The organism is Imperialibacter sp. (assembly GCF_040222385.1).
GTDB lineage: Bacteria > Bacteroidota > Bacteroidia > Cytophagales > Cyclobacteriaceae > Imperialibacter.
In genome coordinates this window covers 1-44,498 of record NZ_JAVKDF010000034.1, presented here as the reverse complement: position 1 = coordinate 44,498, position 44,498 = coordinate 1, and the positions used below count along the sequence as shown (strand labels likewise).

30 protein-coding genes are annotated in these 44,498 nt (G+C 48.0%); 10 read left to right on the top strand and 20 right to left on the bottom strand.

The window, feature by feature from the left end; translation table 11 throughout:
- Both RIG68_RS15910 and RIG68_RS15905 read left to right on the top strand, forming a co-directional pair.
- The coding region (locus tag RIG68_RS15910; protein ID WP_350124246.1) for a T9SS type B sorting domain-containing protein at positions 1 to 5,115 on the top strand (5,115 nt) is incomplete at its 5' end.
- A gap of 8 nt (positions 5,116 to 5,123) precedes the next feature.
- Positions 5,124 to 6,053: a PorP/SprF family type IX secretion system membrane protein gene (locus RIG68_RS15905; RefSeq protein ID WP_350124243.1), complete on the top strand. Its 930-nt coding sequence runs from the start codon at positions 5,124 to 5,126 to the stop codon at positions 6,051 to 6,053.
- Between the two features lie 99 nt (positions 6,054 to 6,152).
- Here the strand turns inward: RIG68_RS15905 and RIG68_RS15900 are convergent, their stop codons facing one another.
- Together RIG68_RS15900 and RIG68_RS15895 are read right to left on the bottom strand one after the other, a co-directional pair.
- Positions 6,153 to 7,253 (bottom strand): 6-phosphofructokinase, encoded by a 1,101-nt coding sequence (locus RIG68_RS15900; RefSeq protein ID WP_350124240.1) that lies wholly within the window; start codon positions 7,251 to 7,253, stop codon positions 6,153 to 6,155.
- 153 nt (positions 7,254 to 7,406) lie between these two features.
- Positions 7,407 to 9,281, bottom strand: coding sequence for a serine hydrolase domain-containing protein (locus tag RIG68_RS15895; protein WP_350124236.1), 1,875 nt, complete (start codon positions 9,279 to 9,281; stop codon positions 7,407 to 7,409).
- 203 nt (positions 9,282 to 9,484) lie between these two features.
- Between RIG68_RS15895 and RIG68_RS15890 the strand changes: the two genes are divergently transcribed.
- Both RIG68_RS15890 and RIG68_RS15885 read left to right on the top strand, forming a co-directional pair.
- The gene (locus RIG68_RS15890) at positions 9,485 to 11,734 is read left to right on the top strand and encodes a GH92 family glycosyl hydrolase (protein ID WP_350124233.1); all 2,250 of its coding nucleotides are present in this window, start codon (positions 9,485 to 9,487) and stop codon (positions 11,732 to 11,734) included.
- A gap of 291 nt (positions 11,735 to 12,025) precedes the next feature.
- On the top strand, positions 12,026 to 12,679 hold the full coding sequence (locus RIG68_RS15885) for a tetratricopeptide repeat protein (protein WP_350124230.1): 654 nt from the start codon (positions 12,026 to 12,028) through the stop codon (positions 12,677 to 12,679).
- Between the two features lie 55 nt (positions 12,680 to 12,734).
- Here the strand turns inward: RIG68_RS15885 and hrpB are convergent, their stop codons facing one another.
- Positions 12,735 to 15,221: an ATP-dependent helicase HrpB gene (gene hrpB, locus RIG68_RS15880; RefSeq protein ID WP_350124228.1), complete on the bottom strand. Its 2,487-nt coding sequence runs from the start codon at positions 15,219 to 15,221 to the stop codon at positions 12,735 to 12,737.
- A 109-nt stretch (positions 15,222 to 15,330) separates the two neighbouring features.
- On the opposite strand from hrpB, the gene RIG68_RS15875 reads away from it, so the two are divergent.
- Positions 15,331 to 15,549, top strand: coding sequence for a CDGSH iron-sulfur domain-containing protein (locus tag RIG68_RS15875; protein ID WP_151998692.1), 219 nt, complete (start codon positions 15,331 to 15,333; stop codon positions 15,547 to 15,549).
- Between the two features lie 4 nt (positions 15,550 to 15,553).
- Here RIG68_RS15875 and RIG68_RS15870 read toward each other — a convergent pair whose 3' ends face one another.
- Positions 15,554 to 18,931 (bottom strand): methylmalonyl-CoA mutase family protein, encoded by a 3,378-nt coding sequence (locus RIG68_RS15870; RefSeq protein WP_350124225.1) that lies wholly within the window; start codon positions 18,929 to 18,931, stop codon positions 15,554 to 15,556.
- Between the two features lie 275 nt (positions 18,932 to 19,206).
- Between RIG68_RS15870 and RIG68_RS15865 the strand changes: the two genes are divergently transcribed.
- Positions 19,207 to 19,584: an SRPBCC domain-containing protein gene (locus RIG68_RS15865; RefSeq protein WP_350124222.1), complete on the top strand. Its 378-nt coding sequence runs from the start codon at positions 19,207 to 19,209 to the stop codon at positions 19,582 to 19,584.
- 328 nt (positions 19,585 to 19,912) lie between these two features.
- Here the strand turns inward: RIG68_RS15865 and RIG68_RS15860 are convergent, their stop codons facing one another.
- Positions 19,913 to 21,496, bottom strand: coding sequence for an NAD(P)/FAD-dependent oxidoreductase (locus tag RIG68_RS15860; protein WP_350124219.1), 1,584 nt, complete (start codon positions 21,494 to 21,496; stop codon positions 19,913 to 19,915).
- 276 nt (positions 21,497 to 21,772) lie between these two features.
- Between RIG68_RS15860 and RIG68_RS15855 the strand changes: the two genes are divergently transcribed.
- The gene (locus tag RIG68_RS15855; protein WP_350124216.1) at positions 21,773 to 23,119 is read left to right on the top strand and encodes an Nramp family divalent metal transporter; all 1,347 of its coding nucleotides are present in this window, start codon (positions 21,773 to 21,775) and stop codon (positions 23,117 to 23,119) included.
- Positions 23,120 to 23,226: 107 nt separating this feature from the next.
- Entirely contained in the window at positions 23,227 to 24,486 is a 1,260-nt protein-coding gene (locus tag RIG68_RS15850; protein WP_350124213.1) for an asparagine synthetase B, read from the top strand.
- A 61-nt stretch (positions 24,487 to 24,547) separates the two neighbouring features.
- On the opposite strand, the gene RIG68_RS15845 is transcribed toward RIG68_RS15850, so the two are convergent.
- Positions 24,548 to 26,842: a patatin-like phospholipase family protein gene (locus tag RIG68_RS15845; RefSeq protein ID WP_350124210.1), complete on the bottom strand. Its 2,295-nt coding sequence runs from the start codon at positions 26,840 to 26,842 to the stop codon at positions 24,548 to 24,550.
- Positions 26,832 to 28,325, bottom strand: a complete 1,494-nt coding sequence (gene glpK, locus RIG68_RS15840; protein WP_350124249.1) for a glycerol kinase GlpK — start codon at positions 28,323 to 28,325, stop codon at positions 26,832 to 26,834. Before glpK ends, RIG68_RS15845 begins: the two co-directional genes overlap by 11 nt.
- A gap of 80 nt (positions 28,326 to 28,405) precedes the next feature.
- Here glpK and RIG68_RS15835 point away from each other — a divergent pair, with 80 nt between their 5' ends.
- Positions 28,406 to 29,266 carry an alpha/beta hydrolase gene (locus RIG68_RS15835; RefSeq protein WP_350124207.1) on the top strand — a complete coding sequence of 287 codons (861 nt, stop codon included), beginning with the start codon at positions 28,406 to 28,408 and terminating at the stop codon, positions 29,264 to 29,266.
- Here RIG68_RS15835 and RIG68_RS15830 read toward each other — a convergent pair.
- The 3 genes from RIG68_RS15830 to RIG68_RS15820 all read right to left on the bottom strand — a co-directional run bounded on the left by RIG68_RS15830 (position 29,263) and on the right by RIG68_RS15820 (position 35,373).
- Entirely contained in the window at positions 29,263 to 29,658 is a 396-nt protein-coding gene (locus tag RIG68_RS15830; protein ID WP_350124204.1) for a tellurite resistance TerB family protein, read from the bottom strand. The two genes, RIG68_RS15835 and RIG68_RS15830, sit on opposite strands and share 4 nt — an antisense overlap.
- Positions 29,659 to 29,980: 322 nt before the next feature.
- Entirely contained in the window at positions 29,981 to 32,374 is a 2,394-nt protein-coding gene (locus RIG68_RS15825; RefSeq protein WP_350124201.1) for an ABC transporter permease, read from the bottom strand.
- A gap of 386 nt (positions 32,375 to 32,760) precedes the next feature.
- Positions 32,761 to 35,373: a M14 family metallopeptidase gene (locus RIG68_RS15820; protein WP_350124198.1), complete on the bottom strand. Its 2,613-nt coding sequence runs from the start codon at positions 35,371 to 35,373 to the stop codon at positions 32,761 to 32,763.
- 644 nt (positions 35,374 to 36,017) lie between these two features.
- Here RIG68_RS15820 and RIG68_RS15815 point away from each other — a divergent pair.
- Complete coding sequence (locus tag RIG68_RS15815; RefSeq protein ID WP_350124195.1) at positions 36,018 to 36,446, top strand: OmpA family protein; 429 nt, start codon at positions 36,018 to 36,020, stop codon at positions 36,444 to 36,446.
- 5 nt (positions 36,447 to 36,451) lie between these two features.
- On the opposite strand, the gene RIG68_RS15810 is transcribed toward RIG68_RS15815, so the two are convergent.
- The 10 genes from RIG68_RS15810 to RIG68_RS15765 all read right to left on the bottom strand — a co-directional run bounded on the left by RIG68_RS15810 (position 36,452) and on the right by RIG68_RS15765 (position 44,267).
- Positions 36,452 to 36,949, bottom strand: a complete 498-nt coding sequence (locus RIG68_RS15810; RefSeq protein ID WP_350124192.1) for a VOC family protein — start codon at positions 36,947 to 36,949, stop codon at positions 36,452 to 36,454.
- An 80-nt stretch (positions 36,950 to 37,029) separates the two neighbouring features.
- Positions 37,030 to 37,845, bottom strand: a complete 816-nt coding sequence (locus tag RIG68_RS15805) for an AraC family transcriptional regulator (protein ID WP_350124190.1) — start codon at positions 37,843 to 37,845, stop codon at positions 37,030 to 37,032.
- Between the two features lie 152 nt (positions 37,846 to 37,997).
- On the bottom strand, positions 37,998 to 39,032 hold the full coding sequence (locus RIG68_RS15800; protein ID WP_350124188.1) for a S41 family peptidase: 1,035 nt from the start codon (positions 39,030 to 39,032) through the stop codon (positions 37,998 to 38,000).
- A 2-nt stretch (positions 39,033 to 39,034) separates the two neighbouring features.
- On the bottom strand, positions 39,035 to 39,811 hold the full coding sequence (locus RIG68_RS15795) for a hypothetical protein (protein WP_350124185.1): 777 nt from the start codon (positions 39,809 to 39,811) through the stop codon (positions 39,035 to 39,037).
- Between the two features lie 452 nt (positions 39,812 to 40,263).
- Complete coding sequence (locus RIG68_RS15790) at positions 40,264 to 40,614, bottom strand: putative quinol monooxygenase (RefSeq protein WP_350124182.1); 351 nt, start codon at positions 40,612 to 40,614, stop codon at positions 40,264 to 40,266.
- Between the two features lie 359 nt (positions 40,615 to 40,973).
- Positions 40,974 to 41,339, bottom strand: a complete 366-nt coding sequence (locus RIG68_RS15785; RefSeq protein WP_350124179.1) for a DUF2200 domain-containing protein — start codon at positions 41,337 to 41,339, stop codon at positions 40,974 to 40,976.
- A 57-nt stretch (positions 41,340 to 41,396) separates the two neighbouring features.
- On the bottom strand, positions 41,397 to 42,089 hold the full coding sequence (locus RIG68_RS15780; protein ID WP_350124176.1) for a DUF2071 domain-containing protein: 693 nt from the start codon (positions 42,087 to 42,089) through the stop codon (positions 41,397 to 41,399).
- Between the two features lie 237 nt (positions 42,090 to 42,326).
- Complete coding sequence (locus RIG68_RS15775; protein WP_350124174.1) at positions 42,327 to 42,812, bottom strand: hypothetical protein; 486 nt, start codon at positions 42,810 to 42,812, stop codon at positions 42,327 to 42,329.
- Positions 42,782 to 43,426, bottom strand: coding sequence for a tetratricopeptide repeat protein (locus tag RIG68_RS15770; RefSeq protein WP_350124171.1), 645 nt, complete (start codon positions 43,424 to 43,426; stop codon positions 42,782 to 42,784). Before RIG68_RS15770 ends, RIG68_RS15775 begins: the two co-directional genes overlap by 31 nt.
- A gap of 190 nt (positions 43,427 to 43,616) precedes the next feature.
- Positions 43,617 to 44,267, bottom strand: coding sequence for a hypothetical protein (locus tag RIG68_RS15765; RefSeq protein WP_350124168.1), 651 nt, complete (start codon positions 44,265 to 44,267; stop codon positions 43,617 to 43,619).
- Positions 44,268 to 44,498 lie beyond the last annotated feature (231 nt).

The window sequence follows — 44,498 nt, the reverse complement described above, 5'->3', positions numbered from 1 at the left end:
TCTAATGGAGTAGCGCACAATGGTTCTACAGTAGGTATCGACGAATCAGGTGTCAACACATCTGTCATCTCTAACCTACAGGAAGGTAACTACTGGGTGTTCGTTACTGATAACATTACTGGAAATCTTGGCTGTACTGTGACAGGTGGATTTACGCTTACAGCTAACCTTACTCCTGTAACACTGGACGTGGCCAATGTGGTCGCTAACCCTGCTACTGATTGTACATCGCCTGCCAATGGATCAATCATCATTGATCTGGCCGACATCTCAGGAAGTGGCGCTGCCATTACTGACTACACAATTGCTATCAATGGTGTTAATACAAATTCAGCAGATAACGCTGCTTTGGCGCTGTCTACTGATCCTGAAACAATCAGCAACCTAGAGCCTGATACCTACGACATCACTATCACTGACGAAACAACTGGTTGTGTGTCGGCTACCTATCAGGTAACTGTGGGTTTCGATGGTACCGAGCCTACAATGAGTGCTGTCGTAACACCAGATACATATTGTGCCGGTGGTGATGGTACGATTACGCTATCGATCACTAACGGTGATGGAGATGAAGCAAGGTACGACTTTCAATGGTTCAGCGGTGTGGGTACTGCTGCACCTAGTGTTGCTCTCCCTGCCCTAAGCGGTGTTAACATGTTCTCTGCTTCTAACCTCGGCGCAGGCTTCTATACCATCGTCGTTACAGCACAAGCCACAGCTACAGCAGGTGTTGGCTGCTCCGATCAAATCGTGGTTCAAATACAAGACACCCCCGCTAACCTATCCATTCCTGCCACAGGTGTTAACATTACCAATGTGAACGACTGTAGCCCGGCGAATGGAAGACTGGAAGTGGATGAAATAAAAGTGGCGGGTGTCACTTTAACTACCACCACCGATTTAGCCAACTACCAGATTGAGCTTTGGAACAGTGGCAATACCGCTTTGATCAGGCTGTTCGACAACCAGGGTGTTGCTGGCGTTAGCTTCCCTAACACAACGGCCAACCTCACTGCTGGTACCTACTTTGTCAGAGCAAGAAACCTTACTACCGGTTGTCTATCACCAGGAAGACAGGTAAACATCATTAACCAGACCGTGAAGCCGGTGGTGACCATCACCCAAAACCAGGCAAACACATACTGTGACCCTGCCAACTTCGACGGTCAACTGACCGCCTTTGTAGGTGGCGTGGATGGAACGACACTTGGCGCCGATTACACCTTCCAGTGGCATAAAGGCACGGTGGCTTCAAGCACACCAGTTCCTAACGGCGATGGTGGCAACACTGCCCAAATCACGGGAGCTGAAGATGGCAATTATTGGGTAGAAGTAACCGACAGCAACCCAGCCAATCTGGGTTGTACAGCACGAGCCACTTTCAACCTCCAGTACGTACCAGTAGTAATCACCCTGCAAGCGAGCAGCACTGACGATACGTCTTGTGATGTTGACAATGGCTCTGTTTTCTTCGACGGCACCACCGACTTTGTAACAATCACCAGTTCGGGCAACCCTGGAGACAATGCGACTGTCAATGGACTTGCTGCAATTGACGCAGACTATACGATCCGCTTATACAATGCTAGCTTTGCTTTGCATGGTGCAGGTGTGTTCACAACCGCTGCCCTTGCTGCGGAGCCGCTGCCTGTTGGTCGTTATTACCTTGTGGCAACCCACAACACCTTCGGTTGCTCTTCTGAGTTCTACCCTATTGATATTGAAGATGCAACTGAAATCCCTGAGCTTGAAACATCTTCAGTCACTGCAGATGTCAATTGCGTGGGCGACAATGGAACCATCACATTTGGCATGAGAACAGGAGCCAGCAATACTGGGCAGACGTACGGCTTGACCTGGACATACCAGACAACTTTATCTGCCGCAGCTGGTGCCTTTGTTCCCGGCTCGATCAGTGGAGATGGTAACTCGGGAACTGAGTTTGTGGTATCCGACCTGGCTGCAGGCTTCTATACTGTAATAGTAGAAAATACTGCTTCTGGTTGCGAAACCACCGAGCGGTTCCAGGTTACTCAGAACCTTGTGACCCCTGCCTTTACCGTAGCGGCTTTGACACATTCTACTCTGTGTACAACTCCGGCAGGTAACGGATCATTCGAACTGAGAAGCAATAAGATCACCAACGGCGTTCAGGATCTGCAGGCATATACGTGGAGATTGTACCAAAGCAACAAAACAACACAGATAGGTGCCAATCTGGACGTAAGTGGGTCAACCACTGTTTACAATCATACGAGAACGCTTGGCCAGGGTGAATACTACATTCAAGCAACCAGAAATTCGACAGGTTGTCCTTCGGCATTCATTAAGCTGACTATCGAAGACCACCACGTGAATCCTTCACTGACAGCCGTAGTCACTGAAGACCAGGGCTGTGTAGACGGAACATTGGGTGTTGGAGCAATTACAATCACTCTGGCTGCACAGGATACGGACGGCGATGCTACAACAGATGGCACGACCATTACTTGGGCCAATACTGCCGGAGCACTGCCTGCCTTCAATGGCCTGACAACCATCACCGGTCTCTCAGCTGACACTTATACGGTCACGATAGTTAACAATGTCTCGACCTGTCAAGTGTCCCAGCAAATAGTTGTAGGCACCCAGTCGCTTCCAGTCGTAGTAACCGCAAGAACAACTACTGACCAAACCAACTGTACACCTAACGGTGCTGCTTCGGTAGACGTAGTTACTCTGGGTGGCGCTGCAAGTGCTTTGGCAGACTACAACTTCACTTGGAAGGATGTAGACAATGCCACTACCCTTGTCAACAATGTGGCTGGGCAGAACAGCATCAGCAACCTGAGCGCTGGAGCTTATACTGTAACCCTGACACACATAGCTACAGGTTGTGCTCAGACGCTTGACTTCGTAGTGGAAGAAGAAATCACTTACCCTGTGGCCGACATCACCCTGGTACAAGTGGATCAAAGCTGTGATGCTTCCTCTGCCAATGGCGAGTTGAGTGTAATAGTAGATGATCCAAGTGCTGTTGGATACGATATCAACAACTATGTAGTCACCTGGTACGAAGGCAGTGGTGTAACAGGCACTAACCTGGGCAACACGCAGTCCATTAGTGGTTTGGCTGCCGGGCCTTACACCGTTGAGGTATTGAATAACCTCACAGGTTGTACAAGCACCGCTGAAATCACGCTGGAGAATGTTCCGGTTATTCCGCAACTGTTGCTTGATGACATTGAGGTGTTGCCAATGACAGTATGTGACCCTGCTGATGGCTCTATAGAGATCAACGGCATCACAACAGGCGTATTGGCTGATTATACCTTCGAGCTGTGGAATGTAAACCCGGCTACGGCGGGTGCATCACCAATCGCTTCAGCTGCCGATACTATCTTCACAGATTTGGAAGCAGGCATCTACTACATAAGAGCTGTAGACAACACCTTCGGATGTAGCTCTATTGAAGTGGAAGTAGAAGTGGAAGACGTTTCAACACCACCAATAATTAGCCTGGTAAATGTTGAAGTGCAAACCAACTGTAACCCTGCCATTCCTAACGGCTTACTCGAAGTAACAGCTAATGGGTCAAATGACACAAATGCCTATACTTTCGCCTGGTACAGGGGCACCACAGCCACCGGCACGCCGCTTCTGACAAACAACCCTGTCCTCAGTGGTATTGCTGCCGGTATGTACACCGTGCTGGTCACAGACCTTGCCACAGGTTGCAGCTCTGTTGAAACTTATCCAATGACGGACGAGTCAATCAACCCACTGGAAGTAACAACTACGGCAACTGTGAACGACAGATGTATAGCACCATTCGATGGAGTGGTAGCCGCTAACCTGATCAGCCTGCCGTTTGGTAAGGAGATTCAGGACTATAGATTCCTATGGAGAGCTGGTTTGGTGGCTCCTGGTTTCAACGCCGGAGAGTTCGACTTTGAAGGACAGTCGTGGGAGAATTTGAACAGCGGAACCTACACGTTGATGGTCTATAATATCGACGATCCGCTGTGTCAGTCACAACCCATTCAGGTGGTGGTGCCCGATGCAACTACCATTCCTGACGTGATCGTTACTGAGACACAAGCACTGACGATATGCTTCGAAGACCAGCCTAACGGCGAATTGAGTGCCATCCTTGCCGACAGCACTGTAACAGGTCACACTTTCGAGTGGTACACCGGAACGTTAGTTGATCCAGCTGCTAAAATCTTCGACGGGCCTGTGGTTGGCAATCTGGCAGCCGGCCCTTATACGCTGAGAGTGACCAACACCATCACTGGCTGTCAGTCGACTCAAACAGTTGAAGTGACGGATCAAACCGTAACACCTTCTAACCCTACCCTTACGCTTGTGAGCAACATGACAAGTTGTGCCGAACCAAACGGCGAAGCAAGGGCGACAGTGGACGGCAATATTGGCAACTATCAGTTCGACTGGTACGAAGCAACGGATACTACCACAATCATTTACACCGGCTTCGATCCTAAGGGGCTGGGAAGAGAAGGTGAAACCGTAGAGTACATTGTGATCGCTACTGATCTTCTGACAGGTTGTGTATCTGAAGAGTCAAGAATATCAATCAGCGATGCTCGTACAGAGCCTCAGTTTGTGGTGGATGTGCAAGACTCACAGTGTCTGGTGCCAACAGGAGTTGCGCTGCTGGTGTTCCCTGAGCCTGTAGAGCTTGACAGCGTTGTGTGGACTCACCTTGCTACTGGCAACACTACTTTTGAAGGTGGATTGTTTGAAGCTACTTTTGGTGACTATTCGGTGACCATTTGGGATGGCAACGGATGTACAGCGACACAGGAATTCACTATTGGGGCGGATATCGTTATCTACAATGGTGTGTCTGCCAATGGCGATGGACTGAACGATTTCTTCATCATGGATTGTATCGATCAGTTCCCTAACAACAATGTGAAAATATTCAACAGAGCCGGAGCTATTGTATGGGAAAACGATGGTTACGACAACACCGATGTATACTTTGACGGTGTAAGTAACAAGGGAATAGTAGCGGGAAGCAGGCTGTTACCTGCGGGTACCTATTTCTATCTCGTAGACAAAGGTGATGGAACTGATCCACTTTCTGGCTATCTTGAGCTCGTAAGATAATTTGAAGTATGAAGATTGTAACTAGATTATCGTTCTGCGTCGTGTTGTTGTTGGGTAGCTGGGGTGTATTCGCCCAGCAACGCCCGGTTATTTCGCAGTACATGTACAACGGAATGGTACTTAACCCTGCCTACGCCGGCAGCACCAACGAGTTCAGTGCTGCGGTTATCCACCGGGATCAATGGGTTAATATTGATGGTGCACCATCATTCCAGACATTCACTGGCCACACACCTTTGTTTAGTAACCAGATCGGCGTCGGTCTAACGGCAACAAGAGATCAGGTGGGTATTCATACTGATTATGGATTTTATGCCAGCTATGCCTACAAAATCAAGCTAGCGACAGGCTATTTGGCAATGGGGCTGCAAGGCGGGTTCAATGACAGAAGATCAAACTACGACCTGCTTACTATCAGGGATGAAAATGACAACATTCTTTCAGGAGTTGATCGAAAGTTCAGCCCGAATTTTGGAACAGGTGCTTACTATTACAATAAACGAGTGTACCTGGGCGCATCGATCCCCCACATTGTTAAAAACAGGGTTGTCGATGTAAGTTTAGGGAAGGAGACAGAAGCCAGAACACCCCGTTACGTATATTTAACCGGCGGAATAGTTTTCCCTCTGACCGACAACATCAATCTTCTCCCGGCTGTGCTGATCCGATATCAAGATAACCTGCCATTGGGTATCGACCTTAACTGCAATGTGATATTTGAAGACATTGTTTACGCAGGTCTCTCCTACCGTAGCGGTGATTCAATGACGTTGATCACCCAACTTGTATTGAACGAGAACATCCGGCTTGGCTATGCCTACGACATGGTTACATCGAACCAAAGGCAATACACCAACGGAACGCATGAGATCATGATCAACTATAGAGTATTAATAAAGGCTCTTTCTAAAGATCCTTTATGCCCGGTTTATTATTAATCAACCTAACTTCCTCGAAAAGCCAAACAGCATTGTTTGGCTTTTTTTTTGCCCGGGTTCACTGCCTTAAAAGTGATAGAGGTATTATTGAAGACCAACTTAATCTCCGAAAGAAATCCCTAAGCCTCTTGCTGTTTTCACTAGGTAGGAATCAGTATTAACATAGTTGTAGGTACTAATGGCCTCCAGCAAGGGAACGTCCACGATGTCGTTGTGTTTATAGGCCACCATCCTGCCAAACTTCTGTTCCAGCACCATTTCAAATGCCTTTACGCCAAATTGCAAGGCAAGCACCCTGTCAAAAGCTATAGGGCCCCCTCCTCTTTGGATATGACCCAATACGGTCTCACGAATGTCGGCCTCACAGCCCGCATCTTTCAATTCTTGAGAAAGCCGGTAAGCACATCCTCCCAACCGGACATTTTTATACCCCACCTCGCTGCTTTTAGTGGCAACCACATCACCCCCAATCGGCTTAGCTCCCTCAGCCATCACAATATGAGCAAAGCCCTTCCCATTATGGTAACGCTGATCAATTCGTTGCTTTATTTTCTCTACATCATAGGGAATCTCCGGAATAAGACAAACCTCTGCCCCACCAGAAATGGCTGTATGAAGGGCAATCCAGCCAGCTGCCCTGCCCATCACCTCCATGATCATTACCCGGTGGTGGCTTTCGGCAGTGGTCACCAGCTTGTCGAGGCTATCGGAAGCAATTTGCACCGCTGTTTGAAAACCAAAAGTAAAATCGGTGCCCGAAAGATCATTATCAATTGTTTTCGGCACACCAACAATATCCAGACCCCGCTCATAAAGCTTCTGTGAAATGCGCTGTGAACCATCGCCGCCGATACTAATCACTGCGGTTATGCCTAGATCATCGAGGCGGTTGAGTAAGTCATCGGAGCGGTCGATGCTGGACCAGCTTCCATCTTCATGCTTCACGGGCCAGGTAAATGGCCCTCCTTTATTGGTTGTTTTTATGATGGTGCCGCCCTTTACGTGGATGCCAGCGATGGCCTTGTTGTCCAACCTGACAATCTCCTGGGGGTCGCTCAGCACGCCATTATAGGCTTCTATACTTCCGTACACCTCCCATTCAGGGTTCTGCTGCGACCTCTTTACAATCCCCCGCAACACGGCATTGAGACCGGGGCAGTCGCCTCCGCCTGTAAGTACCAGTAGTTTCTTCTTGCTCATATTTCCAGATTTCAAATGAATCTAAGCAATCCACAGGAAATACAAAGCGGTTCTTTATTGAGCAGGTCATTGGGAGGCCGAGTGGTCAGGCTTGTGAAAATCAATTCCACTTAAAAAAGTCACCTAAATAACTCAATAAAAAGACAGGCGGTGTTAGTACTCCCACACTTTCAATCCCATCCATCCGGCATCATAAAGAAATAACGTGACAATGACGCAGGAGAAGGCCAGCAAGATATAATACACGGAGAAAGCCTTCCTCTCACCCAACTTAAAGTTCATAATGCCGAAGCGGGTGCTTAAAAAAGCACTGAACAATATGATCCAGCCTCCCAGGTAAATAAGCCAGCCATTAAAGTTCGGTTCGCCTGCTTCACTTAGTTTATTGATCGTTCCGAGGAGCCCGGTAGAAACCATAACCAGCCCAACCACCACCAACGACGGCACCATTCTCCGAAAGAACTCCTGCCAGGGCAGCGACTTCCTGATTGCGAAAATCAACCACACCAGCGTCGCAAAGCACGAGCTAACCAGCAACACCAACGACACCACCAGGAGTACCCGCTTGGTGACAACACTTGAGTATTTCACCCTCTCAAGATAATTGCCAACAACTGCCGTAGCCAGCACAGGCTCACCTGTGTCGGTTGGTACAAATACATGACTGGGAACATAGTCTTTGAGCCCGGCAAAAAGATAGCCCTCCCCATTTGAATTAGTAACTGGCACCACAGGAAAGCGATCCTTCATAAACTGCTTCAGGTACAGGGTGTCGTTATCGATGGTCACCTCACAGGTGCTGAATACCCTATCGATAAAGGCAAAAATCTGGTTACGGGAGGCTTTGAAGAGGTAGTAGCCTTCGTATTGTTTCATTGTTTCAACGTCCAGTGCCTGAGCAACTGGCCTTGCAACAGATATGTCCTGCACCAGAAACTGCTTGACAAGGTTGACCAAATCTCCCATGCCCTTGCCTGCATTGTTGGAGATGGCAAAGCCTATTCCATACTGACTGTTGTAACCGTAAGACGATGAAAAACCATCAATCCCGCCATCGTGCCCATGAAACGAAACAGGAAGCTGCGTATCAAAAGTATAGTTTCCCAGGCCATAGCCAACTGGTAAGCCGGCCTGATTGGCAATGGTGTAGACTGGTCTCTCCATCAGGTCAAGTACCTTTGAGGCAAAAACTTGCACAGAATCTACCCTTCCCCTTCTGATCCAAAAAGAAAGAAACCGTGCCATATCGTTGGCATTACTATTGAAGGCTCCTGCAGGGCGATGATAGATGGGAAGAAAGGGCACTTCCTTTCCGGTTCCGTCATATCCTTTAGAATAAGCTTGTCCCTCAGGAACAGACTTAAAATTAGAGGTCTTCATCCCGATTGGACTGAGCACGGTTTCCGCAATAAATTGATCATATGGCTGCTCAGCATACTTTTCAATAAGATAACCAGCCACCGTCCAGCCAGGGTTGCTATACGCATAGCGGGTTCCCGGCTGCCACCGCACTTTAAGCGTTTTTTTGTGCTGCGTCAGCACTCTCCCGAGAGGGTAAACAAGAGTGTCTGAGGTGTTGTAAACCTCATTCAGGTGCATGTCGTCGAACCCTGCTGTGTGTGAAAGCAGGTGTTTTACCCGCACAGGGTGCTCCGGCTCGAAGCTGTTCTCAAAGTCGATTTCCGGCGCCAAAGCCTTCACTTCGTCTTCCAGTGTAAACTTGCCTTCTTCCACTAACCTGAGCACGCCCAACGCCACAAAGCTTTTGGTGATAGACCCCAACCTGAACAGGGTCGATCCATCTACCTGCGAGTTAATTCCTTTGTCTTTCACTCCCAGTCCTCCGGAAAAGATGGTGCTGTCATCTTTAACAATGGTCAGCATGATGCCGGGTATGTCGTTCCTTTCCATCAGCACTTCAAGCGAGTCTGTCAGCTGCCGGGGCGTTAGCGGCGTGGCGGAAGGCTGAGCTGTGGCAACAAAAAAGCTAAAAATAAGAGCGACCGAGAGTTCAAACGCATGCTTCATTCCTTTTTTCTTTTTAGACGACTAGTCAAATGAGTTTCGAAATAGCAATTTAAGTCTGAAAAATGACTTCTCTGTCTGGCTAAACAATATCTAAGTATTTACTTTTGTTGATGGCACTTCGGTGAAAGGCGTTGACTTTACCCGGTGGGGGTGCCAATTGATTTACTATTCGCCAGCTCACATAGCTTTTCAACCAGTATTCAATGAGATTGTCCTTATTTATCCCTATTTGCCTCTTGACTTTTGGTCTAAGGGCACAAACCACTGAAAATCCCGTTGGGCTGGTCAATACGCTCATGGGAACAGACTCAAAAATGGAGCTGTCCAATGGCAACGCCTACCCGGCAATTGCCGTGCCCTGGGGCATGAACTTCTGGATTCCTCAAACAGGAAAAATGGGCGACGGTTGGGCCTATACCTACGATGCTGACAAAATCAGGGGATTCAAACAAACCCATCAACCATCACCCTGGATGAATGACCATGGTCAGTTCAGTCTTATGCCAGGCACAGGAGCAGTTCAGTTCGATCAGGACAAAAGAGCGAGCTGGTTCTCCCACAAGGCTGAGATAGCCCAGCCGAATTACTATAGCGTTTATCTGGCTGATGCCAACATTACCACTGAAATAACCCCCACTGAAAGAGCAGCTATTTTCAGGCTCACCTACCCGGAGGCAGACAGCACCTGGCTTGTTATCGACGGCTTCGACAAAGGTTCGGAAGTAGTCATAGACGAAGAAAACGGCAGAATAACCGGCTACACAGTAAGAAACAGTGGTGGCGTGCCAGACAATTTCCGCAACTATTTTATCATTGAGCTGGATAAAAAAGTGAATTGGAGCGTTTCCGACACGCTCAAGAAAGGGCATGCTGTGGGAGCCGTTGGCTTCTCAACAAAAAAGGGTGAAGTAGTTCACGCCAAGGTGGCCTCCTCCTTTATCAGCCCTGAACAGGCCGTCATCAACCTCAAAAGGGAAGTGGGCGACAAAACCTTTGAGCAAGTAAAAACCGAAGCAGAAAAAGTGTGGAACGAAAAGCTTGGCGTGGTGGCTGTCGGCGGCGGTTCAATCGATCAGATGCGCACATTCTATTCATGCCTCTACCGCACACTCCTGTTTCCTCAAAAAATGTACGAGTTGAACGAGCAGGAAAAAATCGTGCACTATAGCCCTTACAACGGACAAGTGCTTCCAGGCTACATGTTTTCCGGCACCGGCTTTTGGGACACCTTCAGGGCGCTTTATCCATTGCTCAATCTACTGTATCCGTCTGTCAATAAGGAGATGCAGGAGGGACTTATCAACGACTACAAAGAGGGAGGTTTCCTGCCGGAATGGGCAAGTCCGGGATACCGAAACGTAATGGTAGGCAACAACTCAGCTTCTGTCGTGGCCGATGCTTATATAAAGGGCCTCAGAGGATATGACATTAACACGTTGTACGAAGCGTTGAAAAAGGATGCCAATACCGAAGGGCCCATGGACGCTGTAGCCAGAAGGGGTGCTCCCTACTACAATAAGCTAGGCTACGTGCCCTACAACGTAGGCATTAACGAAAATGCTGCACGGACGCTGGAATATGCTTACGATGACTTCACAATCTACCAGCTAGCAAAAGCGCTGAACAGGCCTCAAAAAGAGATCGACCTCTACAAAAAGCGCTCTCAAAACTATCGGAACCTTTTTGACAGTGAGACAAAACTCATGCGGGGCAAAAACGAAGACGGCAGCTTTCAATCACCTTTTAATCCACTCAAATGGGGAGATGCATTTACCGAGGGCAATAGCTGGCACTATACCTGGTCCGTTTTTCATGACATTGAGGGGCTAAAGCAACTTATGGGCGGCAACAAAATGTTTATTAGCATGTTGGACTCCGTCTTTACCATGCCACCGCTCTTTGACGATAGCTACTATGGCTTCACCATCCACGAAATCAGGGAGATGCAAATCATGAACATGGGACAATATGCGCACGGAAACCAACCCATCCAGCACATGACCTATCTGTACAATTATACTTCCGAACCCTGGAAGGCACAGTATTGGATCCGGGAAGTAATGAACAAACTGTACACCCCTGCTCCGGACGGTTACTGTGGCGACGAAGACAACGGGCAAACCTCCGCCTGGTATGTATTCTCAGCTATGGGTTTTTATCCGGTATGCCCTGGCACAGATCAGTATGTATTGGGAACTCCGTTTTTCAAGGAGGTAATGATTTCTTTGGAAAACGGTAAAAACATTGAAATTCTTGCACCCGAAAACAATCAGGCGAATTTTTATGTTAATAAGGTGGTCTACAACGAAAGTGTATATGATAAAAATTGGCTCGCTCATGCCGAGTTGGTGAAAGGGGCTAAAATCTCATTTGATATGACGTCAAAACCGAATACAAAAAGGGGTTCTTCCGCCGTTAGCTGGCCATTTTCAATGACTTTAGACAAAAAATAGAGTTGTTTTGCGCCCTATTTTTAAAAGTAGTGCGAGCCGCAGTTTGATAATAGGATTTAAGTAATAAAAAAAATAATTATAAGGGGTTACCTTTGTAGGTGATGTGATATCAACACTAGTAAACATTATAAACTTACACGAGTAATTTTAGTTATCCACTTTTGTTTTTTCTGTTGTACTAGTTTGTAACTGCGCCGCCTGTAAGATTACGATTAACGATTGACAGACATAGTGATCGAGCGACGTTGTATTTTTTTTAGAATTTGAGATTAACTGATTTAGCCGACCAGCATGATTAAGAAGCTATTAACTGTAGGAGTTCTCTTTATCGTATTTTTTAATGGGGAATCGAAATCCCAGGAGAAAGCGTCTGACGCAGATTCCGCCCAGTATTGGTGGGGCAAAGGGTACGTTAGTGCCGTTAAAGGTGACTATGAAGCAGCCATTGTTGACTACGACAAATCCATCAAACTATATGGGCTGAAGGGAGAAGTGTATTACGACAGAGGTAACGCACGTGCGGAGTTAAAAAACTATGCAGGTGCCATCGAAGATTACACCAACGCCCTGAAGTACCTGATTGACGACCCTGACAAGTTAAAGACTTACTATGTGAGAGGAATGGCAAAGATTGAGACGCTAGACCTCAACGGGGCCATAGAAGACCTCACCGAAGTAGTAAAACTCTCTCCGAACCACGAGGAGGCATTTTACTACCGTGCAACCGCCAAAGACAAACTGAAAGACTACAGAGGTGCCATAGAGGATTTCACAAAAGTCATTGAAATCAACCCTCAGTCGAGCAGGGCTTATAAACTTAGAGGCATCGAGAAGATTAGACTCCGTGACAAGCAGGGCGGCTGTAGCGATTTATCGATGGCCAGTGAGCTTGGCGACACCAAAGTGGCCAGCGTGATGGAAAAGCTCTGTGGTTCATCAAATTGACCTAACACCCGGGAAGGAAAGGTAAACCCTGAATTGCTAAAAGCCTCGGGCAGCGTCATCTACCCTTCCTTTGAACGCCTCGTACGGCTAGGGCTGTCCAGGGGTCATCGGGCCAGGAATGCTTCGGATACCTTCTCTTAAGATCCTTTTTCACTTCAAAATAGGCATTGCTCCAGAAGCTTTTGAGGTCTGACGTTACCTGCACTGGCTTGTATCCCGGCGATAGCAGATGCAGCACCACCGCTGTTTTTCCGCCGTTTATTCTTGGGGTTTCAGCAAGCCCAAATACTTCCTGAAGCCTGACCGATAACACCGGAGACTCCCCGACGGAAAAGTACTGAAGCTTAATTCTTGATCCGCTCGGCACCTCAATATGTGTTGGGGCTAATATCTCAAGCTCTTTTTGAGTGTCCCAGTCCAGCGAGCTATTGAGCACTGCAGCCAGGTCAATCTTCTTCAAATCCTCCGGCCTCTTTATGCCCGATAAATAGGGTCCAAGCCACTCACTGTTTGTAGCCAATAGTGACTGAGCACTTACATCGGGCCAGCCCTGCTCCGGATTCCATTTCTTTAAACTCATTACCCGGCTCTGCCATTGAACGAACTTATCGTCAAAGCTTAGAAGCGCCTCTCCTTCCTTTGCAATAGCTTCACTTATCGCTTTTATCAACTGGCCTTCATCGGGTGTTGGCAATGGTTTCGAACGAAGGACGATGCTTCCAATCCTCAAATCGAGTGAGGCTATGAGGCCTCCCTTTCTGGTGTCCCAGGTCACTATTTCCTTTTCTTTCACCAGGGGTGTGAGATCTTTAGGGTTAAGCGGAGCCGCCAAAAATATCTTTCCCATACCTTCACGGGCGTCGAGGTGAGCCACTGCCAGCCATGGTTCGTGAGCCAGATCGTCTCTATGTGAAGCCATGGCATACTTGCCGTTGGCAAGCTGAAACTGGGCATTATTGCCCGGCCTGGCGCATGCGATTCTTTCAGGGTATGCATAGGCCAATAGTAAACCGACCTCATAGGGGTCAAAAACGCCATTATCCCCTTCAAGGCTAAATATTCTCCGGTACGATTCCGCTACTTTTTCTATTCTCCCAAACTGCTTTCCCTGCCCGCCATTATCCCGGAACCTTCGCAAGGCCTCAATCCGCAAGGTGATATCAATACCGGACTCACGTGGCAAAGGGTCTCTTTCCTCCAGCACAGCAGCCAGGTCGGTAGCCAACTCCACCTTGCCCGATTCGCCTGCCATTAGCAACATGTGCGCTATTCGTGGGTGGCAGGGCAGCTCGTGAATCTTCTTACCGTGTGGAGTAATCCGTGCGTTCTCCAGTGCTTCCAGTTGATGCAAGGTATCTGAAGCCTGGGCAAGGGCACCCTTAGGAGGGGGAGTCAGCCAGGTGAGCTGTTTCGCATCAACAATGCCCCACTGGGCCAGATCCAGCACAAGATTGGCCAGGTCAGCTTCCATAATCTCAGGCGTCCGGTGGGGCTCCAGCCGCTCCTGTGTCGCCTTGCTCCACATCCGGTAGCAAGTGCCTGGGCTAAGTCTACCGGCCCGGCCCGCTCGTTGGTCAGCGGAGTCTTTGGATATCTGTACGGTTTCCAGCCTCGATAAGCCAGACCGGGGATCGAATTTCGAGGTGCGACCGTAACCTGTGTCCACCACCACTTTGATGCCTTCAATGGTTAAACTGGTCTCTGCGATGGAGGTAGCCAGCACCACCTTTCTGCGGCCATCTTTACCGGGCATGATGGCTGCCAACTGCTGATTTTGTGGCAGCTGGCTGTAAAGCGGATGGATGGCGAAATCCGTCATTTCTTTTCTCAGCAGCTCCTCACATTTCCTGATTTCCCCCTCCCCTGGGAAAAAAGCCAGGATATCTCCATCCTTTTCTCTGGATGCCTTGAGTATCGTTCTGGCAGCCATTTCCGGCAACATCATCAGATCCTGCTCGCCGGTGTAAATGACCTCAACAGGATACTGTCGGCCTTCGCTTACAGCCACGGGTGCTTTCATCAGCTCAGGCAACCGTTCCATATCCAGCGTAGCCGACATGATCATAATACGCAGATCGGGTCGCAACACCTGCTGCACCTCTCTGCAAAGCGCCAGGGCCACATCGGCATGCAGGCTACGCTCATGAAACTCATCAAAAATGACCATCCCCACTCCTTCCAGCGCATTGTCAGAGTGGATCAATCGGGTGAGAATGCCTTCGGTGAGCACTTCGATTTGCGTTTGGTCAGATGTTCTGTTTTCGAACCTGATCCGGTAGCCTACCTTCTTTCCCAGGTCATCATTCAGCATGGAGGCCATTCTGGTAGCGATCGATCTGGCTGCCAAACGTCTGGGCTCCAGCATCAGTATCTTTTTACCCTCCAGCCAGGGTTCATTCATCAGCACCAGTGGTAGCAATGTACTTTTTCCTGCTCCGGGAGGTGCATTCACGATCAGGGTATTTTCCTTAGCCAGACTCTCCTTTATCTGTGGAATAATGTCAACAACAGGAAGATCGAATGCTAGTGGATCGAAAGGCAAGCTGATGGGTTTTGAGAGATTCAGACTATTTAAGCACAAAACTACACACCAATGGCCAAATTCCTTTTATACGGTTTCTAAGTTTCTACATTTGCGTCAAAAAACATCCATGACCAAAATCACAGTAAATAATAATGGCTCCCTGAAAATTGACGGGGATTTCGAAATAGTTGACAAAGAAGGCAATGCATACGGCCTTCAGGGAAGGACAATCGTTTCCTTGTGCCGTTGCGGAAAATCCGCCAACAAGCCATTCTGCGATGGGTCGCACAAAGAGCATTTTGAGCACGAGGCCATTGCCTTTGACTTACCTCCGAAGAAGGTATAAGGCTTTACATATTCCTCCTGTACTGCCCACCCACTTCGTACAAAGCATGGGTGATTTGCCCTAAAGAACAGTACTTCACGGCTTCCATCAGTTCCTCAAACATGTTTTGATTGCTGATGGCAGCCTGCTGAAGGCTCGAAAGTACCTCATGAGACTTGCCTTCATTGAACCTCTGCAGGTTGTTGAGTGACTCAATCTGAAATTCTTTTTCCTCTTTCGTGGCCCTTATCACTTCCATGGGCGTGATCGTTGGCGACCCTTTGGAAGAAAGGAAGGTGTTGACGCCAATGATCGGGAAGTCGCCATTGTGCTTCATTGTCTCATAATAAAGGCTTTCTTCCTGGATTTTGCTCCGTTGGTACATGGTTTCCATAGCACCCAGCACTCCCCCTCTTTCGGTGATCCTGTCAAACTCGGCCATTACTGCTTCTTCTACCAAATCGGTCAGCTCTTCGATAATGAACGAGCCCTGCAATGGGTTTTCATTTTTGGCCAGCCCAAGCTCTTTGTTGATAATCAACTGAATGGCCATGGCACGTCGCACAGACTCCTCCGTCGGCGTGGTGATGGCCTCGTCGTAGGCATTGGTGTGTAGCGAATTGCAGTTGTCGTAAATGGCATACAAGGCCTGAAGCGTTGTCCTGATGTCGTTGAAGTCGATTTCCTGAGCGTGCAGCGACCGACCACTGGTTTGGATGTGGTACTTCAGCATTTGAGAACGCTCGTTGGCACCGTATTTCAACTTCATCGCCTTGGCCCAAATCTTTCTGGCCACTCTGCCGATCACGGAATATTCAGGATCAACCCCATTACTAAAGAAGAAAGAAAGGTTAGGAGCAAAATCGTCGACATGCATGCCACGGCTGACATAGTATTCAACAAAGGTAAACCCGTTCGACAACGTGAAAGCCAGCTGAGAAATAGGATTGGCGCCCGCTTCGGCAATGTGATAGCCCGAGATAGATACAGAGTAGAAATTCCGAACATTCTGATCGATAAAATACTGCTGCACGTCACCCATTACTTTCAGGGAGAATTCCGTGCTGAAAATGCAGGTATTTTGCGCCTGGTCTTCTTTGAGGATATCGGCCTGCACCGTACCTCTAACTTTTGAAAGGGTATCAGCTTTGATCTTTTGATACACATCAGCAGGCAGCACCTGATCCCCCGTTACGCCCAACAGCATTAACCCGAGCCCATTGTTGCCTTCTGGAATCGCACCACTGTAGACAGGCTGCGTCATTCCCTTGACCTTAAAGAGTTGGGTGATTTTCCCCCTCACCTCCGCTTCGATGCCTTGCGCTTTGATATATTTCTCGCAGTTCTGGTCTATGGCGGCATTCATGAAAAAGGCACAGATCGTAGCTGCAGGCCCATTGATGGTCATTGATACAGAAGTGGTCGGGTCAATCAGGTCGAAGCCTGAGTAAAGCTTCTTGGCATCGTCCAGCGAGCAGACACTCACGCCGGAATTGCCAATTTTGCCGTATATGTCGGGCCGGTGATCGGGGTCTTCTCCGTACAAAGTCACCGAATCGAAAGCAGTCGACAACCTGGCAAACGCATTGTCTTTCGACACATAATGGAAGCGCTTATTGGTGCGCTCGGGGCCGCCCTCTCCGGCAAACATGCGGGTAGGGTCTTCAGTGGTGCGCTTGAAAGGAAACACGCCAGCGGCGTAAGGAAACTCTCCAGGCACATTCTCCTGCAAATTCCACTTCAGCACGTCGCCCCAGCCGTCATATCTGGGCAAGCTTATTTTTGGCACTTTGGTGTGTGAAAGCGACTCAGTATGAGTAGGCACTTTAATCTCCTTCCCTCTTACCGAATAAACATATTCCTCGTTTTTATACCGCTGTACTTTTTCAGGCCATTCCTCAATCACTTTTAAGTTTTTGGGGTCAAGGTCAAGCGACGTCTTCTCAAAAAGTGCATCGAGCTTCTCTCCCAACACCTTGTCCTCTCCGGCTTTCTTTGCTGCGGCTATGGTTTTTTTGATGCTGTAAAGCGTTTGGGCCACTTCCTTTTGCTCCTCCACCCACTCATTGTAGTGCCTGATGGTCTCAGTAATCTCCGACAAATAGCGGGTACGCTTGGGAGTAATGATGAAAATCTTTTCTGAGAGTTCGTCCGACGATGTAGAAGCAGACGCCAGCCCAGCACCTGTTTTCTCTACAATCTTATCCATTAGCTTCCTGTACAGCGTGTTCATGCCGGGGTCATTAAACTGGCTGGCAATGGTGCCAAACACAGGCAGTTGGTCGTCTGGCGTTTCCCAAAGGCCATGGTTGCGCTTGTATTGTTTCTTCACATCCCGCACGGCATCGAGGGCGCCTCTCTTGTCAAACTTGTTGATAGCGATCATGTCGGCAAAGTCGAGCATATCGATCTTCTCCAGCTGAGTAGCTGCACCGTACTCCGGCGTCATCACGTACAACGACACGTCGGAATGATCGGTGATTTCGGTATCCGACTGACCAATGCCAGAGGTCTCAAGAATAATCAGGTCAAACTCGGCGGCTTTGAGAATGTTCACAGCTTCCTGCACATGCTTCGACAGTGCCAGGTTCGACTGCCGTGTGGCCAGCGACCGCATGTATACCCTGGGGTGATGGATGGCGTTCATGCGAATCCTGTCGCCCAGCAAGGCACCGCCTGTTTTCCTTTTGGAAGGGTCGACCGACACTACTCCGATATGCTTGTCCTCGAAATCAACTAAAAACCGCCGCACCAGCTCATCAACTAAGCTGGACTTGCCAGCACCCCCAGTACCTGTAATCCCCAGTACCGGCACCTTGCTTTTTGCAGCCTCAGCATCTATCTTTTGTAGCAGAGGCTGAGCAACTTCTGGAAAATTCTCAGCGGCCGATATCAGCCTCGCCACCGACTTTACATCTTTCTTCTTCAAGCTACCAAGCTCTCCGTTGAGGTGATCGCCAATGGGGAAGTCGCTTCCGGCGATGAGATCATTGATCATTCCCTGGAGGCCCATGGTGCGCCCATCGTCCGGCGAGTAAATGCGGTTGATACCGTAGGCATGCAGCTCCTCTACTTCCGTGGGCAGGATGGTTCCGCCTCCCCCCCCAAATATCTTGATGTGACCGGCCCCTTTCTCTCTCAGCAGGTCGTACATGTACTTGAAAAACTCTACATGCCCACCCTGGTAACTTGTGATGGCAATCGACTGCACATCTTCCTGAATAGCGCAGTCGACAATTTCCTGCACTGACCTGTTGTGGCCCAGGTGAATCACCTCTACGCCTGTGGCCTGAATAATCCGGCGCATGATATTGATGGCAGCATCATGGCCGTCGAACAACGAAGCAGCAGTGACTATCCTTATGTGATTTTTCGGCTTGTAGGGTGATTCGGTATGTGACATAAAAGTTAACGAAATGGATATTGGGTCAATGATTTCTTAAAGTTAACCAAAGTGATCGACATGCTCGCCCGTTTCTACCCAACTGATATTGGCCAAAGCAAGCTGAATAAAGAATTTTATTTTTCAGGTTGATTCATATAATTTCCAGATGGCAATCGCAAATGCGAATAAAGAAATCATTCTTTGGTTTTTCTTACGCATTTTTGACGTGAAATGCAGTTCTGATCGCAGCATCAAATCTGAAATCAGCAATATCAAATCACCCATTCGTTTGAATGAAAGACTATAAAAAATACTATATCGTACCTGCCCTACCAGAAGAAGTATTCGCCGCTCTTACACATCCCGCCTCCCTTCATGCCTGGACAGGTGAAGAAGCAGAAATGTCGACCGAGCCAGGCTCAGAATTCTCTCTTTGGGAAGGAAGCATTGTTGGGAAGAACCTGGAGTTTGAGCCTGGAAGAAAAATTGTGCAGCAGTGGTATTTTGGCGAGCAGAAAGAAGCTTCTATTGTGACCATCATACTGCATCCACATAAGAATGGCACTTCGGCTGAGCTGCGCCACAGCAACATTCCCGACGACGACTACGACGACATTGTGGACGGTTGGAATACGACTTATTTTGGAGCGTTGATTGACTTTTATGAATAAAAAAAAGGGAACTTAATCCCTTTTTGATGCTTTCTTAGCTTTCTTCTCAGCCCTTTTCTCTTTCAGGTTCTTGGTGGGCTCCTTTTTGTCGTTACCTTTTTGGGGTGATGTTCCTTTTGCCATAGCTATTTGCTTTAGTTGTTGTGTTCTGCAAGAAATGTAGTGTTAATGACAATAATATCCTTCAAAAGCGGGAGATTTTAATTGCGGGATGGGGCAAGGTGTATCAAAAATAGCCACCTCGATTCCCCTCAGTCTTCTAACGTAAGCATCGTTCTGGTGAGTGTCTCACTCACCAGCCTCAAAACAGCCGCCTTGGCGAGTGTCCTCACTCGCCAACTGCCACCTCCACGTACCCTACCGCCTTCTCCGCACATTTCTCCCCATCAATAGCTGCCGAAACAATGCCGCCAGCATACCCAGCGCCTTCTCCGCAGGGATACAGCCCTTTGACGGAGATATGCTCCAGTGTTTCCGGATCACGGGGAATGCGCACAGGCGATGAAGTCCTGCTCTCCGGCGCATGCACTACTGCCTCATTGGTCAGGTAGCCCTTCATGGCTTTACCAAACTCCCTAAAGCCTTCCTGAAGTGTCTTGTAAATGAAGTCTGGCAACACGCTTCCCAGTTCCACAGAAGTGACGCCAGGCTTGTAAGATGTTTCCGGTACATCAGCTGATAGTTTACCATTGGTAAAATCGATCAGTCTTTGTCCGGGGACACGTTGCGTCTGTCCACCTTCTTTCCAGGCCAGCTGCTCTACCGACTGTTGAAAAGCCATGGCTGCCAACGGCCCTTTGCTGGCAAATGCCTTAAAATCTTCCGGCCTAAGCTCCACCACAATGCCCGAGTTGGCACTTGGCTGGTCTCTTTTCGAAGGCGACCAGCCGTTTGTCACCACCTCGCCCGGGCTGGTAGCACATGGGGCTATCACGCCTCCCGGACACATACAGAAAGAGTAGACCCCACGGGTGTTGGTACCGCTACCTACCTGCTTCACGATGCTATAGGGAGCAGGGGGCAAATAAGTGGCCCGGTCGTCGCATTTGTATTGTATCGTGTCGATGAGAGATTGCGGATGCTCCACCCTCACGCCCAGGGCGAATGGCTTAAGCTCGATGGTAATTTTCTTTCTATCCAGCAACTCAAATATATCCCTGGCAGAGTGACCGGTGGCCAGGATGACCTTTTTTGTTTTAATAATATCTCCGGAAGCAGTTGTCACGCCATCAATAGCATCCCCTTTCAGCAGAATGTCGGTTACTCTGGTATTGAATTTCACCACACCACCGTGAGCAAGGATGCATTCCCGGATGTCGGTAATGATCTCAGGCAGTTTGTTGGTACCAATGTGTGGATGGGCCTCCACCAGTATTTCTTTTGTTGCACCAAAGCCAACGAGCAGCTTCAAAATCCGTTGCACATCACCCCTCTTCTTGCTTCGGGTATACAGCTTGCCGTCGGAATAGGTACCGGCTCCTCCCTCCCCAAAACAGTAGTTGGAGTCTTCATTGACAATATGATCGATGTTAATCGCTTTCAGGTCACGGCGGCGGTCACGTACGTCCTTTCCTCTTTCAAGAATGACGGGCTTTTTACCTAACTCAATGCACCTCAGCGCTGCAAATAGCCCGGCGGGCCCGGCTCCGATAATGATTACTTCTTCGGCTGTGGATACATCAGAATAGTTGGGCAGCCACGCTGGTGTTTCCACGAAATCTTCGTTGACATATATGCGAACGAACAGATTGACTTTGATGATTCTTTGCCTTGCATCGATGGATCGCTTGAGCACCTCCACATGCCTGATGTCCGTGAATGGGATATAGGACTTTTGACTCGCCAGCTTATAGAGTGCTTCCTTGTCGGCTGCTTCTTCGGGCAGTACCTGAAATTGAAATTCTTTTTGCAATGAGTATCTTCTTTAGCCCCAAAGATAGGGAATTAGACCCAGCGAATTGAGTTGGCGATGTTGCCTTCAGCTTTGCTTTCAGGTCAAAAGCCCAATAAGCAGGAAGGAAAGATCATCTATTTCGAAATCGTCCTGTCAGGATTCAGCCTATTTCCACCCAAAGGGCAAGATCAACTTAAAAGAGGTCTTATCAACCATTAGCCGGGAAAAGGTTTTAAATCAGGTAGTGGGTGCTTATTATTCACTATATTGTTTGCACCCTACTTACCTGCTTAAATGACCGACAACTCCTACCTCATCAGTGCGGCGACGATCAAAGAGCCGCCGACTACCTTCTTTCAACGTCTTAAATTCCTTGGGCCGGGCTTTATCCTGTCAGCTTCCATCGTTGGATCAGGCGAGCTGATCGCTACTACAACCCTTGGTGCGTCGGCGGGCTTCACTGCCTTCTGGATCATCATCGCCAGCTGTCTCATCAAAGTGGCTGTGCAATTAGAGTTCGGCAAGCATACAATCCTAACCGGGGAAACCGCCATGCAGGCGTTGAAGCTGCTGCCGGGGACAAAGGCTGGTAAGGGCAAATGGTCTGTTGTGACCATACTCGGTCTGATGTCGCTAAAGGTGTTCCAGATTGGCGGTATGATGGGCGGCTCTGCGTTGGTGCTGAGCATGCTTTTTCCATCTGTAGCCACCATGGTCTGGGTGATTTTTGTTGCTTTGCTGGTGGCAAGCATTATTTTCAAGGGCTACTACCTGCCCGTGGAAAAGGCCTCACTGGTGATGACGGTGCTTTTCACCTGCCTTACCATTGCCTGCCTTATTTTCCTTTCCAAAACCCAGTACAGCATCTCCATGGCCGATATATGGAGTGGCCTGCAGTTCGATTTGTCTCCTGCTCTTGTGGGCGTAGCCATTGGCGCATTTGGCATTACGGGCGTTGCCAGCGATGAAATACTTGCCTACACCTACTGGTGTAGAGAAAAAGGCTACGCTGCGTACACAGGCCCTCGTGAAGATTCAGCAGCATGGCTGCGCAGAGCAGAAGGCTGGACCAAAGTCATGTACCTCGATGCCACGGTAGCCATGATTATCTACACATCCGTCACTGCCGCCTTTTATCTGCTGGGTGCTGCCGTCCTCAATCACAGTGGGAATGTACCTGAAGGCTTAAAAATGGTGGAAACCATTGCCACCATTTACACCGAATCACTTGGGCCTGGCTTCAAAACGATCTTCCTTGTTGGCGCCTTCTTCGTACTGTTCTCCAGCGTTTTCGCCACCCTCGCCTTCTGGACGAGAATGTACGCCGATATTTTCGGGCAGCTTGGTTGGATTGACTTCTTTGACATGGCAGCCAGAAAAAGAACCATCGCTATGCTGGCGTGGGTTTTTCCCACAGCCTGGGCCCTCGCCTATTTCTTTGTGGAGTCTCCGGTGCTAATGATTCTTTCAGGTGGCATTGTCGGTTCTGTTCTGCTCCTATTGGTGGCCTTCGCAGCCATTCACTTCAAATACAAAAGAGAGCAACCCATCGCCTCAGGAACATTGTACAACATCACTCTTTGGGTCAGCATCATCTCCATTGTTGCCGTTGCGATATATGGTTTGGTCAAGCTACTCTGACTTGAGATCGCATCAAACCGCTACCAATGCAACCTGAAATGTGACCGGTGGCGGCAATGCATGTGCATTTATTCATTATATTGAGTAATCACTAACCCTCGTTTCTCATGGGTACAGTTGTGCTACGTTTTCTTTGTTGCATCTTTCTCCTGGTTCCTCTCATAGGTAAATCAGCGTCTATTCTCATACCTATGGATGCCCGCCAAAAGAACCACCTCAAGGCCTACGGCATCGCCTACCTGTCTCTCCAGAATGAAATTCCCATCGACTGGCTGCTCAACTACCGGGGCGGCAGCTTTCTCTTTCCATACGACCCATTAGTGGAAAATGAATGTAGCATCAGGGGCGTGTCGTTCGACGTGATCAGCGACGGCGAAACCGCCCTGCTGATGAAAGAAATTGAGAGCCCTAGAGTGAATATGAACTCGGTGAAAATGGAAAAAGAACCCAGAATCGCCGTTTACTCTCCCAAAAATGACATGGTAGAAGACAATACCGACGCTGTGATCACCGCCCTCGATTACGCAGAAATTCCCTACACCATCATTTACGACACGGAAGTCCTGTCCGACAGCCTGGTACATTTCGACTGGCTGCACCTGCATCATGAAGACTTTACCGGGCAATTTGGGCGGCATTTGAGAAGACAGTCTTCGCAGATTGAGGCGAAGATACAGGAAGCTACAGCGGCCTCTTTTGGGTACAGAAAAGTATCCGACATGAAGCTGGCAGTAGCCAAGAAGATTCAGGGGTTCACACTGACCGGCGGCTACCTTTTTGCCATGTGCTCCGGTGCTGAAACCTTCGACATCGCTCTTGCAGCTGAAGGGGTAGATATTGTGGAAAGCATGTACGATGGCGACGGAATGGATCCACAGGCACAGCAAAAGCTTGACTTTAGCAAAACCTTCGCTTTTACTGATTTCATTCTTGACCCGCCCAACTCGAGAAGGTTTTCAAATATCAACACCTCGGAAGGCCGTCGCTATTACTACGACGAAAGCTCGGGCTACTTTTCACTGTTCGATTTTTCTGCCAAGTGGGACATTGTGCCCTCCCTCCTCACCCAAAACCACACAGCCATTGTAAAGTCATTTTTCGGGCAAACCACTGCATTTATGGCTTCCACTGTTAAATCTGACGTGCTGATTCTTGGCGAAAACAGTGGCGATGGCGAGGTGCGTTACATCTACGGCGAAATGGGCTACGGTCACTGGACCTTCTATAGCGGCCACGACCCTGAACGTTCCCCCGGTGGCTGGCGGGAGCAAACCAACCTCGACCTTTACCCCAACTCACCAGGTTACAGGCTTATTCTGAACAACGTACTATTTCCTTCGGCACAAAAGAAGAAGCAGAAGACGTGAGTGTTCCTTTCTAGCTTTGCGCCTCTGCGTCTTTGCGTGCTTATTCTTCTTTTTTGCGGGCCTATTCCTCCTCTTCCTCTTCCGCCTCCAGCAATTCTTTCAACCTCATCAGCGCCTGCTGGTTGCTCACCAGATTAATATTGTCGATGATATTTTTCTTCTCCCTGGTCGTCAGGTGCCAGTTAAGAGAGGCTCGTTCATTTTGCTTTCTTTCCAGCAGCACTTCAGTGGGCAAACCGCTCTCCCCTTCAAACATGGTGTTGGTGTTGTACTCCACCTCTATCTGATACAGGTTGCCTTTGAACCATTCGGTAGCAAACTCAATCCGGCTGTCGTTGTTAAGATCCTGGATATTGCCAAGGTTGTTGTACACACTGCTGATGGGCGATGAAAACTTTTGCACGATAGATTCAGACGCCTTTTTCTCTATCTCTGCATTCTTCTGATGGTCTCTCACAGAAAATATCACCACGCCAGAAGTGTTCTCCTCAATCCATTCACGGAACACATAAACGAATCGCACGGCATCCGATATCCCGTAGTTGTCGGAAATACCAGCATCCATGATTTCGAGCGGAGGATCGCTCGGCAACTCTATATTTGGTGTAATGTAGGGAAAAGTGGCACTCATTCGCAGCGCACTCAAAAACCGAAGCTCGTCAGCATTTTGCTCTCTAAAGAAGCTCCTGAAATCTACCCCTCTCACCTTGGTAATCAACTCCGCATTGGAGCTTGCGGCATTAGTTGTCATAAAGCCAACATCTTGCGTGGAGATATAAAGCTTTCGTCCGTCATTCACTATGGTAGGAGCCATCAACAGCAGTGGCACTTCGGCATTACTCTCAGCTTCCTGATAGTCTTTGAGCTTCTTTTCCATGACCATATCCGTATTTCGATTGAGCTGATTCTCAAAAGCGTACCCTCTGTCCTTAAGGTAAACCTCCCCTTCATACCTGAAATACTGGAACCTGATAAACATATCATTGACAAGCAGGCTGAAAATCATGGGATTCAGGTTGTCCATGGCGATTTTGGAGAGGTATTGATTCTCCATGCGGTTTTCTATCTCGCCGTTCTTTTCACGCAGAAAAAGCTCCCGATAATAAGCCGCTCCCACAATGCCTCCTGAAGCGCCGGTGATCATCATCGTGTTGTCGAGCAAAGTCCCATTCAAAAGGCTGTCCATCTGCTGCATCACCCGCATTGTCCATAGTGCCGCCCGCTGCCCTCCGCCACTTACACATAGAAACACCATCTTGGGCTTTCCAGCACCCTTTTGCTTAGCCTTCCACTTCTCCAGCACCGGCAGCATCGATTGGACATCACGGTTGTACACGTCCGGAGTGTTACGGTCACTTAGTGTCTTGATAGAATACTCAGCCCTGCTGCCTTTATAGTTGAGCCCGAAGGCAGGATTGAGGCTACTGAAGACGTCCATTTTTACAAGAAAATTGATCAGCAGAAAGGCCGTGATACTGAAAATAAGCCCCCAGCTGCGAAACCAGTAGCTAATGGCACCACTAAGCATAATGAAGATGGTGCCAAAAAGGATAGCGCTGGCGGCGGCCGGTATCTGGAAATAGGGATTGTCCATGAAGAAGCCCAAAAGGAGCACCACCACAATGATGACCAGTTCTATCAATACCAGATTAAAATGATTCTGGTCAAATACCTTCAGAATGGCTTCCTTGTCATAAAAGTCATGAATATACGCCGTAGGTCGTAACCTGAACTTTTCGTCCCAATAGAAATCAACTCTGTTTTTACTCTCCCTCACCTCCTTCAGTTTATCCAGCGCCCGCTTACGGTTGATCTTCACCTTTTTCAGTCGCTTGTCCACGCTACCTGTCAGGAACTTAAAAATATCCTTATTGGTCAGCCTGAAGTAGGTATATAAAAAGACCAGCATACCGAGAAACCCGGCCAGATAGCCAAGGATTTTCCAGAAAAGATCGCCAGGCCCTCTGAATTCATTTTCCATTTGAAAGCGAAAAATAAAAACGAGGTAAGCCACATTCACGATAATAGGCAACAGGCTGTTGTTGATGGAGAACTTGGTAAAAGGTCTTTCCAGCACACCTAGAAAAGAATACTCGTGACCGTAGAGGATATAGCAGGAAATATTGAAAGCTGCGGTAAACCCGCCCATGCAAAAACCTACTATAAAGAAACTCCAAAAATCTACCCTGTTCAGGTATTCCGGGTCAAGAAAAAGGTATGGGATGCCCAGAATCCTCCCAAAGTTGCCTGTGAACACTGCCACCAGGCTCACCCAAAAGAATAGCATGAACAGGTTACGCCTGACGTGCATAACCAATAATTGTACAGGAAAGGAATAAATGAGTTTATTCCACATCTTTTAGCCAGCCCATGCTGCGTTTCACGGCACTTTTCCACCCGTTGTACAGGCGTTTTCTATCACCCTCCCCCATCTCTGGAGTAAACACTCTATTGATCTCTCTGTTTTTCACAATTTCCTTTTGACTCCACAATCCTACTTCAATACCTGCCAGAAAAGCAGCACCCATAGCCGTAGACTCAATAATAGTCGGGCGTTCTACGTTGGCTCCTAAAATATCCGCCTGAAACTGCATCAGGAAGTTGTTGGCCGTAGCTCCACCGTCCACCTTAAGGGTTTTCAGGGATAGGCCGGCATCTTTTTGCATGGCTTCCAGCACGTCTTTGGTTTGGTAAGCCATAGACTCCAATGTTGCTTTTACCAGATGGCTTTTGCCGGTGTCACGAGTCAACCCGAAAATGGCACCCCTGGCATACATGTCCCAGTAAGGTGCACCCAGGCCGGCAAATGCTGGCACTACATACACCCCCTCCGAGTCGCCAGCCTTTACTGCAAAGTACTCCGAATCGGGTGCCTCATCAATCAATTTCAACCCATCCCGCAGCCACTGTACGGCTGCACCAGCAATGAAAATACTGCCTTCGAGCGCATAGGTCACCTTACCGTCAAGTCCCCAGGCTATTGTGCTCACCAATCCTGAGTGAGACAGCTGCATCTTCGTGCCTGTGTTCATCAGCATGAAGCAACCGGTGCCATAAGTATTTTTGGCCATGCCCGGTTCAAAGCATGCTTGCCCAAACAAGGCGGCTTGCTGATCGCCGGCGATACCTGCTATCGGAATTTTGACGCCGTCCATTTCCAGGTCACCAAAGTGATGTGATGAGGGCTTCACCTCAGGCAGCAACGACTCAGGCACCTTAAGTGCTTTCAGCAGCGTGCTGTCCCATTCCAGTTTCTTGATATTATAAAGCAGGGTTCGGGAGGCGTTGGTATAGTCAGTAACGTGTTTCTTTCCATTAGTGAGCTTCCACACCAGCCACGAGTCGATGGTGCCAAAGGCAAGCCCTCCCTTCTCCGCCCGTTTCCGGGCGCCTTCCACGTTGTCGAGAATCCATTGCACTTTGGTACCGGAGAAATAGGCATCAACTACCAGTCCCGTATTCTCCCTGATATATTGTTCGTGACCATCGGCTTTCAGCTTTTCGCAAATCTCTGCCGTGCGCCGGTCTTGCCACACAATGGCGTTAAAAATTGGCTGACCGGTCTTTCTATCCCATACCACGGTAGTTTCCCTTTGGTTGGTGATGCCAATGGCGGCAATCTGAGACGGGGCTACCTTGTGGTCGGCAAGTGCCTTTTTGAACACTTCCCATTGTGTAGCCCAAATCTCGTCGGGGTCGTGCTCGACCCAGCCTGGTTTGGGAAATATTTGTCTGAATTCTTTCTGAGCGCTGCCGAGAATGCTCCCATCAGCATTGAAGATGATCGCACGTGAACTTGTGGTGCCCTGGTCGAGCGCTACGATATACTTTCCTTGCATCATTCGGGTGTATTAGGGTAAACTTTTGCATCAAAGTAATAAAAAAAAGATAGTCAGACGTATCTTCACGGCAGTTATAAATGGCTAAATACAGAAGTGGCTACATGACCGAGGAATCTTACGACATAATCTCCAGGGACGGGCTCAACCTAAAGGGTCGCTCCTGGTTGCCCGACATGGAGCCATCAGCTTTGATCTGCCTTGTGCACGGGCATGGAGAACACATAGGCAGGTACCAGCATGTTGCAGAGTTTTTTACACAACAAGGCATGGCTGTGTTCGGTATGGATCTTCGTGGTCATGGTTATTCCGAAGGGAAAAAAGGCCATACTACGTCCTACGACCTGCTGCTGGAAGATGTGGAAGACCTGATGAAGTCGGCCAGGGTGGAGTTCATAGAAACACCCATGTTTCTCTACGGACATAGCATGGGAGGCAACATGGTCGTCAATTTTCTCACTTCAAAAAAAACCCTTGAACTACAGGGAGCTATTCTTTCCTCGCCTTTTTTAAGGCTGGCCATGGCCCCTCCACCACTGCTAATGAAGTTAGCGAAAATCATGCGCAATATCTGGCCATCCTTCAGTGCGTCCAGTGGGCTGGATCCCAACGGAATCTCATCGATAGCAGCAGAAGTTGAGAAATACAAAAGCGACCCCCTCATACATAGCCGGATTACTTCTCAGCTTTCATTGAGCTTAATAGAAGCAGGGGAAAAGGCCATTGGAAAGGCTGGCGAACTCAATATTCCCGTGCTGGCATTTCACGGCGGTCAGGACGAAATAACCAGTATGGATGCTACGAAGGAGTTTGCCTCAAAGGCTCCGGGCTACGTCACATTTCAGGAGTGGAAAACCTCTAAACACGAAACACACTATGATGTGGACCGGGAAAAGGTGCTTGGTCTCGTTGCCAACTGGGTTCGGCAACAGCTTGCCTAGCCTGGCTGTCCGGCAAATTCAAGGAAGCCCTCTTTGAGCTCCTTCTCTGGCAAGCTATCCACATTTTTCAGCAGGTAATCGACCACGTCCTTTTTGAAACCCATCTTTTTGGCTACCTCGTACATAAAAGTTTGCTCTTCTGGCTCAACAACTCCATCGGCTACCACCACCTTGCCACAACTCACCATCAGTTCTATTTTCTGCATCCAATTCAGCATTTCCAGTGAGCCAGTAGGTGTTGGATTGTTGATCATACGGGCAATTTCAGAGTTCTTGGCCCCACGACTGGAAGCAAACTTCATCAGGTAAGCTTTTTCGCTAAGGTCGAATTTATTGTCAGATAGGGCGAGTTCAATCAGCAGACTGATCTGCTTTCTTAATACGTAATCCATGCAACCAGGGAATGATTTATTTAAAGATAGGCAAAAAAATCAAATTGAAGGGAAGATGGTATTTAACTGCATTGGGTGGCATTGACTTCATGTTTTATCAACGCAAACCCTAACTTACCGGTTATTGCAGCCTGTCCGACTTTCGGCGGAAGGGAGTAAATGAAAGCCAATCTATTTGAGCATTTCTCAAGCGAGCGTGGCAATCTGCTAGTTCCGGAGCGGAATTCTAACAGACAGATGGCCACATCACCCGACCATTCCTGACACAAATAATATACAGAGCAGTGATTCGCAATGACCGGCAGGGTGTGGTTATCCCTCGCTACTCAGTTCTCAGCGTATCCACTGGATTAATTTTTGCCGCCGAAAGCGCCTTAAATGTCACTGAAGCAAGCGCAATCACCAGGCTCAAGACAATCGCCCCTACATACAAAAGCGGCTGTACTTCCACCCTATACTCAAAACCATCCAACCACTCTGAGGTGTAGTGAAACGCTATGGGAGCAGCGGCCACAAAAGCAACAACCACCAGCACTACAAACTCTCTTGAAATAATATAGAAGATGTTAAACACACCCGCTCCAAGCACTTTCCTGATGCCGATCTCCTTCATACGCTGGTTGGTAACAAACGATATCAGGCCATAAAGTCCCAGACACCCGATAAAAATGGCGATGCCAGTAAAAACACCAATCACTTTCGCCAGTCGTTGCTCAGCCTCGTAAAAGCTCCTGATCGTTTCGTCCAGAAACTGATACTTGAAGGGTTCGTTCGGAAACATATCATTCCAAATTGTCTCTATGCCGGCCAGCGACTCTTTTGCTTGCGACATATTGAGCTTAATCCCAACTTCCACAAAAGACTCCGGATTGGCGGAGATGTAGCCTGCTTTCATAGGCTCTCTCAGCCCGTTGGTGTGATAGTTCTCTACTACACCCACAATCGGCACGCCTGATTCACCAAGGAGCACTTTAGCGTTCAGCGCCTCTTCAGGGCTGGCAAACCCCATTTCTTCGATCATCTTCCGGTTAGCGACAATTTCGGTAACGGTATCGTCTCTAAGAAAGCCCCTTCCTGCCAGAAAGGTGAGCTGGTACATGTCGATATAATCTTTATCACCGAATTTCAGCTCTGCAGAATATGGTGTGTCCTCCGATGAACCCTCGAAAGAATAGGTACTCACCCAGCGACTTCTCGAGCTGGGGCTGGCGTTCTGCAACGTCACCATTTCCACCCCACTAACGTTCTGTACAGCACCTTTAAAGGCTGCACCTTTACCCTGTTTTCCATTTGGAAACTGAATATTGATAACGCCTTCTTTGGCAAAGCCCAGGTCCTTGTTGATGAAGTAATCCATCTGAGAAAAAATCACAAAAAGGCCGATGATCAGCACCTGCGAGATCAAAAACTGGAACACGACAAGTATTTTTCGTAACAAGCTCCCTTTGCCTGCTTTCCCGGTCAACCCGCTTCTGATAACTTGCGAAGGGCGAAACCTTGCCATGACCAATGAAGGATACAGACCTGAAATCAACACTACTGCCACAAGCAGAAGCGCCAGAAAACCGAGCGCCATAGGATCGTTAAACAAACTAAAGTGAAACGGAAACCCGATAAGGTCTTCTACATACGGCTTCAACAGATAAGCCAGTGGAATTGACAGCGCAAGAGAAATGAGCGCCAGCAAAGTAGTCTCGCCAAGAAACTGCCCTATCAGGTCACCCGAAGAGCTGCCGAGCACTTTCTTGATGCCTACTTCTTTGCCTCTTTTCATCGCATTGGCTGTGGCCAGGTTGATAAAGTTGATGCAGGCGGTGAGCAGCAAAAAGGCCCCCAGCACCATCATGCCAGTGATGGTAGTGCCGGAGATCGTCCTTGAGTTGTAGTTGCTAAAATGATTATCGAAATGCACCTGGCTCAAAGGCTGGAGCTCGAAATTGAAGAACCTGGCAAAGAAAGAACCCGCATTTTTTGCTATCAGAGTGTCGATCTGCGACTGAAACCCTGTGGTATCTGCCTGCTCTGCCAGCATGAAATACGTGTTCATGGAATTATCGAGTCTATTCCATGAGCTGAAATCTATCTGGTCTTTGAGTGTTTCGGGTGACACCACAATGGTAAAGGGAAAATCCGTATTCGCCGGAAAGTCTTTCAGAATTCCCGCCACCGAAAGCGTGAAGTCGTTGTCCATTCTCAGCGTTTGGCCTACAGCTTCTAATGGATCGCTGATGGCGAAAAACTTTTTAGCAATCGTCTCCGCAAGAAACACCTTGTCGGGCAGGTTGAGGTCATTTACATCCCCTGAGAGCACCTCAAAGCTGAACATCTTAAAAAAGGAAGGTCCCAAAAGTGCCACTCCTTCCGCCTCAGTAAACTCCCGCTTTTGCCCATCGGCTTCTACCACAAAGTTACCCGCCCGCCGATAGTAGGTGCAGGCGCTTTCTTCCACACCTGGCACTTCGGCTTCGAGCGCCTCCCCCAGCGGCCCGGGTGTAGCTGTTAAAAAAGAAAAGCCACCCTTTTGGCTGGTTTGACTATTGATCCTGTAAATCCTATCGAGGTTGACATGAAACTTTTCATAGCTCATTTCCTGCTTCACCACCAGAAAAATGATGATAGCCGACATGATGCCGAGCGTCAGGCCCAGAATATTGATGAAGGTGAAGGCTTTATCTTTTTTGAAAACCCTGAAGGCAGTGCGTAAAAAAGTGGTCATTGGCAGTTCGATTAGTTGCCTCGAAAGTAATCAACAATGTAGTCGGTGAAAGTTAATGACCAGTTAAAAAGCGTTAAAGAGTGTTAAAAACAGGAAATCCCCGAACTATCTCGTTAAAGATCGGTTCGGGGATATGCTTGAAGGTGCGAGAATCAAAACTTACCGTCATTGCGAGAAGCTCGTCAATTCATTGATTTTGTGCGAGAGTTGTATAGCGCCGAATCAATCTTGGTCGTTAGAATTCACGCCCCGAGATGAACAAGATTGCCACAGCTGCCCACGAAATTGTCGACACAATTGATAAGTGATAAGTATAGAGGCAGCTTCGCAATGACGTTCACTTGGGTGTTTGGTGTTTTTTTTTACCCGACTTTATCATTCATCTCCTACTCCATCGTGCCTTCATAAATAGCATTGAAGATCAGCTTATAAGTAGCCCTGGGCTGGCCTCTGAACTGCGGACGGAAAGCAAACAGCACTATGCTGCCGCTGCCATACCCAGCTTTGATCACCGCTGCCTTAGAACCAATATACTTGTCCTGCCCCATGGCCCAGCCACTCATCAGCAGCTTGTCTTTGGCATAAGTAGCCACAATCTCAAGCGGGGGCTCAGGTGCTTCTTTCACCGACGGTTCTTTTCCTCCTTCTCCCTCATTTTCCTTCACTACCCTGCTGTAAGCCCGGCTCTGGTTAAATGACGCTGCCACTTCGGCTTGCACGCCATACGCCAGGCTGTGATTGGTATCCACGTTCGTTCTAATGAGTGAGCCGGGGATAAAGAAGGTGTTTGGCGACAGCCCGTTCGTGGTGCTGCGCAACGACAACCCAAACTGGTCTACAGCAAAATCACTAGCCTCGTCGAAGGTGATCAGCTGGCCACCGTTGGCTACGTAGTTCTTGATCGCAGTAAGCCCATCGATGCCCATGCCGCCTGTGTACTCCGGAGGCATAAAACCAAACGAATAACCGTTGAGGATACCATCAGGGCGTTGATCAGGAATGATGATGGCATCGTACTGCGAAAGGTCTTTGGTGCGCACATCATTGTCGTGCAGTGTGTCGAGTGGGAAGCCGTAGTCCTGCAGCAACCAGCGGGTCCAGCCCTCGTCCATATTGGCTTGCCATGTTTTGTAAAGGCCCACTTTCGGTAGCTTGATGGCTTTCAGCGTGCCCGAAGGCTTGGCGGCAACACCAGCGAAATCTACACCGTACGTCTTTGACGCTTCTGAAACGTTGGCATCAGTAGAGCCGCCTTTTTCAACAACAAAAGTACCAGCAGCCATGTCGCCCTGCTTCGCAGCCAGGCGGCTTACCTTTTCGCCCTTGGCCAAAAGGAAGTTAACCGCCTTTATCGCCGAGTTTTCGTTGGTGGTCAGGCTGTAGCCAAATCCAGATTTGCCCGATACCTTACCAGCTGTGACAGGCTCTCTTGTCTTTATTTCCTCAGTACTGGCAGTGAACTTCTCCATTACCTTGTCCACCGTCACGCCCATTTGCATAGGCAATGTCCAGCCTGCCAGGTCATAAGGGGGAATTGGAGGGCCGCCCGGACTGATTCGAAGATCAGGATAGCTTTGCTTCTCCATCAAATCGACCAGGTAAGGGCGGAATGCCTGTGCTGAGTAGGCAATATAAGAGCCAGCGGCGTATTGCTTTCCATTCGCCATAAACGACTTCGTCGCCTTGTGCATTTCCACGCCACCCTGGCGCAAAATATTCACCAGGTTGCGAGCCTCCCCTTTATCGAACTGCTCAGCAGGGATCACGTAGGCAAAGCTATTTTCTAAGAGTTTAGCTTCGATGGCGTCTTTGCCCATGCTGTAGATATTGTACAGGTAGTGTTCCTTGCGGTCGGCGGCAAGGTCAAGCACGGCCAGTGAGCCCGTAATCATATAGTCCACGGCGTCTCTGAAATGCGACTCTCCACCTTTCCAGGGATCAGAATAGAAAATGTGCGTGCCATCGGTAGGCTTGGAGCCACCCAGGCCACGGATATACTTGGGAATAGAATCGGGATCGTAGAAACGGGGTGTTGGCGTGGCATGCCCTGTTTCTGTCAGAATGCCAATCATATTATGGAAATAGGGCACAGTACGCATCCCACCGTTCCACCACATGCTGAAAGTGTGGTTGGAGATCACGCCAGGCTTTCTTTCCAGCGCAAAGCGGTTGGCCATGGCTGTGCCTACCAAATTGGTGCCCGTGGTAGCGCCGGGGTGAATATTGGGGTTAACTGGGTTATCAAAAGGAGGAAGGAAAATCCTCGCCCACCCTGGTGAGGTCTGGTGTTGGTTGTACACGATCTGCGGATACCACTCGTTGTACAGCACTTCGTTCACATGGTAGCTCTCCGGCATGTTGTTCATGAACCAGTCACGGTTGTTGTCGTGACCAATAAAGTGGTGGTACAACCACGGCGGGTTTGTAGTTTCCCATGGCGTGCCCAGGTTCTTTTTGTACCAGCTCTCCACGATGTTCAGTCCGTCGGGGTTCATGCTGGGCATCAAAATGAAGATCACCTCCTCACGGATTTTCTTCATCTCCGATGTTTCTTCTGTAGCCACCCTGTAGGCCAGCTCCGGCGTCATTTGGGCACCCGCACGCTCGGTAGCATGCAGGCCGCCATCGATCCAGATGACTGCCTTGCCTTCTTCGCTGTACTTGCGGGCAGTGGCGTCATCTACCCTCACCCTGGCCAGGTCTTCGCTTATTTTTCGGTATTTCTCAAGGTTTTTGATATTGTCTTCACTCGAAATAAACACCACCACCATCGGTTTGCCGAGCGTGGTTTTGCCAATCTCCTTCATCAGCACCCTGTCCGACGCTGCATCCAGCTTTTGGAAGTAATCCATCTGCTGCTGGTGATTGAACAGTTTGTAGTCGGCACCCACCTGGAAGCCGAAATGTGACTCCGGCGTAGGAATTTGTGCAAATGTTGTGTTGACCATCATCAGGCAAAAAGCTGATAGCAGGGCCAGGAATCCTCTTTTTAGATACATAAGATTATCAAGTAGTTAACGAATAATTGCTGTTTATCTGGTGCCTGAAATAAGAGCCTGCAGGCTTCATATCCAAAGAATGGAGGGAGAATTGGAACAGCGGAGGATATCGGGAATTTTGCCGGTAATTTGTTTTGTGGACGGGCTGGTGAAGGGGGTTGTGTTTGTATAGTTACTACCCGATACACCAGCAACCATTAATCGGGTTTCTAACCCGAGATAAAAAACAGGTTGGAAACCTGTGGAACAGTGCTGCACTTTGCTAACAGGCGTTACTTGGAAATCAATCAGCTGTACTGCGGGTTTCTAACCCGGGAAAAACAGGTTGGAAACCTATGGAACAGCCCTGCACTTCGCTAACGGCCGTTGCCCCTAAATCAGTCGGCTGTAAGGCGGGTTTCTAACCCGAGATAAAAGAAACAGGTTTGAAACCTATGGAACAGCCCTGCACTTCGCTGACAGCCGTTGCCTCTAAGTAGGTCGGCTGTAAGACGGGTTTCTAACCCAAGAGAAAAAAACAGGTTGGAAACCTGTGGAACAGCGTTGCGTTTTACCGACTCCAGCGGTTCCATAAACCCACCATAAACTATTTACCTCGCCGCAAATGGCATCAACAAAACACTTTTCCTCGTATATTTATCAACATGCGCTGTTTTCTGCTCATCGGCTTCGTCTTCTTTTGTGTGGCTGCCTCAGCCCAGGACACGCCTGCGCCCGCCCCACCCACCGGCCTGATTCAGAAAAGCATCTTCTTTGGCGGCGGTAGCTACTATGTAGACGAACAGCAAACCCAGGAGCTCCTCCAACTGCTCGACACTATCCCCAATATTGAGCTTTACCAGATCAGCATCTACAGCCACACCGACAATATCGGCGGGCAGCTCTACAACAAATGGCTCTCGGAAATGCGCAGCCAGGCCGCCCTGCAAAAGCTCATCATCATGGACATTCCCCTGGAAAACATCTCCATCAAGGCCTTCGGGCAGGAAAATCCCTACTTCGACAACAAAAAATGGGAAGGCAAGCTGCTTAACCGCCGGGTGGATATCATCTTCTGGCCGATTGTTTTTTAACCCGCTCAGTTCGGAGAATGCAAACCCAGCCTGTTCCCCTCCGAATCAAGAAACATGGCGAAGTATCCGCTTTCGTCGGCATGCAGTGTTTTGCCAACCAATATCTTTCCTCCATTGCCCTCCACCTTGTCTAGAACAATTTGAAGATCGTCTCCACCATTCAGGTAGATGGTTACTCCATCGGCCGAAGGCTGGAACCCTTCACCCTGCACGATAACGCCGGTAACCATTTGTCCTTCGTACGGCCATATGCCCATTTGCATGCCAGGCATGTCCATTTTCTCAATTTGGATACTAAAAATCGTCTGATAAAAATCGACCGCCCTTGATAGATCTGTTGCTGGAATTTCAAAAATGGAGATAAAGCTTTTCATATCAATGGTGGTTTGGTTGTAGGTTGAATCAACCTTTTGTGTTTGTGAATCAGATGTAGATTGGCTGTTGCAAGCCATACAACTGATGGCAAGCATGGCGGTGGTAACGTGCAGTAGGGTTCTTTTCATTTTCGCTCTGTTTAATTTGACAGAGCAAAGTTGGGCTGTCGTCGATGGTGAAAATTGTAAAAATGCGACACCCCGGCTGTCTATTTGTAGAACAGCGAGGAAAGGGCCATGCTTTCGTTGCCTAAAAACTCCTTTGGGTTGGTGCCTGTAAACTCCTTAAAGTCTTTGATAAAATGCGCCTGGTCGTAGTATTCGCTTTCATAGGCTATGCTGGTCAGGTTTTCAGCCTCTTCGCTGAGCAGCAGTTTCAGAGCGGTTTGCAGCCGAATCACTTTGCCCAGCTGCTTGGGGCTAATACCAATCTGCTTCAGAAACTTTCTTTCGAGCTGTCGTCTTTTTGATAAATCTTCCTTGAGAATGGTGTTGATTGCAGCACTGCCCTTTGTCGACAAGAGGGCATCAATGGTGGTTTTAACAATACTGTCAATAGTGGCTTTGCTGTTTAACTTATCAAAGAGAAAGCTTTCTACGATGGCTATTCGTTCGGTGCTGTCTGCTGCCTCCACTATCTTTTGTGCCAGCTCCTTCGCTGGCCTTTCTCCAAACAACGATGCTATTGGCGTTTCTTTATTGGCCAGGGCCTTAATAGGCGTGGATATGAAATTGGAGAAACCATAGGGGTAAAAACGAACGGCAAATGTATCGACATGCCCCGTTGGTTCTATATAGAAAGGCTCAAGGGTTTGGCCAAGCACCATGGCACGGGGCTGCAGGATAAAATCGCCGCCTGTGGTGTATCGCTTTATGTCATCACCAAGAATAAATGCCATTTCAATACAGCCGTCGGGCACAATCCTTTGCTTTTGTGTCTCAGCTGCCGCCGGCACTTCCAGTGTCCAATAGCAGCTAACAAGAGAGGCTAAATCGGGATGCGGCTGAAATGTCTGGTAATTCATTGGCGGCTAGTTTGTGTCAATTTAGCACCTGCATCATCGTAAAAAAAAGTGGTGACCTGAGCTGCCGTGCAAACACTCTCCGAGTCAAAAGTATAAAACCTTGGTCCGGCATTGCCCATGTGCGTTGGCCAGCCCCAAAAAAAACGCTCCCTTCACTCTATTCCGTGGGCTGAATACAGGTAGTCAAATGCGCCTTCCAGCACGCTGTCAACCGAAGCGTCAATGTCCGATGCTGTGTTTTTTATATAAACAGCCGGCACATGCCCTACGCCATCGAGGCTAGTGCCATTTGGCAGCAAAAATTTTTGAATGGAATAAACATAAGTCCATCCATTGGGCAGAAACCGCATATTGCTTACTGTGGAAAAATCACCGGCGGTGGTGTCCCCAATTTGGGTAACATGGGCAAACGACTTCATGTGTAACAGGAAAATCTCCCCCGCACTTATCGTTCTTCGGTCAGTCAACACAACAACCGGCCTTGTGTAAGGGTTTGCATTGTCGTTCCGGGTGTAGTACAGTTTCTTTTCATCAAAATCATCATGCCCAGGCCCATTCCTGGTTTGCACAGTGTAGATCAAATGCTTACCATCAGCAAAAGCCTGAGCAATTCTTGCCGAGTACCGGTCATCGCCGCCCGTATTTTGCCGGACATCCAAAATAATGGCCTGGTAGCTATCCAGCTTTTGCAGCACCTCATCAATCACCCCCGGGTTGTTGCCATTCATCGACCCCAGATAAATATAACCTATCTCTTTGCCTTTCACTTTTCCAAAATAGAGCTCGCCTTCGGTAGTCACCTGAGTGGCACCCTCCACATATTTTGAAGTGATCAGGTCGGCATCAAACCCGGCTATTGACTGCTCGTTTAGCGCATACCCCGACTTGTATCTTTTATCACCATCGTAAAGTGTGGTGTGGCTGTCGTCCAAGTGCTCAACAAGGTTGGACATCATCGTCCACAATTCGTCTTCCGACAGGTCGTCGTTGACTTGCGGGCGGTAGGCTTGGTACAGCATATCCCAATCAATATTTCTTACCGTGAACAGGCTGTAGTGCTTGTCCAGGTCGTTCCAGAAGATCTCAAAAACATTGGTGTTATTGTTTTCCTCCTCCTCACCCAGAAACGCCGTCTCACAAGCGACCGTCAAAAAGGAAATGATGGACAGGAAGGCTCGTTTTTTCATGGTTAGAAATTGACGGCAACGCCGGTTGTTACCGTATTCGACAGGCTTTTGAAACGGTTAGTTGCCACTACTGTTTGCATGTACAGGCTGTAATTGGTGTGCCAGGCTACCCGCTCAGTGAACTTGTATTTATAATCGACACAAAACCCTAAAGCAAAAAAATCATTCAATGAAGACGGTGTGCCACTGAAAATTATGTTGGCAGGGCTGTCCTGATTTTCTATAATAAATTCATCGATGCCATTGTAGGGTGGCCTTGCCAAAAACTGAAAAACAGGAAGTGAAAGCGTGGCCTGAAGCAAATGCCTCTCCTTTATGTGCTTTGAAACCATCCCCTTGATGCCAACGCCGTGGGTAGCCACATAGCTGAACGCCTCCAAATCGTACCAGTCGAGATAGAGCACCCTTGTGTTGTAGGCTGGCCCCAGAAAAAACTGAAAGGCGTTCTCATCAGGTGTTAGCTTAAAAAGGAATTCCAGATCCAGGTTGGCATTGATAAATGAGGTGGTAAACCCGCTGGAAGGGCCTGAATGAATATTGCCCGAACTGAATTGGAGACTCACCCCAAAAACATTTTTTGAGATTCTCTGATACCTGACCGAAGCAGCCAAACCGCCGCCTGCCTGATTCAAGGGAGAAAAATTATCGTCTTTCAGGTAGCTGTGCTGATAGCCAACACCAACGCCCACTTGGTTTATCGACGCCTCCTTCAGGTGCTGCCCGTGTGCATTTTTCAGAAAAAAAAGAAGTGCTAAAAAAGCGACTGTGTACTTATTCATTGGTTTCTATTGCCCTAACAACCGGCTCAACAACGTTTGGCTGGTTCACCCCGTTAACCGCCTTCAAGGTACCACCTGATTCATCGCAAAAAAAACGATGTCGCCAGCACTCTCCACTACCTGGGCTTCTATTCGTCCGACCACACCGCCAAGGCTTGTGTCCATACCGCCGCCGTGGCTCGTGTCCACACCACCGCCGTGGCTCGTGTCTTCACGAGCTACTTCCTGTGTGGGTTGTTACCAAAGAAGTGCATATTGTTGGTTCGAGGGACATGACCCAAGGGGGAGCCTCACTGTGGGTGTTATTGATACGAGCCACAGTCTCGCACCAGCATTCAGTGCTAATTTCGAGGTTGGTTGCTCGGACTAGCTGCGTAAGCCCTCACCAGCGTTTTCGAGATTGGCTGCTCGGAGCAGCGGAGGCTGCTGGTTCTCCTGGTCAACAATGTTACTTACTTCTGTTTTGTCTTAATCGAAATTGGAATCACGTCAGTTAACTCAAGCTCCTTAACCATGTCAGCAACGGTCGTCTTATACTTGTTAAAGTGGTCAGTCTGAATATGTGATTCATACGCTGGAACACTTGCATACGTCTCCAGAATAGTAATCTTGTTGGGATTGTTCTTGTCTTGTACTGCAGAATATGCCAATACACCTTTCTCATATTTCAAGGCAGATTGCATCTGTGTCTTTAACGCAATTAAATAGTCGTTCAATTTGACGCTGTCGACCGTAATTTTAGCAATTCGCATATAAGTCGTCTCGTTCTGAGCAATGGAATTCTGCAACGTTAATGTCATCATAATAATCGTCAAAATTAAAAGTCGTCCGTTTCGTAATTTCATAGCAGTCATTTTAATTATCATCTCGATTTGCTCATTCGCCGATTGCCCACAAACATCTGAAGAACACCCTCCAGTGCGTGTTTTTTTCATTACAATAATTATCAAATTATCCCTAATCCCAAAGAAAACTTTCCCGGGGTGGAAGCCCGACTGGGGAAACTGGGACTCGGACTGAGTGCTATTCAAACATGTAGCCACTACCGAATGTACTTAAACATCAAAGATGTGAGACTCCGTCCGGGTTCAGGACTGGACAGAGTCTCGCACCGCCCTTCACTGGCTATTCGGTCTCAACTGCCCGGGGCGGGGGCTTTGTTTTACGCTTGCCGCAAAATCTTCTCCATCTTCCTGCCTTTTGCCAGTTCGTCTACCAGCTTGTCCAGGTATCTCGCTTGTTTTGTCAGCGGAGTTTCGATGTCTTCTATCCGATAGCCGCAAATCATTCCGGTAATCAGGTGAGCATTGGGGTGCAACTTTGCCCTCTTAAAGAAGGTGTCAAAAGTTACTTTCTCATCAATCAGCCCTTGCAGCGTCTTGTCATCAAACCCCGTCAGCCACCGGATCACCTCATGCAATTCTGCTTTGGTCCTCCCCTTGCTTTCGACTTTTGTCACATAATGCGGATATACCGATGAGAAAGTCATCTTTACAAATTTCGCATCGTGCTCGGGTGTAGTAGTCATAGGTTATGATTTTAAGATTAAAGTTAAAGCTCCCTACCCTTCAGTGGTTGTTTGATCTTAACTGCTCGGACTGGGGGCTTTAATTCTATCCAGTCCGATCCACTCATGTTCGATATCCTTCATTAGTAAAGCGTTGTCAAATTTTACCGACCCTTCTGGGAATATGTCGTGATTATGAAAAAAGCTCGATTGAACGTTTTCAACCTCTAAAAGAGAAACTTTCCAATTGTATGCCTTAAGTTCAAGTCCATCGAAGCTGCTCTTATCTTGTTCGGGAGAAAATCCGACCGCACCCTGTTCGAAAAAGTTTGATACGCAATCGAGGTTATCAAAGACGCTTTCGGTATTCCAATCAGTGGTTTCAGTCGCTCGAATGGATAACGAGGTCATGTCATCACTAATAAATGACACTTCATAGCGCCCACCGGATTCGTTAACCGTAAATTCGGCTAAATGATGGACACCTGGAAAAACCGTTCCGCCCGCAAGTGAGTTAAGCCGAGAAGAAGTGTCTCGTCTTGGAATATAGACGCCTTGCCTTTTCACACCATTTTCCGTCCATTCGACAGCAATTCTATGAGCCCCATTCTCGGAGGAAATGCCAATTTGTCTGGGAAGTCCTTTCGGCCTTATTTCTTTTAATCTTATCAGGCAGATTCCGGCGATGCCTTTTCCGTTGACGAGCTTTGGTTTGAAAGGCTTCGGCAGGTAACTGGCCAATACTTCCGGGTCAACCTGGTAGTTGATCAAAATCCTTCGCTCGATTATTCCTTTGATCCTTGGTATTCGCATCTGCAGATATATTACCCACAACAATTAAGTAACGCAAGCCCGGGGGCCCACTCCCATTATATTTTAAGCATTTAACAACTACCTGCTGGGTATGAAACGAGTCACAGCTTCCCCAGTCGGGCTCGCACCAACAATCAGCAGTAATTTCGAACTGACAACAGCTGCTCAGACTAGCAAGGAGTGCGTTCGTGCAGACTAACCTGCTCTTCTTTCAGCTTCAGTTTTTATGTCGTCCGGAATCTGTTGCAAAATATGTCCAGGTGCTCCTCGTTCCTTTTTTTCAAACACCTTCTTTTCCTTGTCCCAAATCGTTACAAATTTCCAATATGCCAGAAAAAATTGTCCACGATGAATGAACTCCATCCAACCGTCCGCAATTAGTCTTTCATCATTGTCAAATATTGAAATACCAGAATAGTTTTCAAGTTGTCCGTCTAAATATGCTGTATCATGTCCCTCGATACAACTTTCCGACCAGTCAAACTTCAAGTTCTGTTTTTCTAATCCATAGTGTCGAAGGTCATTAATTAAATGTGTCTCAACCAATGTCCTAAGTCTGGGTCCCATTGTAGTCGAAAATCCTAAGTCTTTATAGTTTGGTTTCATTGTCTTAGAGACATGACGCACAACGCCGATGTTAGCAGTAGTTTCTATTTCCGTCCTACGAGCTTGTCCAACCATTTTATTCTATCTTTTACAATTCCAATTTTTTTCTTTTGTGGGTTCCAAAGCGAATTAGTCTGTGTCGTGGCATCCCTGTCTGCAAGGTCTGCATAGATTTTTGCTTGCACATCGTCACCCTTAAACTCGGAAATTACTGTCATTACAGAATACATAATGTAGTTTTGAATTGGAAACTTTAAACTGTCTTCATTTATTTTTTCTGTCAGCAGGCACTCAACTTTGTCATATAATTCCGTTTTTTCTGCACGAACAACTGTTTCAGAAAAATTCAAATATGCTGTCGTTATTACATTTGGAAATTCTTTTTCATAGTCAAGCGATTTCTGAAAATGTTTTAATGCGGTTTCGTTATCTTCTCTCAACTTATATATTTCGCCTAATGAATTATATGTTTGGCTTTTTTCTATTCGGTTGTCGGGATAGTCCGTCAGGATTTTATTTAAAAGTGTCTCTGCAACTGACAATAGATTTTTGTCCTTCGTCTCAATAAGTTCTATGGCTTGTACTCTTAGATATTGGGCACGTCCGTCCTTTCTTGCACGTCCAAGTTTGGCGAAGTATTCTTCTTCGTCTGTTTTAGTCCAAGTTTTTCGTCTGTACCAATCTGTCATTGTAGGGTCTTTCTAAAATTACTGCTAACGACTAGCTAACATGAGTGGTGGAATGTTATGCACTTCCGTCTCCACTGGCAGTTAGCCACGCCGCTGATAAATTTATACTTTGTGGCGGACAATCCAAACCAACAGATGATTGAAAACCGATGAAGCCGCCATTCATTGTTAGCGGCGTGTTAGGCATATTTTATCGGCGCTTTTTATATCGGTCGGCAAGATGCTTAGAGGCGTCGAATTCACCGGAAAGAATCGTTGTTAATATTTCATCCAGAGAACAGTTCATGAGCTTGGATGCAGGAGTTGCGTCATGAACCAATGAGTAGACGTTCTGCTTCTTGTCAATGCCGAGATAGTTGCCGTCTTCCAAGTCATAAATCGTATAGTAGGTTCTGTTGCCCACTTGTATGTCCATGAATGATTGCTGGTCAATTCGTATCTGATTCTTTTTATCTAGCGAATTAAAGACCAAATCCGCCTCACTTGGTTGAAATGCAAATTCTGACTCGGTTAGACGATCCACATTGATTTGATTAAAGTCAAATTCGTCAGCCCTGTAATCACTGTTAGATATTCGAAGCCCTTCGATGAGTCCGTTATGAATTAGCACATCAACGGCCTCAAAGTGCTTGGTCAAATTGGAGAACAATAAGATGCCCGAAAGCTTGAAATTCTTGGTCTTATCTATGAATAGTTTGAGACTGTCGCCAGGGTAAGATAGTGATACGAATTTGAAGCCTGGAGCTCCTGGATGGTCAGATAGATAGAAAGTCTTGGTTTGTCTTTCTTGATCAGCCAGAAATTGGTAGGGCGCTGGCAACGCATTGAATATACTGCTCAACAGCTTTTGATTTTCCACTCGATCAAGCTTGTGTCTGTACGGGGGAAATACTGTCGCAAGAAGCCTTTGTCCGATACCCATTTTATTATGCCTAACGACTAGCTATCGTGCGTGGGGGTTTTTAATGCAGTTCAGTTCCCGCTAGCACTTAGCCACTCAACTGATAAATTTATACTTTGTGGCGGACAATCCAAGCCTGCCGTCGCTTCCTTACCTCTGAGCCCCCATGCA

Coding starts and splice junctions, on each gene's coding strand:
- RIG68_RS15850 (WP_350124213.1), top strand. CDS start 23,227: ATGGGTACAGTTGTGCTACGTTTTCTTTGTTGCATCTTTCTCCTGGTT.
- RIG68_RS15875 (WP_151998692.1), top strand. CDS start 15,331: ATGACCAAAATCACAGTAAATAATAATGGCTCCCTGAAAATTGACGGG.
- RIG68_RS15795 (WP_350124185.1), bottom strand. CDS start 39,811: ATGAATAAGTACACAGTCGCTTTTTTAGCACTTCTTTTTTTTCTGAAA.
- RIG68_RS15785 (WP_350124179.1), bottom strand. CDS start 41,339: ATGACTACTACACCCGAGCACGATGCGAAATTTGTAAAGATGACTTTC.
- RIG68_RS15815 (WP_350124195.1), top strand. CDS start 36,018: ATGCGCTGTTTTCTGCTCATCGGCTTCGTCTTCTTTTGTGTGGCTGCC.
- RIG68_RS15855 (WP_350124216.1), top strand. CDS start 21,773: ATGACCGACAACTCCTACCTCATCAGTGCGGCGACGATCAAAGAGCCG.
- RIG68_RS15820 (WP_350124198.1), bottom strand. CDS start 35,373: ATGTATCTAAAAAGAGGATTCCTGGCCCTGCTATCAGCTTTTTGCCTG.
- glpK (WP_350124249.1), bottom strand. CDS start 28,325: ATGCAAGGAAAGTATATCGTAGCGCTCGACCAGGGCACCACAAGTTCA.
- RIG68_RS15790 (WP_350124182.1), bottom strand. CDS start 40,614: ATGATGACATTAACGTTGCAGAATTCCATTGCTCAGAACGAGACGACT.
- RIG68_RS15900 (WP_350124240.1), bottom strand. CDS start 7,253: ATGAGCAAGAAGAAACTACTGGTACTTACAGGCGGAGGCGACTGCCCC.
- RIG68_RS15865 (WP_350124222.1), top strand. CDS start 19,207: ATGAAAGACTATAAAAAATACTATATCGTACCTGCCCTACCAGAAGAA.
- RIG68_RS15895 (WP_350124236.1), bottom strand. CDS start 9,281: ATGAAGCATGCGTTTGAACTCTCGGTCGCTCTTATTTTTAGCTTTTTT.
- RIG68_RS15845 (WP_350124210.1), bottom strand. CDS start 26,842: ATGTGGAATAAACTCATTTATTCCTTTCCTGTACAATTATTGGTTATG.
- RIG68_RS15885 (WP_350124230.1), top strand. CDS start 12,026: ATGATTAAGAAGCTATTAACTGTAGGAGTTCTCTTTATCGTATTTTTT.
- RIG68_RS15810 (WP_350124192.1), bottom strand. CDS start 36,949: ATGAAAAGAACCCTACTGCACGTTACCACCGCCATGCTTGCCATCAGT.
- RIG68_RS15775 (WP_350124174.1), bottom strand. CDS start 42,812: ATGGTTGGACAAGCTCGTAGGACGGAAATAGAAACTACTGCTAACATC.
- RIG68_RS15800 (WP_350124188.1), bottom strand. CDS start 39,032: ATGAAAAAACGAGCCTTCCTGTCCATCATTTCCTTTTTGACGGTCGCT.
- RIG68_RS15805 (WP_350124190.1), bottom strand. CDS start 37,845: ATGAATTACCAGACATTTCAGCCGCATCCCGATTTAGCCTCTCTTGTT.
- RIG68_RS15905 (WP_350124243.1), top strand. CDS start 5,124: ATGAAGATTGTAACTAGATTATCGTTCTGCGTCGTGTTGTTGTTGGGT.
- RIG68_RS15825 (WP_350124201.1), bottom strand. CDS start 32,374: ATGACCACTTTTTTACGCACTGCCTTCAGGGTTTTCAAAAAAGATAAA.
- RIG68_RS15830 (WP_350124204.1), bottom strand. CDS start 29,658: ATGGATTACGTATTAAGAAAGCAGATCAGTCTGCTGATTGAACTCGCC.
- RIG68_RS15890 (WP_350124233.1), top strand. CDS start 9,485: ATGAGATTGTCCTTATTTATCCCTATTTGCCTCTTGACTTTTGGTCTA.
- RIG68_RS15870 (WP_350124225.1), bottom strand. CDS start 18,931: ATGTCACATACCGAATCACCCTACAAGCCGAAAAATCACATAAGGATA.
- RIG68_RS15770 (WP_350124171.1), bottom strand. CDS start 43,426: ATGACAGATTGGTACAGACGAAAAACTTGGACTAAAACAGACGAAGAA.
- RIG68_RS15835 (WP_350124207.1), top strand. CDS start 28,406: ATGGCTAAATACAGAAGTGGCTACATGACCGAGGAATCTTACGACATA.